This window comes from Streptomyces sp. SID8352 (assembly GCF_009862265.1).
GTDB lineage: Bacteria > Actinomycetota > Actinomycetes > Streptomycetales > Streptomycetaceae > Streptomyces.
Genome location: NZ_WWGX01000055.1, coordinates 1 through 57,671 on the forward strand (window position 1 = coordinate 1; position 57,671 = coordinate 57,671).

Genomic DNA, 57,671 nt, shown 5'->3' on the forward strand with positions numbered 1-57,671 from the left:
GCCTCTGGCGGAGCCCGGGTGGGCCCTGGCGGAGCCTGGGCAGATTCCGGCCGGGTCCCTGCGGTCCCTGCGGTGCCTGACGGAGCCTGCGGAGCCTGCGGTGCCTGCGGTGCCTGCGGTGCCTGCGGTGCCTGCGGTGCCTGCGGTGCCTGCGGTCCCTGGCGGTCCCTGCGGTCCCTGGCGGTCCCTGCGGTCCCTGGCGGTCCCTGCGGTCCCTGGCGGTCCCTGCGGTCCCTGGCGGTGCCTGGGCTGGCTGGGCGGGCCTCGTCGTGCCCTGGCGGAGCCCGACGGACCTCGGCGGGGCGCCCCGCCGCCGGGAGTGCCGGGAACGCGCGTCCCCCCCGGTCCCGGAAGTGGGGCCGGGGCTTCACCGCGTGCGACGGCGGGTCGGACCGCGGTTCCGACCCGGGCTCCGCGCTCCACGCTCCGCCTCCGTCCCCGGTCCCACCGGGTGGCCCGCGACGGTTCCGGACGTCCGGCGTGGCCCCGCCGTGGGGCCGGGGTTGCGGTCCGGGGGCGGGGCGACGGCGCTCTGCGTCCCGCACGTGTGCGGGGTTCCGCGTGGGTGCGTGATCCGGGGGCGGGGTGCTCACGAGTGGCGGGGCGGGCTCCGGGCCGTGGCGCGCGCGGGCCGGGGACCGGCCGACGGGGGCGCGTCCGTCGCGGTGCCGGGCCGCCGCCCCCGGAGCCGCCTGCTGCCCGCCCCCCGCCGCCGCTCGCGTCCGCCGCCCGTCCCTGCCGGTCATCCGACCGCCGCCACTCGGGCTCGCCGCCCGCTCCCGTCGGCCGCCCGGGGGCCCTGCCGCCGCTCGCGTCCGTCGCCTGCCCGCGTCGGTCGCCCGCTCACGTGGGCCGTCCGCTCGCCATGGCGCTGCGCTCGGGCTCGCTGCCCGCTCCCGCTGGTCGCCCGTTCGCCCCTGCCGTCGGTCTGCCCCGACCGCCGCTCGCGCCTGTCGCAGGCTTCTGCCGGTCACCCGCTCGCGTCGGCCGACCGCTTGCCTCGGACGTCGGCTCGGGCCGTTGCCGGGTCCTGTCGGTCGCCTGCGGGACCCCGCGGCCACTCGGGCTCGCCGCCCGCTCCCGCCGGCCGCCTTCTCGCCTCGGCTGCCCTCTCGCCTCGGCTGCCCGCCGTCCCGGTCGTCCCCGCCGTGTCTGCCGTGTCTGCCGTGTCTGCCACGTCTGCCGCCCGCTCCCGCCGGGGTGGCGGGAGCGGGCGGTGTGGGGTGCGCCGGGCGGGCCCGCCCCCCCGTTGCTCCGTTTCCGGCGGGCCCGCCCCGTGGGGCCGTTCCCGGTCAGCGCACCGGCAGTGGGGGGTGGAGGGTGCCGAGCAGGGTGGACATGATGTGGGGCCCGTCCTGGGTCAGCAGGGACTCCGCGTGGAACTGCACCGACGCGAAGTGCGGTCCCCGCAGGGCGTGCACCTCGCCGGTGTCCGCGTCGCGGCTGACCTCGACCGTGCCGGTGCCCGCGCACTCCACCCGGTCGGCGGCCGAGCGGGCCGCGAAGGTGTTGTAGAAGCCGACCAGCTTGCGGCTGCCGAACAGGTCGATCTCCCGCTGCACGCCCTGGTTGGGCACGTCCCGGCGGGCCAGGTCGAAGCCCAGCGCGGTGGCGAGGACCTGGTGGCTCAGGCACACCGCGAGGAAGGGTCGCCGCTCGTCGAGCAGGGTCCGCACCGCCCGGCGCAGATGGGCGATCTTCGGGTGCGCGGCGTCGCGCGGATCGCCGGGACCGGGCCCGAGGACGACGAGGTCGTGCTCGTCGAAGCGGTACGGCTCGTCGAACCGCCGTACGGTGACGTCCAGCCCGAGGGAGCGGAGCTGCCGGCCGATCATCGACGTGAAGGTGTCCTCCGCGTCCACGACCAGCACCCGCCCGCCCTCCAGCCCCCGCACCGGCCCCGCGCCGCCCGGCGCGTTCGCCAGCCAGAAGCCGGCCAGGGAGGCGTTGCGCAGCTCCAGCGCGGACCGCACCGTCGGGTGCTGGGCGAACCGCTCCGGGCCGTCGTCCTCCAGCGCGGCCAGCAGCCCCGCGGCCTTGGCCCGGGTCTCCTCGACCTCGGACCGCGCGTCGGAGTGCCGGACCAGGGTGGCGCCCACGGAGACCCGCAGCCGCCCGCCGGAGTCGATGTCGGCGGTCCGGATCAGGATGGCGGAGTCCAGGGTGCGCCCGCCGCGGGCGTCACGGCCGATGAGCGCGGCGACCCCGCTGTAGTAGGCGCGCCCGGCGGGCTCGTAGCGGTGGATGACCCGGGCCGCGCTCTCCAGCGGCGAGCCGGTGACGGTCGGCGCGAACAGCGTCTCGCGCAGGATCTCCCGGGGGTCCATCCCGGTGCGGCCCTCGATGAAGTACTCGGTGTGCGCGAGCCGCGCCATCTCCTTGAGGTAGGGGCCGTTCACCTGCCCGCCGTCGGGGCAGATCCGGGCCATCATCTTCAGTTCCTCGTCCACGACCATGTACAGCTCGTCGGCCTCCTTGCGGTCGGCGAGGAAGTCGAGGACGCCGTCCAGGGTGGGGCCGGTGTCCGGGTAGCGGTAGGTGCCGCTGATCGGGTTCATCACCGCGACCGAGTCACGGACGCTGATGTGCCGTTCGGGGGTCGCCCCGACGAAGGTGCGCTCGCCGGTGTGGACCAGGAAGGTCCAGTACGCCCCCGACTCGCGGGTCAGCAGCCGCCGGAAGAACGACAGCGCGCTGGGCAGCCCGTACTCGGAGATCTCGGCGCCGAAGGTGCGCTTGAGCACGAAGTTGGCGCCCTCGCCGGTGCCGATCTCGTCCCGGACGACGCGCCGCACCAGCTCGGCGTAGGACGCGTCGTCGACGTCGAAGGCGCCGCCGCGCAGGCGGATCGGCACGTCCGGGACCCGGGTGAGCACCTCGTGCAGGGGCACCGTCTCCTGGCCGGTGACGGTCATCGCCAGCAGCGGGGCCCCGTCGTCGGTCGCGGCGTACCCGCGCTCGGTGATCTGGCGGTAGGGGATCAGGGCCAGGACGTCGTGGGCGGGGCCGCCGGCGGGCGGGCCGTCGGGCAGCGGCAGTTCCGCGAGGGTGCCGGGCAGGGTGACCGGACCGGTGAGCACGTCGAGCAGCCCGGGGCCGGTCGCGTCGGGCCGGTGGAGCAGGGCGAAGGGCTCGGCGGTGCGGCCGAGGGCGGTCAGGATCCGGTCCAGGGGACGGGACCCCGGAGCGGCGCCGGGCGCCGCCTGGGGGGTCATGCGAACACCTCCCCGGCGGTGGTGACGACGGCGCAGCGGCGGGCGGCGTAGTCCAGGGTCGCCCGGTGCTCGTCCTCCCCGAAGTCCGCGATGCCGTCGGCGACGAGGAAGGTCCGGATGTCGTGGGTGAAGGCGTCCACTGCGGTCATCAGCACCCCCACGTGCCCGTACACCCCGCACACCACGAGCTGGTCGCGGCCCTGGGCGCGCATCCGTTCGAGCAGGTCGGAGCGGTGGAAGGCGCTGTAGCGCCACTTGGTGAACACCCAGTCGCCGTCCTCGGGGGCGAGGCCGTCGACGATCTCCCGGTCGGCGGGGGCGGTGCGCATGCCCGGACCCCAGAAGTCCGCGAGCAGGCCGCGCTGTTCGGGCGTCATCCCGCCCGGCTGCGCGGTGTAGGCGACGGGGACCCCGGCCGCGCGGGCCCGGTCCCGCAACGCCGTGACGTTGGCGACGAGTTCGGTGCGCAGCGCCTCGGGGAGCGGGGCGAGGAAGTAGCGCTGCATGTCGTGCAGGAGCAGTACCGCCCGGTCGGGTTCGGCGGTCCAGGCGGCGGTGTTCGCGGGCAGTTCCCCCGCGGTGGGCAGCGGATAGGGCGCGATCGCCGGTATGCCGGCCATGGGTCGGATTCCTTTCAGCCGTGTCGGGCCTCGGGCTCGGGCGGGTGCGGTGCTCAGGAGCCGAGGGAGGCGCCGCCGTCGACGGTCAGCACGTGGAGGGTGATGTGGGAGGCCTGGTCGGAGAGGAGGAAGGCGACGGCGTCCGCGACGTTGGCGGTGCTCGCCACCCGGCCGAGCGGGATGCCGGCGCGGAAGGAGCCGAGGTCGCCCTCGATGGTCCCGGCCCGCCCGCTCTCGTCGCGCCACATGGAGCGCAGCATCGGGGTGTCCGTGGAGCCCGGCGCGACCACGTTGCAGCGGACGCCGTGCCGGGCGACCTCCAGGCCGAGGGACTTGGTGAACATGGTGGCCGCCGCCTTGGACGCCGCGTAGGCGGCCATCGAGGCGCGCGGGGTGGCCGCCGCGTTGGAGGAGACGGTGACCATCGAGCCGCCGCCGCGCGCGACCATGCGGCGGACCACGGCGCGGGAGACGTGGAAGACGCCGTCGACGTTGACGCCGAAGGTGGCCCGCCAGTCCTCGTCGCGGTAGTCGCAGACCTCGCCGAGGTGCAGCACGCCGGCCGCGTTGACCAGGTGGTCCACCGGCCCGAGGGTGTCCTCGACGGTGCCGGCCAGGCGCTCCACGGCCGCGCCGTCGGTCACGTCGACCGGGTGGGCGTGGACGTCGAGGCCGTCGGCGCGCAGCTTCTCCACCGACTCGGCCAGCCGCTCGGGGTCGTGGTCCACGGCGGCGACCACGGCGCCCCGCTCGGCCAGGACGCGTGCCACGGTCCCGCCGATGCCTCCGGCGGCGCCGGTGACGAGGGCGACTCGGTTCTCCATCAGGTACCTCCTGCTACTGGTCAGGAACGCCAGGCCGAGACGACGGCGGCGGCCTGGGCGGGATTGAGCCGGGGGTCGCACAGGGTGGTGTACGAGAGCGGCCCGGTGGTCTCGGCGGCGCCGAGGTCGCACTCGGTGACCTCGTGCGGGGTGGCCTCCAGGTGGAGGCCGCCGGGCACTCCGCCGGAGGAGCGCACCGCGGCCCCGAAGGCCCGGACCTCGGCGGTGATCGCTTCCAGCCGGCGGGTCTTCAGCCCGTCGGGGGTGCTCACGGTGTTGCCGTGCATCGGGTCGGTGAGCCAGACCACCGGGTGCCCCGCCGCCCGCACCGCGCGCACCAGGGCGGGCAGCCGCTCGGCGACCAGCTCCGCCCCCATCCGCGCGACCAGGGTGAGCCGTCCCGGCTGCCGGTGCGGGTCGAGGCGCTCGCACAGCTCCAGCACGTCGGCCACGCCCGTGCCGGGGCCCACCTTGCAGGCCACCGGGTTCACCACGCCGGCCAGCAGGGCGACATGGGCGCCGTCCGGGCGGCGGGTGCGTTCGCCGATCCACGGCCAGTGGGTGGAGGCCAGCAGCGCGCGGCCCCGCTCGTCGGCACGGGTCAGGGGGATCTCGTAGTCCAGCAGCAGCGCCTCGTGGCTCGTCCACACCCGGGACCGGGGCGCGCGGGCCGCGTTGTGGTGCCGGAGGTGGTCCATGGCCCGCCGGGCGGCGTCGTACCCGCGCAGCAGGCGCACCGGGTCGGGGCGGCGGGCGGCCGGGTCGGCCTGCGGTTCGTTGACCATGTGGCCCCGGTAGACGGGGAGTTCGACGCCGCCGACCCGTTCGGTGGGGCGGGAGCGGGGCTTTGCGAACTGCCCGGCCATCCGGCCCACCCGGACCACCGGCAGCCCGGCGCGGGAGCCGAGCACCCCGGCCAGGGTCTCCAGCATCCCGGCCTTGCGGGTCACGTGCTCCCGGGTGCACTCCGCGAAGTCCTCGGCGCAGTCGCCGGCCTGGAGCACCAGGGCGCGTCCCCCGGCGACCTCCGCGAGCAGCGTCCGCAGCGCCCGTACGTCGTCGGCGGTCACCAGCGGTTCGCTCAGCAGGAGTTCGTCGCGCACCCCCGGCAGCCCGGGGTCGTCCTCCCAGTCCGGCTGCTGCGGGGCGGGCCGTGCGCGCGGGTCCAGCAGGGCCGCGTCGCCTGTTGTCACTGTCACTGGTCGTCTCCCGGTGCGTGGGCGGGCTGAGACGGCGGGATCTTCGTGAACATCCGGAACCACCGTGGTCCTCGCCATGGTGAGCAGCACCGGAGGTGCCCGCCACGAGTGCCGGGCGAGTTGGTCAGGTAGCCGTCGCGGGCCCTCGCGGGCGGCGGGAGCGGGCACGCGGACGTGACAAACGCGCGGCCCGCGCGGAACGGGGGGCGCCCGGTCCGGACATGCTTCCGCCCTGCCTCCGGGGAGCGGACGTGCGCCGGTCTCGCCGCCGGACGTCCGGCGGGGCGGGGCCGGGCGGTGGTGCCGGTCGGGACCGGGCAGTGGGACGGCGGGGCGGGGGGTGGGGCCGGACCCCGGCTCCGGGGCGCGGGCCCGGGGCCGAAGGGCCGGAGGCCCCCGGTCCGGCAGGGCGCGGGCCCTGCCGGGGCGCGCGGGGCACCGCCGGGAGGGCGCGGGCCGCCGCGGGTAGGGCGCGCGGGGCCCGTCCCGAGGCGCGCGGGGCGTATCGGGCCGGAGGGCGCGGGGCGCCGGGCCGGAGGGCCTGGGGCCCGGCCGGACGGGGCGGGGCGTCCCGGGGCGGGAGGGGTGCGCGGGGACGGGTCCGACCGGGCGTCGGCAAAGGCAGGGGAGGGCCGGGCGTAGCGTAGGCGGTATGACGACGTACGGATCCTTTCCCGGCACCCGGCCCCGGCGGCTGAGGACCACTCCCGCCATGCGTCGGATGGTCGCCGAGACCCGGCTGCACCCCGCAGACCTCATCCTCCCGGCGTTCGTCCGCGAGGGCGTGAGCGAACCGGTGCCGATCGCGGCGATGCCCGGTGTGGTGCAGCACACCCGGGACTCCCTGAAGAAGGCCGCCGCCGAGGCGGTCGCCGCGGGTGTCTCCGGGATCATGCTGTTCGGTGTGCCCGAGGAGTCGAGGAAGGACGCCCTCGGCACGGTCGGCACCGACCCGGACGGCATCCTCCAGGTGGCCCTGCGCGACGTGCGGGCCGAGGTCGGGGACGAGCTGCTCGTCATGTCCGACCTCTGCCTCGACGAGTTCACCGACCACGGCCACTGCGGGGTGCTCGACGACGAGGGGCGCGTGGACAACGACGCCACCCTGGAGCGGTACGCCGAGATGGCGCAGGTGCAGGCCGACGCGGGCGCCCACGTGGTCGGGCCCAGCGGGATGATGGACGGGCAGATCGGGGTCGTCCGCGACGCCCTCGACCAGATCGGGCGCGAGGACGTCGCCGTCCTCGCCTACACCGCGAAGTACGCCTCCGCCTTCTTCGGGCCCTTCCGCGAGGCGGTCGGCTCCTCCCTCACCGGCGACCGCCGCTCCTACCAGCAGGACCCCGCCAACACCCGGGAGTCGATGCGGGAGCTGGCGCTCGACCTGGAGGAGGGCGCCGACATGGTGATGGTCAAGCCGGCCGGGCCCTATCTGGACATCCTGGCCAGGGTCGCCGAGGCGGTGGACGTGCCCGTCGCCGCCTACCAGGTCTCCGGCGAGTACGCGATGATCGAGGCCGCCGCCGAGAGGGGCTGGATCGACCGCGAGCAGGCCGTCCTGGAGTCGCTCACCGGCATCAAGCGGGCCGGTGCGCGCAACATCCTGACCTACTGGGCGACCGAAGCCGCCCGCATGCTCCGCTGAGCGGCCGGTGCCGCGGGGCGGCGTGCCGCCCCGGGCAGGCGCCGGGTCCCCTTCAGTACTCCAGCGCCGAGTCCAGGCCGGGCTGCCAGTAGGTGACGGCGAGGGCGTCGTCGACGTACACGCCGCCGCCGGGCAGGGTGACCCGGGCCGCGGATCCGTCGTCGAACGGCACCGTCAGGGTGGTCACCCGGTGGCCGTTGGCGGCGGAGCCGTCCCCGGAGGAGAGCCGGACGCCGGCGTAGCCGGACCGGCCGGGGTCGAGCACCCTGACCGCGCGCGCCTGGCTCTCCTGCACGACCGGCGGCACGGACTGGGCCCCGCCGAACCGGGCCTCGGGGTGCGGCGGCAGCATGCAGGAAGCGCCGCCGGTGCCGGTCGCCGTCAGCAGCAGGTGGTTGACCGGCCGGGAGACCACCGTGGCGGTGATCCGGACGGTGGCGGCGGAGCAGTCGGCGGGCAGACCGGTGCCGGTGGCCGTCCCGTGCTCCCCGTCGCGCCGTCCGTCGCCGCGGCCGCTGCCCTTGCCGTCCCCGTCCCCGCCGGAGCCGCTGGCGGAGCCCCCGGCCGTCCCGGAACCGCCGGTGCCCGGGGCGGCGGAGCCGTGGGCACCGGAGGCGGTCGGCCCCGTCCCGCCGCCCTCCGCCGGGGCGGAGGGGGAGGCCCCGGCGCCGGTGCCGGTTTCCGTGCGGGCGGGGGGCGCCGCCGTCGGGTCGTTCGCCGCGACCGTCGCGGAGGGGGCGTCCCCGGCGCGGGTGTCCGACCCCTTCTCACAGGCCGTCAGGGCGAGTGCGGCCAGCGCGGCCGTGGCGGCGGCGAGCAGACGGGTGCGGGTGGTGCGTGCGGACATGGCGGAGCCCCGTTTCCGAAGGTGACCTGGTGCGCCGCTCGACCGTTGACCGGGAGCGGCTGCTTGGATGGCTCCAGCGTGCTGCCGGTTCCGTCCCGGCCGCCAGTGGCACCGCGAGATGCGGGACAATGGGACGCCGGGAACGGCTCTGACCTGGGGAAACGGTATCCCCCTGGGATGCCTCACGGGGATGCGGGAGAGGGAGAGACGGTGGCGGGGGACGAGTTCGCGGAACTGCTGGGGGAGCTGAAGGAGCGCTCCGGGCTCAGCTACGGGACCCTGGGCAAGCGGCTGCACATGAGCGCCTCGACGCTGCACCGGTACGTCAAGGGGGAGGTCGTCCCCACCGAGTTCGCCCCGGCCGAACGCCTCGCCCGCCTGTGCCGGGCCACCCCGGACGAGGTCCTGGAACTCCACCGCCGCTGGCTGCGCGCGGACGCCCTGCGCGGGATCAGGCCCCGGCCGGCGACACCGGGCGGCCCGGCGGGGGAGTCGGGCGCGGCCCCGGCGGAGCGCCGACGGGGCGACCCGGCGACCCCTGCGGCTCCGACGCCTCCGGCTCCGATGTCCGCGGTTCCGACGTCTCCGGCTCCGACGCCTGCGGCTCCGATGTCCGCGGTTCCGACGTCTCCGGCTCCGACGCCTGCGGCTCCGATGTCCGCGGTTCCGACGTCTCCGGCTCCGACGCCTTCGGCTCCCATGTCCTCGGTTCCGGAGCCCTCGGCTCCCGCCTCCCCGGCGGTCGGCCCGGGCTCCGGCGCGGGCACGGCGGCGGTGTCCGGCCGGGCACCGGCGGCGGACGGCGCGGGAGCGGCGGACGGTACGGGTGAGGGGCGCACGGGGGAGGGGGACCGTACGGCGGTGCCCGCGCACCCGGCGGTGCCCGCGCACCCGGCGGAGGCGGCCCCGGCGGAAGCCCCGGCTCCGGGCACCACTGCCCCCGCCCCCGGCCCCGGAGCGGTCCCCGCCGCCGCAGCCTCCGCACCGCCCCCGGCGGCCGACGTCCCGCCCGCGCCCCGGGGCGCCTCCGCGCCTCCGGCGGACGGGGCCGGGGCCCCGGCCCCGTCCGACGCCGTACGCCTGCCCCCGGGCACCCCCGCCCCCGACGTCACCCCGGACGCCGCGCACGCCGCCCGCTCCAGGGCCCGCCGCCGTGCTCCCCGGGCCGCCGCCTACGCCGCCGGGGGAGTCGTCGCCGTGGCCGCCGCCGTGGCGCTGGTGGTGAACCTGGTGTCGGGCGGCGGCACCCCGGGCGGGTCCACCGAGGCGGCCGGGGCCGCCTCCGCACGGGAGTCGGCGGTGCCGTCCCCCACCGAGGAGCACCGGACCGGGTCCGGCCGCACCACGCCGTCCTCCGCCCCGTCCGCGCCCTCCTCGCCGCCGGACCGGACCGGGACGGGATCGCCGTCCGCCTCCGGGACCGCGGGGGAGCGGGGACCGGCCGCCCCGCCCGGCGGCGCCCCCTCGTCCTCCGCCACCGCCGCGCGCGGCCCGCTCCTCGCCGTCTCCACCACCCCCTTCGCCTGGGACTCCCCCTGCGACCAGTCCTTCCTGGTCGACCGCAGTCCGCGCAACGTGCCGCCGCCGCCCGCCCAGCAGGACGCGGTCGGCTGGGCCGCTGCCCTCGGCGCGGTGGCCGCCGACAGCCAGATGGTCGTCCTCACGGTGCAGGGCACCGGCGCGGACACCGTGGTGCTCGGCGGACTGCACGCGCGGGTGGTCAGCAGCGGGCCGCCGCTGGACTGGCGGCAGTACGCGATGGGCAGCGGCTGCGGCGGCGGGGTCGGCACGACCTCCTTCGACGTCTCCCTCGACCTGGGCAACCCGCCGGTGAAGCCCATCGGCGGCCAGCGCGACTTCCCCTACAAGGTCAGCGAGTCCGACCCCGAGGTGTTCCGGGTCACCGCGCACACCAGCGGCCACGACGTCCGCTGGTATCTGGAGCTGGACTGGTCCAGCGGCACCCGCCGGGGCACCCTGCGCGTCGACGACCACGGCCGGCCCTTCCGCACCAGCGCCTCGCGCACCCCGGCCTACTACGGCTATCCGCTCGGCGCGGACTCCTCCTGGCAGTGGTTCTCCGGCACCTGACCCGGCGCCCGGCATCCGGCACCTGACCCGGCGCCCGGCATCCGGTACCTGACCCGGCACCCGGGGCGCCCGACCCGGCTCCCCGCGGCGCGCACCCGCCCGTCCTGGACACGCCCCGCCCGTCCGGGGTTCCGTCCCGCCGGGCGCCCACCGCTCGTCAGGGGGATGCCGGGAAAGCGTCAAGTCCCTTGGGGAGCTAGGTTGTTGGCGACGCCCCACCACCCCCCTCGGTCAGGAGACGCCCATGCCCGGTGACGCCCTCAGCCACGACCCCGCGGAGCTGCGGAGGAGGATCGACAGCGGCAGGGCGCACCCCGCGCGCGTCTACGACGTCTTCCTCGGCGGCAAGGACCACTACCCCGCCGACCTCGACGCGGCCGCCGCCGCGCTCGCGGCCAACCCCCGCGGCTACCTCGACGTCCGGCACAACCGGGACTTCCTGCGCCGCGCCGTGACCGTGCTCGCGCGGGAGGAGGGCATCGGGCAGTTCCTCGACATCGGCACCGGGCTGCCCACCGCCGAGAACGTCCACCAGATCGCCCAGCGCATCCGCCCCGACTCCCGCGTGGTCTACGTCGACAACGACCCGGTGGTCCTCGCCCACGCCCGCGCCCTGCTCACCAGTGGACCCGAGGGGTGCACCGACTACGTCGACGCCGACCTCGCCGACCCGGCCCGCATCCTCGAACAGGCCGCCCGGACACTGGACTTCGACCGGCCGATCGCCCTGTGCCTGGTCGCCGTGCTGCACTTCGTCGAGAACGGGCGGGCCTACCCGATCGTCCGCGAGCTCGTCGACGCTCTGCCGCCGGGCAGCCGGGTGGTCCTCAGCCACCTCACCGAGGACCTCAACCCGGAGAACGTCCGCGCCGTCCAGCGGACGTACACGGAGCGGGGGTTCACCTTCGTCCTGCGCACCCGCGCGGAGGTGGGGCGCTTCCTCACGGAGAACGGGCTGACCGTGACGGAGCCGGGGGTCGTCCCCGTCCACCACTGGCGCCCCGACCACGCCGCCCCGGTGCCCGAGCGGCCGGGGAAGGCGTACCTGGCGAAGCTGGAGGAGATCGAGAAGGTCCGCTACCGGGGCATCGACGACGCGACGGACGCCGACATCAACGTCTACGGCGCGCTGGCCGCGAAGAACTGACCCTTCCGGCACGGCAGGGGCGCCGGCGCGGGCCCGGATACGGACAGGGCCCGGACACGGGCGCGGGGGCACGGGAATGGCACAGGAGCCGGGCGCGGGCACGGACACAGGTACCGGCCGGATACGAGCACGGGCAGCGGCCCGGCCCACGGCGGCGCTTACGGGCAGCGGTCCGGCCCACGGCGGCGCGCACGGGGACCGGCGTGTGGCACGGGCACCGGCCCCGGGCCGCCCGCGCGCCGGGCCGCACCCTCCCGTTGCCGCGGTGCGCCGCCGCACCGCGCCACGCCGCCTCCGGCTGCCCTGTCCCGCCCGGCGTCCGCATCCCGAAATGGGCGCGTGTACACGGCATCCGTCTCTCTAGGCTGCGGCCCATGACCGTGACCCCGGACGCCTCCGCCCCCGTTGCCCCCCTGCCCCCGCTCGCCGCGCGTGCCCGCTCCGTCGGGGGGTCGCCGGTCCGGGACATCCTCGCGGTCACCGCCCGCCCCGAGGTGATCAACTTCGCGGGCGGGCTGCCCGCCCCCGAGCTGTTCGACACCGAGGGGATAGCCGCCGCCTACCGGGCCGTCCTCGCCGGGCAGCCGGAGCGGGCGCTGCAGTACTCCACCACCGAGGGCGAACCGGTGCTGCGCGCCGCGCTCGCCGACCGCACCACCGCCCGGGGCCTGCCCACCGGCCCCGACGACATCCTCGTCACCACCGGTTCGCAGCAGGCCCTGTCGCTGCTGTCCACCGCCCTGCTGGAGCCCGGCGACACCGTCCTCGTCGAGGACCCGTGCTACCTGGCCGCCCTCCAGGCCTTCGGTCTTGCCGGGGCCCGCGTCGTCGCGGTGCCCGGGGACGCGGACGGGGTGGACCCGGAGGCGCTGGCGGAGCTGGTGGTGCGCGAGCGGCCCAAGCTGCTCTACACCGTGCCCACCTTCCAGAACCCGACCGGCCGCACCATGCCCGCCGGGCGCCGGGCCGCCGTGGCCGGTGTCGCCGCGCGCCACGGGCTCTGGATCGTCGAGGACGACCCCTACGGGGAGCTGCGCTTCGAGGGTGCCCGGGTGCCCTGGCTCGCCGCCCAGGACGGCGCGCGGGACCGGACCGTGCTGCTCGGCTCCTTCTCCAAGGTCATGGCGCCCGGCCTGCGGCTCGGCTGGCTGCGCGCGCCCGCCGGGCTGCGCCGGGCCTGCGCGGTCGCCAAGCAGGCCGCCGACCTGCACACCCCCACCGTCAACCAGCTCGCCGCCGCCCGCTATCTCGCGGACAGTGATCTGGACGCCCATGTGGCCCGGGTCGCCGCCGCCTACGGGGCCCGCCGGGACGCCATGCTGGCGGGTCTCCCCGAGGCCCTCCCCGAGGGCTCCGCCTGGACCCGGCCCGAGGGTGGCATGTTCCTCTGGGCCCGGCTGCCCGACGGGTACGACACCACCGCCCTGCTGCCCGGGGTGGTCCGGCACGACGTGGCGTACGTCCCCGGCGCCCCCTTCCACTCGGGCGAGCCCGACCGGGCCACCCTGCGGCTGTGCTACGTCACCCAGACGCCGGAGGAGATTGCGGAGGGACTGCGGCGCCTCGGCGCGGGCCTGCGCGCCGCCTGACCCCGCCGCACGGCACCCCCGCCGGCACGCCCCCGCGCCCGTACCGTGCACTGCCCGTCCCGGTCCCGTCCAGGCCTCCCGCACCCGCCCCTCGGCCACCCGCACCCGCCCCGAGCCCGTCCCCGTCCCGGCATCCCGCCCGCACTCGCACCCGCCCCGCGCACGGACCGCCCCCGGCCGCCCGGTGCCCACGCGCGCACCCCGCGCTCACCCTCCGCCGCCCCGGCCGGCCCCGGAACGTGCCGCGGCCCGCCCCTCCCCTCGGGGGAAGGACGGGCCACGCGGTGCTCCCGGGGACTGCGTCGGGCCGGTCCCATGGGGCCGCGGGGGCGGAGCGCGGGGCTGCTACGGGCCGACGGACCGGTGTGGGGCGGACCGGTGTGCGGCGGGTTGGTCAGAGTCGCTCGGGTGTCCTGATGCCCAGCAGGCCCATGCCCCGGTGGAGGGTGCGGGCGGTCAGGTCGACCAGGAAGAGCCGGTTCTCCGTCTGCTCCGGGGTGTCGGCCTTCAGCACGCTGCACTGGTCGTAGAAGGTCGTCAGCAGCGAGGCGAGCTGGTAGAGGTACGCCGCCAGCTTGTGCGGCTCGTAGGACGCGGCCACCTCCAGCACCGTCTCGCCGAACTGGTCGAGGTGCAGTCCCAGCGCGCGCTCCGCCGGGGCCAGCGCCAGCTCCGGGCGGGGCACCGGGCGGGCCTCGCCGGACTTGCGCAGGATCGACTGGACCCGGGCGTAGGCGTACTGGAGGTAGACGGAGGTGTCGCCGTTGAGCGAGACCATCTGGTCCAGGTCGAACTTGTAGTCCCGCACGGCGGAGGTCGACAGGTCGGCGTACTTCACGGCGCCGATGCCCACGTGGCGGCCGTTCTCCACGATCTCCGTCTCGGACAGGCCCACCTTCCCGGCCTTGTCCCGCACCACGGCCGTGGCGCGCTGCACCGCCTCGTCGAGGAGGTCCTCCAGCTTGACGCTCACGCCCTCGCGGGTCTTGAACGGCTTGCCGTCCTTGCCGAGGATCGTGCCGAACGCGAGCTGGTGCGCGGTCACCCCCTCGCCGAGCCAGCCGGCCCGGCGGGCGGTCTCGAAGACCATCCGGAAGTGCAGCGACTGCCGTGAGTCCACCACGTAGAGCAGGGTGTCCGCCTTCAGCCCGAAGACCCGGTCGCGGATGGCCGACAGGTCCGTGGCCGCGTAGCCGTAGCCGCCGTCGGACTTCTGCACGATCAGCGGGACCGGCTTGCCGTCCGGGCCCTTGATGTCCTCGAAGAAGACGCACAGCGCGCCCTCCGAGCGCACCGCGACGCCCGACTCCTCCAGCAGCCGGCAGGTCTCCGCCAGCATGTCGTTGTACCCGGACTCGCCGACGATGTCGGGGTCGCGGACCTCCATGTCCAGCTTCTCGAAGACGGAGAAGAAGTAGATCTTCGACTCGTCGACGAACTTCTGCCAGGCGGCCAGCGTCGCGGGGTCGCCCGCCTGGAGGTCCACCACCCGGCGCCGCGCCCGGGTCTTGAACTCCTCGTCGGAGTCGAACAGCCTCCGCGCCGCCTTGTAGAGGCGGTCCAGGTTGGACATCGCCTCCTCGCCGGAGACCGCGCCGGAGTGGTCCAGCTCGCCCGGGTGCTCGTCCAGGTACTGGATGAGCATGCCGAACTGGGTGCCCCAGTCGCCGATGTGGTGGCGCCGCACCACGCTCTCGCCGGTGAACTCCAGGAGCTGCACCAGGGAGTCGCCGATCACCGCGGACCGCAGGTGGCCGACGTGCATCTCCTTCGCCACGTTCGGCTGGGCGTAGTCGATGACCGTGGTGCCGGGGCGCGCGGCGTTCGGGACGCCGAGGCGGCCGGTGCCGTCCGCGTACCGCTCGGCCAGGTTCGCGGTGATCGCCCGGTCCGCGATGGTCAGGTTGAGGAAGCCGGGACCGGAGACCTCGGCCCGCTCGATCACCTCGCCGGTGGTCAGGCGGCCGACGACCTCGGCGGCCAGCTCCCGCGGGTTGGCCCCGGCCTTCTTGGCCAGCGCCAGGATGCCGTTGGCCTGGTAGTCCGCCCGGTCGCTGCGTCGCAGCAGCGGGTCCGCGCCGGCCGCCTCCGGCCGGGTGGCCGTCAGGGCGGACGCGAGCTGCTGCTGGACGGAGTCGCTGAGGGACGTGACCGAGGCCATGGAGGGGTGCCGTTCTGCTCGGGTTCGGGGGAGTACCTACGAGAGCCGAGTATCCCACGCGGGCAAAAGCGGTTTTCGCGGATGCGGCCCGGGCTGGGAGAATGGGGCGGCCGGCCGTGCGACCGTACCGGCCGCCCGAACAGAAAGAAGGACGTGCCGATCGTGGCTCAGAGCACAGAGACCACCGACTGGGTCTCCCGTTTCGCGGACGAGGTCATCGCCGAGTCGGAGCGTCGTGCCCCGGGCAAACCTGTGGTCGTCGCGTCCGGTCTCTCCCCGTCCGGCCCCATCCACCTGGGCAACCTGCGCGAGGTCATGACCCCGCACCTCGTCGCCGACGAGATCCGCCGCCGCGGCCACACGGTCCGGCACCTGATCTCCTGGGACGACTACGACCGCTACCGCAAGGTGCCGGGCGGGGTGGAGGGCGTCGACGCGTCCTGGGCCGAGCACATCGGCAAGCCGCTGACCTCGGTGCCCGCCCCCGAGGGCTCCCCCCACGCCAACTGGGCCGAGCACTTCAGGGCGGCCATGGTCGGCGCGCTCGCGGAGCTGGGCGTCGAGTTCGACGGGATCAGCCAGACCGCCCAGTACACCTCGGGCGTCTACCGCGAGCAGATCCTGCACGCCATGCGGCACCGCGCCGACATCGACGCCGTGCTCGCCCAGTACCGGACCAAGCCGAAGGCGGCCGGGAAGAAGGGCCAGAAGCCCGTCGACGAGGCCGAGCTGGAGGCCGCCGAGGGCTCCGGCGCCGCCGCCGAGGACGACGGCAGCTCCGGCTCCGCCGGGTACTTCCCGTACAAGCCGTTCTGCGGCAACTGCGGCAAGGACCTCACCACGGTCACCTCCTACGACGACGACTCCACGGAGCTGACCTACGCCTGCGGCGAGTGCGGCTTCTCCGAGACGGTGCGCCTCAGCGAGTTCAACCGGGGCAAGCTGGTCTGGAAGGTCGACTGGCCCATGCGCTGGGCCTACGAGGGCGTGGTCTTCGAGCCCAGCGGCGTCGACCACTCCTCGCCCGGCTCGTCCTTCCAGGTCGGCGGGCAGATCGTCGGCATCTTCGGCGGCGAGCAGCCCATCGGCCCGATGTACGCCTTCGTGGGCATCAGCGGCATGGCCAAGATGTCCTCGTCCAAGGGCGGGGTGCCCACCCCGGCGGACGCGCTGGAGATCATGGAGCCGCAGCTCCTGCGCTGGCTCTACGCCCGCCGCCGCCCCAACCAGTCCTTCAAGATCGCCTTCGACCAGGAGATCCAGCGGCTCTACGACGAGTGGGACCGCCTCGACGCCAAGGTCGCGGACGGCAGCGCGCTGCCCGCCGACGTCGCGGCCCACTCCCGGGCCGTGCGCACCGCCGCCGCCGAGCTGCCCCGCACGCCCCGGCCGCTGCCGTACCGGACGCTGGCCTCCGTCGCGGACATCACCGCGGGCAACGAGAAGCAGGCGGAGCGCATCCTCGGCGAGCTGGACCCGGCGCACCCGCTGGCCTCCCTCGACGAGGCGCGCCCCCGGTACGACAGGGCGGAGGCGTGGATCAACACCCATGTCCCCGCCGACCAGCGCACCGTCGTCCGGGAGGTGCCGGACGCGGAGCTGCTGGGCTCCCTCGACGAGGAGGGCCGCGAGTCGGTGCGGCTGCTGCTCGACGGGCTCGCGGAGCACTGGTCGCTGGACGGGCTGACCCACCTCGTCTACGGCGTGCCCAAGGTCCGGGCCGGGTTCTCCGCCGACGCCACGCCCAAGGAGCTGCCGCCGGAGATCAAGACCGCCCAGCGGACCTTCTTCGCGCTGCTCTACCACCTGCTGGTCGGTCGTGACACCGGCCCGCGGCTGCCCACGCTGCTGCTGGCGGTGGGCCAGGAGCGGGTGCGCACGCTGCTCGGGGGGTAGCGGCCGCGCGAGCGGACGAGGAGGGCGCCCGGCGGTCGTGCCGGGCGCCCTCCTCGTCGTCGTGGTCCCGCGGCCCCGTCGCACGGGGGCGCGCTCACGCGATGTGCTCGTCCTCCAACTCCGCCGTGTGGCGGTTGGTGAAGCGGCTCACCAGGCGCTTGGCCTCCGGGTCGGGCAGGGTCCGGCCGTAGGTGGCGGCCACGTTGTCGCCGAACTCGCGGGGCGTGGGGTAGCTGCCGTTGATGGACTGCTTGAACACCTGGTAGTAGGCGTCCTCGTCCGGCTCCGTCGCCGGGGTGCCGCCGCCCCCGCCCAGCTCGCGGGTGCGGTGCGGGCCCACCGGGATGGGGAAGCTGCCGGTCTCCTCCATGGAGGGCTCGGGGTCCGGCTCCTGGAGCGGCGGCTCCTCCTCGTACTGGTCGCGGTACTGGTCGGCCTGCTCCTGCTCGGCGTACCACTGGGCGTACTGCTCGGCCGGGTCGTACGTGGGGTCGTAGCCGCCCTGGTACGCGACCTGGCGCGGGGACTTGAACCAGGGGCTCTGCTCGGGGGAGGGCTCCGGCCCGCCCTGCCGCGCGGAGGGCCCGCCGGGGTGCTCGCCCTGCTCGCCCCGTCCGTCCGGGCCGTGTCCGTCCTGTCCGTCCGGCTCCGCGCCGCTGCCCTGCCCGTCCGGTGCGCCCTGTCCGTCCCGGGCGGTCCGCCCGGGCGCGGCCTTGGCCGCGGCGCGGACGGCGGCGCCGCCGTCGCCGAGCTCCCTGCGCTGCGCGGCCGGGGACGCCGCCCCGGCGGCGGGGGTGCCCGCGGTGACGGCGGCGGGCTCCTGGGCGGCTCCGAGGCGTGCCGGGGCCGGGGGCAGCAGCGCCGGTTCGATGCCGGCCGCCGCCAGGCCCGCGGGGGCGGTCTCCGCGAGGGCGACGCCGTAGCGGGCCAGCCGCAGCGGCATCAGCGACTCGACCGGGGCCTTGCGGCGCCAGGCCCGGCCGAAGCGGGAGCGCAGCCGGGCCTGGTAGACCAGCCGCTCCTGCTCCAGCTTGATGACCTGGTCGTAGGAGCGCAGCTCCCACAGCTTCATCCGCCGCCACAGCAGGAACGTCGGCACCGGGGACAGCAGCCAGCGGGTCAGCCGGACGCCCTCCATGTGCTTGTCGGCGGTGATGTCGGCGATGCGGCCGATGGCATGCCGGGCCGCCTCGACGGAGACCACGAACAGCACCGGGATCACCGCGTGCATCCCCACGCCCAGCGGGTCCGGCCAGGCCGCCGCGCCGTTGAAGGCGATGGTCGCCGCCGTCAGCAGCCACGCCGTCTGGCGCAGCAGCGGGAACGGGATGCGTATCCAGGTCAGCAGCAGGTCCAGGGCGAGCAGGACGCAGATGCCCGCGTCGATGCCGATCGGGAAGACGTAACTGAAGTCCCCGAAGCCCTTCTTGACGGCCAGCTCGCGGACCGCGGCGTAGGAGCCCGCGAAGCCGATCCCGGCGATCACGACGGCACCGAAGACGACCATGCCGATGAGGATGCGATGCGTCCGTGTCAGCTCAAGTGGCCCGGCCACCCGTACTCCCCTCCCTGTGCCTGTTGTTGCGCGCAACAGAGTGGCACATGTGTGCGGGGAACGGGTGGCCGGTGCGCCTCCCGGACCCGTCAGCCCTGTACGGCGGCGGCCCGGGACGGCGACGGGGAGGCCGGGGCGGACGGCGAACCGGTGCCCGAGGGGGCGCCCGTGCCCGGCCCGGCGTTGGCCTTCGCCACCGCGGCCACGGCCTCCTTGGCGGCCTTGCGCGCGGCCGCCGCCAGCTTCCCGGCGTCCGGTGCGCCGTCACCGGCCAGGCCCGCGCCGTTGTAGTCCAGGGTGACGACGACGTTCTCGACCCGGGCCACCACCGTCTGCTGCTTGAAGGCGCCCTCCTTCTTCGCCAGCTCGTAGCGGACCAGCGTCGCCTCGTCGCCCGTCTCCGCGACGGGCTCCGACTTCACGCCCTTGGCGCCCTGCGCCGCCTGCGCGTCGGCCACCTGCTTCCCGTAGTACTCGTGCGCCAGTTCGTCGCCGGGGCCGCGGGTGAGGTCCGAGTCGAAGCGCAGCAGGGACACGCTGAGCCAGCGGAACTGCGAGCCCTTCACCCCGTTGTCGTCGAGGCCGTCCCAGGAGCAGCTGCCGCGCGTCTCCGCGTCGCCGGAGGCGCCCTCCTTGCCCGAACCGGCGTCCGGGACCATGTCCTTCAGCGTCCCCTTCGCCAGCACCTTGCACGGCTCCGGCAGCACGGCGTACGCGGCCTCGCGCACCGTGGGGGACGGGCTCGCGGACGGGGTGGCGGAGGGCTTGCCGGCGGCGCTGTCCTTGGAGCCGGAGTCCGACGAGCAGCCCGCGGCGGCGAGGATCACGGGGACGGCGACCGCCCCGACCAGGACGCGGGACAGACGCTCGGCTCGGGCACGGGGGGCTCGTCGCTGCATGGTTCCTTCACTTGGCGGTTGGGAACGGGTCCGAGGGGTCACCGTACGCGGTGGAAACGGCGCGCCGTCCCCCCGCCCGGACCCCGCGGGCGGCCCCGGACGGCCTCAGCCGCGCAGCGAACCGGCGAGCTGGGAGGCGAGCTTCCGCGCCCTGTCCTGCATGTCCTCGCTGTCGGGCACGACCCCGGCCAGCGCGGGCTGCTCGGCGTACTCGATGGTCACGACGACGTTGGACGTGCGGAACGCCACAGTCACGGTGCGGCGTTCGGCGGTCGGGCCGGGGCCGCTCAGCTCGTCGTCGACGAACGCCTCGTCGCCCAGGTCGTCCAGGAGCCTCGGCAGGGGCGCCGGGGAGGCGGTGGCGTCGGCGGAGGGGTCCCCGGAGGGGACGGCCGGGGAGCCGGAGGGGGAGGCGGTCGCGGAGGCGGTGGGGGAGGGCGTTCCGGTCGGGGAGGCCGGTGCCGACGCCCCCGGCGACGCGGACGGCTCCGGCAGGTCGGCCGCGGCCACCTGGCGGGCGAACAGCGCCTCCGCCTGGCTGTCGTCGCTGACCGCGTTGTCGTAGGAGACCACGCGCTCGAAGTCCACGAAGAGGTGGTCGGTGGCGTCGGCGGAGTCGACCTTCCAGCGGCAGCCGACCTTGCGGTCCGTGTTGTAGGCGAGGGAGGGCTCGCCCGCGTACGCCTTCTGGCGCTGCGCCTCGTCCGGGATCTCCCGGATGCCGGGCAGCATCGCGTCGAGCGTCTTGCGGCCGACCGCGCGGCACGGCTCCGGCAGCGTGCGGTATCTGCCCGGCTGGGCGGCCTCCGTGGCGACGCCGTCGCCCCCCGGATGGGAGTCGTCCGTCGTGGCGCCGTCCCCCGTGCCGCCGGTGCAGCCGGCCAGCAGTGCCACCAGACAGGCGGCGGCGGGTACGTAGGCCTTCCGCTGCACGGTCGGGCTCCTCTCGACGGTGTGGACCGGGGCGGTCGCGCGCCGTCCCCGCCGGTTAATCGCTTGCCGCGGGAGGGCGTCCCCTGGAGACAATGTCTATCGCACGCGCTGCCGTGACCGCCGGTCGGCCGCCCCTTTCGACGACCTGGCTCCGGTTTTTGCGCTTCATGACTTCAGCACTGTTTCCGGGGGAAAGAGACCGATATGTCGTACGTGGAGATACCGGGCGCGCGGGTCCCGATCCGGATGTGGACGGACCCGTCGACGGTGGAGGAGGGAGCCCTCCAGCAGCTCCGGAACGTGGCCACCCTGCCGTGGATCAAGGGCCTGGCGGTCATGCCGGACGTGCACTACGGCAAGGGCGCGACGGTCGGCTCGGTCATCGCCATGCGCGACGCGGTGTGCCCGGCCGCGGTGGGCGTCGACATCGGCTGCGGGATGTCCGCGGTGCGCACCTCCCTCACCGCCGACGACCTGCCCGGCGACCTGTCCCGCCTGCGCTCGTGCGTCGAGGCCGCCATCCCGGTGGGCCGCGCCATGCACGACGAACCGGTCGGTCCCGGCGGCTTCCACGGCCTGCCGACGGCGGGCTGGGACGACTTCTGGGGCCGGTTCGACGGGGTCGCGGAGGCGGTGCGGTTCCGCGCGGAGCGGGCCGCGCGGCAGATCGGGACGCTCGGCGGCGGCAACCACATGATCGAGCTCTGCCTCGACCAGTCCGGGGCGGTGTGGCTGATGCTGCACTCCGGCTCGCGCAACATCGGCAAGGAGCTGGCCGAGCACCACATCGGCGTCGCCCAGCGGCTCCCGCACAACCAGGGCCTGGTCGACCGCGATCTGGCGGTCTTCGTGGCGGACACCCCGCAGATGGCGGCCTACCGCAACGACCTGTTCTGGGCGCAGGAGTACGCCCGGTACAACCGCACCCTCATGATGGCGCTCCTCAAGGACGTGGTCCGGCGGGAGTTCAGGAAGGCGGGGCCGGTCTTCGAGCCGGAGGTCTCCTGCCACCACAACTACGTGGCGGAGGAGCGGTACGAGGGGATGGACCTGCTGGTCACCCGCAAGGGCGCGATCCGCGCCGGTGCCGGTGAGTACGGCATCATCCCCGGCTCCATGGGCACCAGTTCCTACATCGTGAAGGGCCTCGGCAACGAGAAGGCGTTCAACTCCGCCTCGCACGGCGCGGGTCGGCGCATGAGCCGCAACGCGGCCAAGCGGCACTTCACCGTGCGGGACCTGGAGGAGCAGACCAAGGGCGTGGAGTGCCGCAAGGACTCCGGGGTGCTGGACGAGATCCCGGGCGCCTACAAGAACATCGACCGGGTGATGGAGCAGCAGCGGGACCTCGTGGAGGTCGTCGCGAAGCTCAAGCAGTTCATCTGCGTCAAGGGCTGACGCCCGCGGGCGCGGTGCGCGCGGCGGCCCGGCAGGGGCCCGCCCGGCCCGGCGGCCCGGCAGGGGCCCGCCGGGCCGCCGCCGTGCGCGCCTACGCCTCCCGGTGGACCTTGGTGTTGGACGCCTGGGCCCGGGGGCGGACGACGAGCAGGTCGACGTTGACGTGGGACGGCCGGGTGACGGCCCAGGCGATGGTCTCGGCCACGTCGTCCGCGGTGAGGGGCTCGGCCACGCCCCGGTAGACCCGGGCGGCCTTCTCCTCGTCGCCGCCGAAGCGGGTCAGCGCGAACTCCTCGGTCCTGACCATGCCGGGGGCGATCTCGATCACGCGGACCGGGCGGCCGACGATCTCCAGCCGCAGGGTCTCCGCCAGCACGTGCTCGCCGTGCTTGGCGGCGACGTAACCCGCGCCGCCCTCGTAGGTGCCGTGCCCGGCGGTGGAGGTGACCACGACCACCGTGCCGTCGCCGCTCGCCTCCAGGCTGGGCAGGAGAGCCTGGGTGAGGTTGAGGGTGCCGATGACGTTGGTCTCGTACATGCGGCGCCAGTCGGCCGGGTCGCCGGTGGCCACCGGGTCGGCGCCGAGCGCTCCGCCCGCGTTGTTGACGAGGACGCCGACGGTGCGGAAGGCGGTCGCGAACTCGTCGACCGCGGCCCGGTCGGTGACGTCCAGCGGATAGGCGGTCGCCTTGTGCCCGGCGGCCCGGATCTCCTCGGCCAGCGCCTCGACGCGGTCCTTGCGGCGGGCGGTGAGGACGACCCGGTACCCGGCCGCGGCCAGGTGCCGGGCCGTGGCGGCGCCGATGCCGCTGCTCGCCCCGGTGACGACGGCGATGCGGGAGGCGGCGGACGGTTCGGCGGGGGCCATGGGCTGCTCCTCGGATGACGGGACGACCGGTCGCCGACCAGCGTAGGCGCCGGGCGGCGGTGCGGTGCGGGCGGCTGTGCGCCGCGCGGCCGGTGCGGTGCGGGCGGCCGGTGCCGCGTGGTGCGCGGCCGGTGCGGTGCGGTTCCGGCCGCCGCGGCGGCGCGGTTCCGGCGGCCGGGACGGCGTGGGGCGGGCCCCGGCGGCCCCCGGCGCCGCCGTCACCCGGCCGGGCCGGGGTCCTCCGGGGGCGGGCCGCCGGGGCCCGTGGTGAAGCCGATCACCGAGCCGCCGCCCTCCCTGCGGTGGGCGAAGGGGCCGCCCCCGTGGGCGAGGGCGACCTCGCGGACGATGGACAGGCCGAGGCCCGAGCCCGGCCGGGAGCGGGCGTCGGCGGCACGGTAGAAGCGGTCGAAGACGCGCGCCAGGTCCAGGTCGGTGATGCCGGGCCCGCGGTCGAGCACCTCGACCCGGACGCTGCCGGGCCGCGCGGGCCCGCTGACGACGACCTCGATGGGGGCGGTGCCCTCCGGGTCGAACTTCGCCGCGTTGTCGATCAGGTTGGACAGCGCCCGGGTCAGCATCCCGGGCCGCCCCTCGGCCTCCGTGGCGCCGCGGGCCCGGACGGTGATCTCGCGCCCGGTGCGCCGCCGGGCCGCGGTGGCCGCCTCGCGGGCGATCCCGGCGAGGTCGACTGGGGAGGCCGGCTCGGTGTCGGACTGCCCGGCCGCCAGCTCGACCAGCTCGTTGACGAGGTCGGTCAGCTCGCGGGCCTCCTGGCCCAGGTCGGCGACGAGTTCCTCGCGGGCGGCGGGCGGCAGCTCGTCGATCCGGCGCAGCAGCGAGATGTTGGTCCGCAGCGAGGTCAGCGGGGTGCGCAGCTCGTGCCCCGCGTCCTGCACCAGGCGGCGCTGGTCCTCCTCGGACTGGGCGAGCCGGCCCAGCATGTGGTCGAAGGCGCGGCCCAGCCGCCCCACCTCGTCGTGGCCGGTGACGGGCACCGGGATGCCGAGCCGCCGGGTGCGGGCGACGGCCTCGGCGGCGGAGGCGAGGACGCTCAGCCGCCGGGTGATGCGCCGGGCGAGCCACCAGCCGACCAGGCCGGCGGCGGTCACCACCGCCGCCATCAGCACCAGGGTCCGGCGCTGGAGCGCGAGCAGCAGGTCCTCGGTGTCGCTGAACTCCTGGGCGACCTGCACCGCGCCCCGGCCGCCGCCGAGAGCGACGGTCGCGACCCGGTAGATGTCGTGGCCGACGTCGACGTCCTGGTGCATCACCATCCGGCCCGCCTCCGGTGCGGCGGCGGTGCGCCGGTCGGCGCCGGTGACCGGCAGCCGGGGCCCCGAGGGGTCGAGGACGGTGCCGTCCGGGCCGAGGACCTGCACGTCCGTGCGGGCGGGGCGGACGATGTCGTGGCCGGGGGCGGAGGAGGAGAAGTCGTTCGGGGACATCCGCTGCTGGCGCACCTCGGCCCGCAGGTCCTGGACGACCTGGTCGAAGACGGACTCCTGGTCCACCCGGACCAGCCGGGCCGCCGCGTTGTAGGAGAGGACGCCGACGAGGACGGTGACCACGGCGGTGACCGTGGCGAAGGAGACGGCGAAGGTGGTCCGCAGCGACAGCAGCAGGGGCCGCCGCCCCCGGCCCGCCGGGCCCCTGCCGTCCGGGTGGCCGGGGGGAGGACCGGGCCGGGGGCCCGGCGGGGCGCCGGCCCGGCGCGCGGCGGCGCCCACTCAGCCCTCCCGCAGCACGTAGCCCACCCCGCGCACCGTCTGGATGAGCTGGGGGGCGCCGGGCTGGTCGAGCTTGCGGCGCAGATAGCCGACGTAGACGGCGAGGTTCTTGGAGCCGGGCCCGAAGTCGTAGCCCCAGATGCGGTCGTAGATGGTCGAGTGGTCGAGGACGACGCCCGCGTTGCGCACCAGCAGCTCCAGCAGCTCGAACTCGGTGCGGGTCAGCTCCAGCTCCCGTCCGCCGCGCCAGGCGCGCCGGGCCCGCGGGTCCATCCGCACCCCGGCCGCCTCCGGCACCCGTCCGGCGCCCTCCTCCCGTCCGGCGTCCGGCCCCGGTGTCCGGACGAGGGCGGCGGCGGCCGGGGAGGCGGGGCCGGGCTCGGGCGGCGGGTCCGTGCGGCGCAGCAGGGCGCGCAGCCGGGCGAAGACCTCCTCGACGTCGAACGGCTTCACCACGTAGTCGTCGGCGCCCGCGTCCAGGCCGACGATGCGGTCGGCGGTCTCCACCAGCGCGGTCAGCATGAGGATCGGGGTGCGGTCGCCCTCGGCGCGCAGGGACCGGCAGACCTGGAGGCCGTCGACGCCGGGCATCATCACGTCCAGGACCAGGATGTCCGGGCGCGAGCGATGGGCCTGGGCCAGCGCCTCCGCGCCGTCGGCGACCGCGGTGACCCGGTAGCCCTCCAGGGTCAGGGCACGCTCCAGGGCGTGCCGGATGGCGCGGTCGTCTTCGGCGAGCAGTACGGTCCGTGGCACCCGCCCAGTCTGCCAAGCCACCGGGCGCGCGGCGGATCTTCTCACCGAGGTCTCACCCGCGGAGGGCCGGTGCCCGGACGGTTCCGGGCACCGGCCCCCTCGGCGGGCGCGGCCGGGACGTCACCCCGCGGGGCGCAGCGCCGCCAGCCGTTCCTCGAACGGCACCGGGCCGTCGGGGCGGCCGGCGGCCGGGGCGGCGGTGCCGGTGCCGGCGGGGGTGGCCGGGGCGGTGGCACCGGCGGGGAGTGCGGGCGCCGCCGCGGACAGCCCGCGCATCAGCGCGGCGAGCTGCTCCCCGGCCCGGCCGATCCGGCCCTCCAGGCCCTCGGCGCCCCAGTCCTCGGAGGCGGCGTAGACCCCGGTGGGCACGACGACGGCCTTGAGGTGGGCGAAGAGCGGGCGCAGCGCGTGCTCCAGCACCAGGGAGTGGCGGGCGCTGCCGCCGGTCGCGGCGACCAGCACGGGCTTCCCGGCCAGGGCGTCGGGGTCGTCGCCGCCCAGGGCGTCGAAGAAGGACTTGAAGAGTCCGCTGTACGACGCCGAGAACACCGGGGTGACCACGATCAGTCCGTCGGCCGAGCGCACCGCGTCGAAGGCGGCGGACAGGCCCGCCCCGGGGAAGCCGCTGGTGAAGGCGTGCGCGATTTCCACGGCGAGGTCGCGGACCTCGACGACCTCCACCCCGGCCGGGGCGTGCCCGGTGGTGGCGGCGGCCAGCCGGTCGGCGAGCAGCCGGGTGGAGGAGGGGACCGTCAGTCCGGCGGAGACGACGACGAGCCTCATGCGCGTACTCCTTCCTCGCGGGCCTCCGCCACCAGCGAGGCGTGGGTCGGGGCGTCCGGCACCTGAGCCGGGCGGTTCCTGGCGAACTCCCGGCGCAGCACCGGCACGACCTCCTCGCCGAGCAGGTCGAGCTGTTCCAGGACGGTCTTGAGCGGCAGCCCGGCGTGGTCCATCAGGAAGAGCTGGCGCTGGTAGTCGCCGGCGTACTCGCGGAAGGACAGGGTCTTCTCGATCACCTGCTGCGGGGAGCCGACGGTGAGCGGGGTCTGCCGGGTGAACTCCTCCAGGGAGGGCCCGTGTCCGTAGACGGGGGCCACGTCGAAGTAGGGGCGGAACTCGTTCACCGCGTCCTGCGAGTTCCGCCGCATGAACACCTGGCCGCCGAGGCCGACGACGGCCTGCTCGGGGGTGCCGTGCCCGTAGTGGGCGTAGCGGTCGCGGTACAGCTCGACCATCCGCTTGGTGTGGTCGGCCGGCCAGAAGATGTTGTTGTGGAAGAAGCCGTCGCCGTAGTAGGCGGCCTGCTCCGCGATCTCGGGGGAGCGGATGGAGCCGTGCCAGACGAACGGCGGGACGCCGTCCAGCGGGCGGGGCGTGGAGGTGAAGCCCTGGAGCGGGGTGCGGAACTTGCCCTTCCAGGTCACCGTCTCCTCGCGCCAGAGGCGGTGCAGCAGGGCGTAGTTCTCGACCGCCAGGTTGATGCCCTCGCGGATGTCCTTGCCGAACCAGGGGTAGACCGGGCCGGTGTTGCCGCGGCCCATCATCAGGTCCGTCCGGCCGTCGGCCAGGTGCTGGAGCATCGCGAAGTCCTCCGCGATCTTCACCGGGTCGTTGGTGGTGATCAGCGTGGTGGAGGTGGAGAGGATCAGCCGCTCGGTGCGGGCCGCGATGTAGCCGAGCATCGTGGTGGGGGACGAGGGCACGAAGGGCGGGTTGTGGTGCTCGCCGGTGGCGAAGACGTCGAGCCCGACCTCCTCGGCCTTCTGGGCGATGGCGACCATGGCCTTGATGCGCTCGCGCTCGGTCGGCGTACGGCCCGTGGTCGGGTCGGCGGTGACGTCACCGACGGTGAAGATGCCGAACTGCATGGTCGCTCAACCTCCATTTTGTTGATGCTTCAACTATGCCCGTCAAACGGCCGGGGCCGGTGGATTATTCCGGCGGAGCGCGGTCGGTTCCGGGGGGTGTTGCGGAGGTGGCCCCTGGGGCCTGCGGGGACCCCGCGGGGTCCCGGAAGTCCGGCGGCCCGCCGTGCGGGCTCCCTCGGGGCGCCGCGCGGGCTTCTCCGGTCCCTCGTCGGCCGCGCCCCGCCCCGCCGTCGGCCGCGCCCCGCCCCGCCGTCGGCCGCGCCCCGCCCCGCCGTCCGCCCCGCCCCGCCCCGTCGTGCCGCGAGGGCTCCGTCGTGGGCCGCCGGGTCCCGTCAGTGGTGCCAGGCCCGGCCGCGGGTGTTGTGGATGAAGCGCTGGAGGGTCTTCAGGGTGATCAGGTACTCCTCGTCGGAGATGCCCGCGTGGCGCTCCTTCTGGAGTTCGTCCTGGACGGCCCGCGCCTCGGCGTGGAAGGCGCGGCCCTCCGTCGTCAGGCGCAGTGTCCCCCCGGGCTCCTCGGCGACCCAGCCCCGCGCGACGGTCTCGTCGATCCCGGCGCGCACGGCCTCCGCCCCGGTGTCCAGGTAGCCCGCGAGGGTCCCGGTCACCTCGTCGCGGGTGCGGGGGCCGGAGGCCACCTGGGCGAGGATCCACCACTGGGGCTGGGTCGCTCCCATGCGGCCGAGTGCGGCGCGGGTGCGGGAGACGACCGCGTCGTGGGCCGCCCAGCTCCAGTAGCCGATCGGTTGCCGCAGCAGGTCGGCGTCGTCGTGCGAGTACTCCGTGGCCGTCTCGGCGGCTGACTCCATGACTGGCTCCTCCGTGGGCCCCGGCCCGTGCGACCGGGGTGGGAGGGAGCGTAGGAACTCGACTCGACTTGAGGTCAAGGCCGCGCCCTCCGGGCCGGGGCCGACCGGGAAGGAGGCCGGGGGAGGGCCGGCGGGGGCGGAAAAGGCTTGGCGTTATACCCCCTAGGGGTATACAGTCGTCGACGTGAAGGAGGCGACCGCCATGGATCACGCTCACCAGGACCACACCGCCCACGGGGACCACCGCGCCCCCGCGGACCAGGGGGCCCACCCGGGCCCGCGCGGCGGGGGACACCCGCACGAGCACCGGCACGGACCGCACGAGGGGCACCCCGGGCCCGGGGACGGCCGGGGGCACGGGCACGGCCCCGCCTCCTGGTCCATGGCCGCCCGGGCGACGCTGCACTGCCTGACCGGGTGCGCCGTCGGCGAGATCCTCGGCATGGTCATCGGCACCGCCCTGGCCTGGGGCAACGCGCCGACCATGGCGCTGGCGATCGTGCTGGCCTTCGTCTTCGGCTACTCGTTCACCCTGTTCTCGGTGCGCCGCGCCGGGCTCGGCCTGCGCCGTGCGGTCCGGATCGCGCTGGCCGCCGACACGGTCTCCATCGCCGTGATGGAACTCGTGGACAACGGGATCATCGCCCTGGTGCCGGACGCGATGGACGCGCACCTCTCGGACACCCTGTTCTGGACCAGCCTGCTCGGCGGACTGGTCATCGCCTTCGTGCTCACCACCCCGGTCAACAAGTGGATGATCGGCCGCGGCAAGGGCCACGCGGTGGTCCACGCCCACCACTGACCCCGGACCCCGGTGGCCCCGGGCCGTCGGCGGCCGGTGGCCCGGACCCCGGACCCTCCGACTCCCGCGCCCGTCCCGACGTCCGGCGTCCTGAGCCCGTCCCGGCGTCCCGCGCCCGCCCGGCCGTCGGCGTCCCGCGCCCGTCCCCCGGCGCGTCGGCCCCGCACTCCGTTCCGTCCGACCCCGGCCGGGACCGGGGGCCCCGCCCCGCCGGGGAGCACCGCCCCGGAGCCCCGCCCCGCCCCGGACCGCCGTCCGGTCCGCGGAGCCGTCCGGCCGTCCGGGCCCCCGGGCGTTAGGCTGGAGACCGGCTGCGATGTCTCGCAGCGCGGCGGTGGGGCTCGCCGCACCCGAACCGCGGCACCGGCGCCGCCGACAGTCCCTACTTGCGATGACGAGCGCCCGCGTGTCCGGGCCCCGGCGAGTAGGAGACGTGCGCCCATGACAGCCCCCGGTACCCGTACGGGCGAACCGACGGACCCCGGCACCGGCCCGCCCCCGCCCGCCCGGCGGGGCCCCGGCCGGGACCAGTTGCCGGTTGTGGCGGTGGTCGCCCTCGGCGGCGGCGCCGGGGCCGCCGCCCGCTACGCGGCCTCCCTGCTCTGGCCGGTCGCGGAGCACGGCTTCCCCTGGACCACCCTCGGCGTCAACGTCACCGGATGCGCCGTCATCGGCGTCTTCATGGTGGTCATCACCGACGTCCGGGCCGCCCACCGGCTGGTACGGCCCTTCTTCGGCACCGGGGTGCTCGGCGGCTTCACCACCTTCTCCACCTACGCCGCGGACTTCCAGCGGCTGGTGGACGGGGGCGAGGCCCGCCGCGCGCTCGCGTACCTGGCGGCGACGCCGCTGCTGGCGCTCGCGGCCGTCTGGCTGGCGGTGACGGCGACGCGCCGCGTACTGGAGTGGAGGCGGACATGACCCGACCGACCGGCAGCGCCCTGCGGGTGACCGTCTTCATCGGCGAGGGCGACACCTGGCACCACCGGCCCCTATACAGCGAGATCGTGCACCGAGCCCACCGGGCCGGGCTCGCGGGCGCCAGCGTCTTCCGGGGCGTCGAGGGGTTCGGCGCCTCCTCCCTCGTCCACACCGCCCGGCTGCTCTCGCTCAGCGAGGACCTGCCGGTGGCCGTCGTGATCGTCGACACCGAGGAGCGCGTCCGGGCGTTCCTGCCGGAGCTGGACGAGCTGGTCGGGGACGGCCTGGTGGTCCTCGACCAGTGCCAGGTGCTCCGGTACGCGGGCGGCCGGGGGGACGCGTGAACTGGCTCCTGGTGATCGCGGGCGGCATGGTGGGCGCGCCGCTGCGCTACCTCACCGACCGCGCCGTGCAGCGGCGGCACGACACCGTCTTCCCGTGGGGCACCCTCACCGTCAACGTGGTCGGCTGCCTCGTGCTCGGGCTGCTGTCGGGCGCGGTGGTGGCCGGCGCCGCCTCCTCGGACGTGCAGCTCCTGCTGGGCGCCGGGCTCTGCGGGGCGCTCACCACGTACTCGACCTTCTCCTACGAGACGCTGCGGCTGGCCGAGGAGGGGGCGGGCCTCTTCGCCGCCGTGAACGTCGCCGCCTGCGTCGCTGCCGGGGTGGGCGCGGTCTTCACCGGCGTCGCCGCCGCCGAGGCGCTCTGGGGGTGAGGGCCGCCGGACCGTCCGGAGCGCGGCGAGGGTGGTCCGGCCGCCGGTGCCGCCCCCGCCGGACCTCGGCGGACGCGCCCCGCCCGCCCCCGCCGCCTCCGGGCCGACCCCCCCCCACCGTCGCCCCGGGGCGAACCGCCGTTCCGCCGCCGGGCCGGGTGCGCCGCCGGTCCCGCGCCGCCGCCGCCCCCGGCGGACTTCGCTACCGGAACGCCCTCCGGCCGGTACCTGACAGGCACCGGCACCCAGGCACCCGCCAACGCTGCCGGGACCCGGCAATGCGCGCGGAGGCCCCCGTGATCCATGATGGGGACCACGGGGAGCACCACGGCAGGTCCCGGTGTCCGACACCGGTGGGCCGTCCGGCGCCTGTGCCGGGAAGCCGGTGGTGCGCCGGTCACACGTGCCGGGTACGGGAGGGGGCGCACGATGTCGGTCACCAGTCCGTTCGCCACGCCACCGCAGTTGCTGCTCCCGGACGAACCCGACGACTCCGTCGAGCCCGCCGGCCCCGCCGGTGCCGCTCGCCACCCCCACACCTCGCGCGCCCACGGCGCCGCCCGGCCGTCCCGCGCCGCCCGCACTGTCCGCGCCCCGCGCGCGACCGGTGCCCGCGGTGCCCGGCGCCGCGGCGTCCGGGACCGCGCCGCCCGAAGCCGCGCCGCCTGACGCCGCGGCCCGCCCGGGCCGGTACCCGGGCACGGAGGGGCCTCACGGGGACGCCCCTCTTCAACCGCCTCACGCCACAAGGACGTTTGTCATGGAAGTCATCGGTGTGCTCGCCGCCGTCTGCTCGGTCGCCCTCGTCGTCCTCCTGCTCGTCGTCTCCCGCCTGTTCCGCAAGGTGGAGCAGGGCAAGGCGCTGATCGTCTCGAAGATGCGCAAGGTCGACGTCACCTTCACCGGCCAGGTCGTGCTCCCGGTGCTGCACAAGGCCGAGGTCATGGACATCTCGGTGAAGGTCATCGACATCACCCGGGCCGGGCGCGAGGGCCTGATCTGCCGGGACAACATCCGCGCGGACATCCGGATCTCGTTCTTCGTGAAGGTCAACAAGACCGTCGAGGACGTCGTCCGGGTCGCCCAGGCCGTCGGCACCGCCCGCGCCAGCGACCGCGACACCCTCCAGGAACTCTTCCACGCCAAGTTCTCCGAGGCGCTGAAGACCGTCGGCAAGCAGATGGACTTCACCGACCTCTACACCAAGCGCGACGAACTGCGGTACCGGATCATCGAGGTCATCGGCATCGACCTCAACGGCTACCACCTGGAGGACGCGGCGATCGACTACCTGGAGCAGACGCCGCTCAAGCAGCTCGACCCGGAGAACGTCCTCGACGCCCAGGGCATCCGGAAGATCACCGAGCTCACCGCCGTGGAGCACGTGCGCACCAACGAGGCCCGGCGCACCGAGGAGAAGGAGATCACCCGCCAGGACGTGGACGCCCGCGAGGCCGTCCTGGAGCTGGAGCGCCGCCAGGCCGACGCCGAGATCAAGCAGAAGCGCGAGATCGACACCTCCCGCGCCCGCGAGGAGGCGGAGACCGCCCGCGTGATGGAGGAGGAGCGGCTGCGCGCCCAGGCCGCCTTCCTGCGCACCGAGGAGCAGCTCGGCGTGCAGCGCGAGAACCAGGCCCGCGAGGTCGCCGTCGCCGCGAAGAACCGCGAGCGGGTCATCGCCATCGAGAACGAGCGCATCGAGAAGGACCGGATGCTGGAGGTCATCGCCCGGGACCGGGAGACCCAGCTCACCCGCATAGCCGCGGAGAAGGAGGTCGAGGCCGAGCGCCGGGACATCGCCGAGGTGGTCCGCGAGCGCGTCGCCGTCGACCGCACCGTCGCCGAGCAGGAGGAGTCCATCAAGAAGCTGCGTGCCGTGGAGGAGGCCGAGCGGCACCGCCAGACCCTGATCATCGCCGCCGAGGGGGAGGCCCAGGAGCGGCTGGTCAAGGACATCAAGGCCGCCGAGGCCGCCGAGCAGGCCGCCGCGCACCGCGCCGCCGAGGAACTCACCATGGCCGAGGCCCGGCTCAAGAGCGCCGACCTCGACGCCCGCGCCAAGCTCCGGATGGCCGAGGCGATCCAGGCGGAGGCCGCCGCCGAGGGGCTGGCCGCGGTCCAGGTCCGCGACAAGGAGGCCGAGGTCATCGGCAAGGCGGGGCGCGCGGAGGCCGAGGCGACCGAGGCCCGGATGCGCGCCGAGGCCGAGGGCGCGCGGGCGAAGGCCCAGGCCGAGGCCGAGGCCATCGGCGGCAAGCTGAAGGCGGAGGCCGCCGGACTCACCGAGAAGGCCGCGGCGATGGCCGCCCTGGACGACGCCTCCCGCACCCACGAGGAGTACCGGCTGCGCCTGGAGGCGGAGAAGGACATCCGGCTGGCCGGCCTCGACGTGCAGCGGCAGGTCGCGGAGGCGCAGGCCACCGTGCTCGCCACCGGGCTGGAGAACGCCGACATCGACATCGTCGGCGGCGACTCGGTCTTCTTCGACCGGCTGCTGTCGTCCGTCTCGCTCGGCAAGAGCGTCGACGGCTTCATGCGGAACTCCGACACCGCCAAGGCCCTCGCCGGGCCCTGGCTGGACGGCTCGGCGAGCTTCACCGACGACCTGACCCGCGTCCTCGGCTCCTTCTCCACCGCCGACGTGCAGAACCTCACGGTGTCCGCGCTGCTGATGAAGCTGATGAAGTCGGGCGCCACCGATGCCGGACAGGTGCAGCGGCTGCTGGACAAGGCGGGCGAACTGGGCCTCGCCGACACCCCGTTGACCGCGCTCAACGGCGCGTCCCGGGTCTGATCGCCGCCGGGGGTGCCGCGCCGCCGCGCCGAGGCGGACGGCGGCGCGGCACCCCCGGCCTCTCGAAGGGAACACCGTCCATGGCCACCGACCTGGAGACGGGTGCGTACGACGCCGCCGACGCCGGCACCTACGAGGTGCTGCGCGACCGGCTGGCCGCCCAGGCCGCCGAGCTGGCCCGGCGCGCCGAGGACCTCAACACCCGCCGGGTGGAGGAGTTCGGCTCGGCCCGGCTCGAACTCGCCGGCACCGAACGGCTGCGCACCGAGCGGCCCGGGGTGCCCCGCGACATCGTCGCCGTCGGCGACGCCCTGCTGCTCGGCACCGCGGGCCGGTCCACCGCCGGCACCACCGAGGTGGCCGACGTCTTCACGCTCCACGACCGGGCACTGAACCCGCTGCCCGAGGACGCCGTCCCCGGACTGCTCGACGACCCGTCCTTCCGCCGGGAGTTCGCGGAACTGCACCGCTACTACCGGCAGGCCCGGCTGCTGCGACTGCGGCCCGTCGACGGGCGGCTGCTGGCCGTCTTCCGCACCGGCGAGAAGGCCGCCGACATCCGCGTCCTGCGCTGGACGCTCACCGACGACGGGCGGGCCGTCTTCCTCGACGCGCGCGGCGAACGCGACGACGCCTTCCCGCCGCCCCACGACGTCACCTGGACCGCGGCCACCCGCGAGGACCACGTCCTCGGCCGCCACCCCCATGTCTCGGTGGGCGGCGAGCTGTTCGTCACCACCGTCGGCGGCGCCCTGACCGTCAAGCTGGAGGACGACACCGAGACCGGCGAGGGCGTCCACGGCGAGCCCGTCGACGAACCCCTCCAGGCCCTCGCCGACGCGGACATCGCCCACGCCCGGGTCGGCGCCCTGATCCTGCTGCGTGTGCGGCCGTACAAGGAGGAGACCTACCGGCACCTGGTCTTCAACACCCTGACCCGGACGGTGGTCCGGCTCGACGGGATCGGCCTCGCCTGCCGCCGCCTCCCCGACGACCAGGGCATCGTCTTCCCCGGCGGCTACTGCCTGGCCACCGGCGCCCACAAGACGTACGGACTCGACGCCTCCCGGCTGGAGTTCGAGCGCGAGGTGCGCTCGCCCAACGGCGAGGACGTGCTGTACGCCTTCCACGCGCGCGGCGAGAGCCGGGCGCTGCTGCTGTCGTACAACACCATCCGCAAGGAGGTCGCCAACCCGCTGCCCTGCCGCGGCTGGGCACTGGCCGGCGACGGGACCTTCGCGGTGCTGCGGGCGGACGGCGACGAACCGGCCCGGACGCACCCGGTGCAGCTCTGGGACTCGCCCTACCTCTCCGACGCCCACGCCGCCGCCCGGCCCGCCGGCAGCGGACCGCTGGCCCGGGTCGGCAACGCCGACCTGGTGCGCGGCATCGCCGCCTGTCTCTCGGTGGCCGCCCTCGTCGCCGACGGCGTCACCACCGCCGAGGGCTACCGGGCGCTGGCCGACGGCTGCGTCCGGGCCGCCGACGCCCACCACTGGCTGGACGACGCCGAACTGGGCGCCCTGGCCGGGGCGCTGGAGGCGGTGCGGGAGACGGCCGAGCAGGTGCTCGGCGAGTTCGAGACCGTCCGCGATCTGACCCGGCGGGCCGCCGAGGCCCGCGACACGGCCGCCGAACGGATCGCGGCGGCCGTGCGGCGGCTGCGCGGCGAGGCCCCCCGCGACGCGGCGTCCTGGGTCGAGGGGCTGACCGAACTGCGGTACGCCCACGGGCAGTTGCTCAATGTCAAGGAGCTGCGCCACGCCGACGCCGAGGCGATCGACGCCCTCGCGGAGGAGGCCGAGCGGTCCCTGGCCGACCTCGGGCAGCGGGCCGTCGCCTTCCTCGCCCGCGAGGACGCCTTCGACGCCCAGCACGAGGAGGCGGAACGGCTCGTCGCGGACGCCGGGTCCCTGGCCACCGTCGCCGAGGCCGCCCCCGTCGCCGCCCGGCTCGACGAACTCGCCGACGGGCTGCGCACGGTCACCGACGTGGTCGCCGGGCTCGACATGGGCGACGCCACCGTCCGCACCGCCCTCCTGGAGCGCATCGCCGGGGTCCTGGCCGGGGTCAACCGCGCCCGCGCCACCCTCGACTCCCGCCGCCGGGCGCTCCAGGACCGCGAGGGCCGCGCCGAGTTCGCCGCCGAGACGGCCCTGCTCGGCCAGGCGGTCACCGCCGCCCTCGCCGCCGCCGACACCCCCGAGCGGTGCGACGACCAGCTCGCCCGGCTGCTCGCCCGGCTGGAGGACCTGGAGTCCCGGTTCGCCGAGTTCGACGGCTTCCTCGCGGAGCTGGCCGACAAGCGGACCGAGGTCTACGACGCCCTCGCCGCCCGCAAGCAGTCCCTCGCCGACGAACGCGCCCGCCGCGCCGAACAGCTGGCGGCCTCGGCCGCCCGCATCCTGGAGACCGTCGCCCGGCGCTCCGCCGTCCTCCCCGACGCCGACGCGGTCAGCGCCCACTTCGCCTCCGACCCCATGGTCGCCAAGGTCCGGCGCACCGCCGAGGACCTGCGCGCGCTCGGCGACACCGTCCGGGCGGAGGAACTGGACGGACGCCTCAAGTCCGCCCGGCAGGAGGCCGTCCGCGCCCTGCGCGACCGCACCGACCTCTACGCCGACGACGGCCGCACCCTGCGCCTGGGCAGCCACCGCTTCGCCGTCAACACCCAGCCCCTCGACCTCACCCTCGTTCCGCACGAGGACGGCCTCGCCTTCGCCCTCACCGGCACCGACTACCGGGCCCCCGTCACCGACCTCGGCTTCGCCGCCCCGGGGGACCACCGGGACCGCACGCTGCCCTCGGAGTCGCCCGCCGTCTACCGCGCCGAGCACCTCGCCGCCCGGCTGCTGCGCGAGCACGGCCCCGAGTCGCTCGCCGCGGCCGACCTGCCCGCCCTGGCCCGGGACACGGCCCGGGAGGCGTACGACGAGGGGTACGAGGCCGGGGTGCACGACACGGACGCGGTGGCCCTGCTCACCGCGCTGCTGCCGCTGTACGAGACGGCCGGGACGCTGCGCCACGAGCCCGCCGCCCGCGCCGCCGCCCAGTTGTTCTGGGCGCACGGCACCACGCCCGGGGAGCGCCAGTCCTGGACCCGCCGGGCCCGCTCGCTGGCCCGCGCCCGCGCCGCCTTCGGCGCCGGCCCCGCCGTCGACGACCTCCGCGGCGAACTGGCCCGCGCCCTGGAGGCGTGGAGCCCGGGCGCGGGGAACGGCCCGGCGGACGGGGACGGCGGGGGAGCCGGCCGCGGGGGGCGGGCGCGCCCGGGCGGTCCCGGGAGCCCCGGGGAGCCCTGGGGGCCGGACGGCGGCCGGGAGGCCGGGAGCGGCGGCGGGACCGTCCCCGTCGGCCCCGGTGGCCCCGGGGCGACGGCTCCGGGTGGTCCCGGCGGCCGGGGCGGGGCGTACGCCTCCGGTACCGGGAGCGCCTCCGGTACCGGGACCTCCGCGAGCCCTGGGAGCCCCGGAGGGTCCCGGGGCCCCGGGCACCCGTCCGGTCCCGGCGGGCGGCCCGGGGCCGTGAGCCCGGAGGCCCACGCCTCCGCCGCCTACCTCTTCGACGAACTCACCCTCGCTCCCGAGGGTTTCGTCCTCGGCGCCGCCACCCGCACCCTGCTGGAGAAGTTCCGCCGCACCGTCGGCGGCCCCGCCTACGACGACGACCTGGCCGCCCTCGACGACCTCGCCGCCCGGCGCCAGCTCGTCGAGGCGTGGCTGTCGTCGTACGCCGCCGCCACCGGCACCGGACTCACCGCCGGCGACCTGGCCGAGGCGGTGGCCGCCGAACTCTGCCCGGACCTGCCCCGGTACGACGGCGACGCCCCGCCGACCGCCGTGGTCGAGGGACTGCTCGGCACCCACCCGCGCGTCGAGGGCGGCCGGATGGAGCTGCGGCTCGACGAGTTCCTGGCCCGCACCGGCCGGTTCGCCGCGCACGACGTGCCCGCCTTCCGCGCCCACCAGCGGCGGCGGACCGCCCTGGTGGCCGCCGAGCGCGCTCGGCTGCGCCTGGACGACCACCGGCCCCGCGTCATGTCCGCCTTCGTACGCAACCGGCTGGTCGACGAGGTGTACCTGCCGCTCATCGGCGACAGCCTCGCCAAGCAACTGGGCGCCGTCGGCGGCGACAAGCGCACCGACACCGGCGGGATGCTCCTGCTGCTCTCCCCGCCCGGCTACGGCAAGACCACCCTCGTCGAGTACGTCGCCGAGCGGCTGGGCCTGATGCTGGTGAAGATCAGCGGGCCCGCGCTCGGCCACGACGTCACCTCGCTGGACCCGGCCGACGCGCCCAACGCCACCGCCCGCCAGGAGATCGAGAAGGTCAACTTCGCCCTGGCGTCCGCCAACAACACCCTGCTCTACCTCGACGACATCCAGCACACCTCGCCCGAACTCCTCCAGAAGTTCATCCCGCTGTGCGACGCCACCCGTCGCGTCGACGGCGTCCTGGACGGCCGCCCCCGCACCTACGACCTGCGCGGCAAGCGCTTCGCCGTCTGCATGGCCGGCAACCCGTACACCGAGTCCGGCGCCCGCTTCCAGGTGCCCGACATGCTCGCCAACCGGGCCGACGTGTGGAACCTGGGCGACGTGCTGACCGGCAAGGAGGAGGTGTTCGCGCTCAGCTTCCTGGAGAACGCGCTGACCGCCAACCCGGTGCTCGCCCCGCTCGCCGGGCGCGACCGGGCCGACCTCGGCCTGCTGGTCCGCCTCGCCGCCGGCGACCCCACCGCCCGCGCCGACCGGCTCGTCCACCCGTACCCCCGGGCCGAGCTGGAGCGCGTACTGGCCGTGCTGCGGCATCTGCTGGCGGCACGGGAGACGGTGCTCGCGGTCAACGCCGCCTATATCGCCTCGGCGGCCCAGACGGACGACGCGCGCACCGAGCCGCCGTTCCGCCTCCAGGGCTCGTACCGCAACATGAACAAGATCGCCCAGCGGATCCACCCGGTCATGAACGACGCGGAGCGCTCCGCCGTCCTCGACGACCACTACACCGCGGAGGCCCAGACCCTGGCCCACGGGGCCGAGGCGAACCTCCTCAAGCTGGCCGAACTGCGCGGCACCCTCACCCCGGAGCAGGCGGACCGCTGGGCCGAGGTGCGCGCCGCCCATGTGCGCGCCCGCGTCCTCGGCGGTCCCGAGGACGACCCGCTGGTCCGCGCGGTCGCCGCGCTCGGCCTCCTCGCGGACCGGGTCGCCGCCGTCGAGACGGCCATCTCCCGCGCCGCCGATCCGCGTCGTCTGCTCGCCGCCCCGCCCACCCGAAAGGAGCCGTGACGGTGTATCCCTTCCTCGCCCCGCTCGCCCCCGCCCTCCTGATCGTGGCCCTGAGCACCGCCGTCCTCGTCCGCCGCGACCGCCGCCGGATGGCCCCGGCCGCCGACGCCGGTCGCGCCGAGGGCGCCGGGCGCGAGCGACGCCTCCGGAACCCGCTCCGCCGCCTCCGGCGCACCCCTCGCACCTGACGGCCGCCGCCCGGGACGGGGGCGGCGCCGGGGGGTACCGCGGTGCCGGGCCGCTGGAACGGAAGCACCTGACCAGGGGGGCCGCGCGCGTGTCCGGCCCCCTCGGGCCCCGTACGGATGGGAGGGTGTGGGAGCCCACCGCCGCCCCACGGAGAGACCTCCTCGCATGGCCGTCATCCACCAGACCGTCCTCAAGCCCGACAAGATGGAACTGCTGGCCGCCTGGCTGCCCTCCCGGCCGTGGTACCGCGGCGGCGCGGAGGGGCCGGAGCCGGTCAAGGCGGGCGGCTTCCGGCTCGACGACCCGCGGGGTGCCGTCGGCATCGAGTTCATGATGGTCAACGACGTCTCCGGACTGCGCCCGGCCGCCTATCTGGTGCCGCTGGCCTACCGGGGCGCCCCGCTCGACGGGGCCGCGGAGGAGGCCCTCATCGGCGTCGCGGAGCACGGGGTGCTGGGACGCCGCTGGGTCTACGACGCCCTGCGCGATCCGGTGGCGGTGGCCCAGTTGGTGGCCCTGCTGGAGGGCCGGACGCGGGCCCAGCACCAGGACCTCAGCGACACCCCCGACGACGAACTCGTCCTCTCCCGCGCGGAGGACGCCGCCCCCGGCGCGGTGGACCCCGCGGCGGCGGAGGCGACCGACGACGCCGAGGGCACGGTGCTGACCTTCCCGCACGGCGCGGCCCTGCGCCTGCACCGCGCCCTGCGCCCGGCCCCCGGCGACGCCCCGGCGGCGGCACCGGAGGGGACGTCCCGGCTCACGGGCGTCTGGACGGCCGGGGACGACCGCCGCGTACGGGGCCTGCTCGCCGTCCTGCGCACGGGCCCGCGCCCCTGACACCGGCGTCGCCGCGCGGGAGCCCCATGCCGGGGCGCTGGCGATCGGGGTCCCTGTGACCGTCGAACGCCGGTGTCCCGCAGCGCTGTTGGCACGGGGCGGCCATCGGCGCCGGGACCCCCGGGCTACCCGGAACCCCCGGGCTGCTCGGGTCACCCGGAACCCCCGGGCTGCTCGGGTCACGGGGAACCGCCGGAGCGGCGGCCCGGGACGCTCGACTGATCGAACGGGCGGACCGCGGCACCCGTGCCGGCCCCAGCGCACGGCGGTGACCGCGATGTCGGCAGCCCCCGGAGCGGCGGATCGCGGCAGCTGGACCGATCGCGCGGACGGACCGCGGCACGCGCGGCGTCGGCAGCGCCCGTACCGCTCCCCGGCGCCCCGGTTGAATCCAACACCCGTGCCGCGCGCCCGTGCCGCGCGCCCGTGCCGCGCACCTGCGGCACGCACCCGTGCCGACCGGGCGCTCAGCCGGTGGCTGCGGGCCGGGGCTCGCCCCGGAAGACCTGGCGGGCGTGCCAGTCGCGGTGGACGGCGGCGACGGCGGGCGCGCCCGGCTGGGGCCCGGTGAGGGGCCGCCCGGCGAGCGCCGTCACCTGCGCCCGCGCGGCGGGTCCGTGACCGACGAAGCTCTGGGAGACGAGGACGCGGTGGCCGTCCCCGACGCCGAGCACCCCCTTGTCGAACAGCTTGTGGTGCAGTGAGCACAGGCACAGCCCGTTCTCCACGGAGTCCGGGCCGTCGAACGCCCACCAGCGCACATGCGCCGCCTCCAGCCCGACCGGCACCGCGCCGAGGCGGCCGTCGTAGCCGCAGAAGGCGCACCGGAACTCGTAGGCGGTCAGCACCCGTTCCCGCATCCGGGGGTCCCGCCGCCCGCGCGCCGCCGCGCGCGGCGCGGGCACGGCCGGTTCCAGCTCCAGCCCGACGGCCTCGCACAACTCGGCGTGCAGGGAGGGCGGGAAGTGCAGGTCGAGCAGGGACCGGGCCATCCGGGAGCCGAGGCCGGGATCGCGGCGCAGTGCCGCGCGCAGCTCCGGCGCGAGCCGCCCGGCGGCACCCGAGGAGCGGAGCGCGCCCTCACCGGTGCCGGGGGAGCCGGGCCCGCGGTCGGTGCGCACCTCCCACACCCCGTCGCTGACCAGATGGTGGAAGGGATAGGCGGGCGTCGTCCGGTTCGGCGGCCCGTACTCGGCCAGCAGCCCCCGCAGCTCCCCCTCGACGGCGCTGTACCGCAGCACCCCGTCGGCATCCGCCTGGAACCGCCCGAGCGCGTACAGCAGCAACAAGGGCTTGTGCGGCGCCCGGACCCCGTTCCGACTCCACTGCCGCAGCCCCGCCACCCGCTCCAACCAGTCCATGCCCCCGGATCGTAGCCACCGGCCCCGGCACCGGGCCGAGAGAGAGCCACATCGCGAGACTTACCGGAGACCGAAGTGCTCGGAGCGCATGAAGGACGTCACCGGGCGGACCCAGCGCGACGAGAAGCGGATGAGCGAGACGGCGATGCCGTCCGCCGAGCGTCCGCGAAGGGCCGATGGCGAGAGGCCGGTTAACCACATCACCGGCCACGGGGGCCGTGCGCGGACGGCTCCTGCCCCTCGCTCGAGATCGATGGTGGATCGTGTCCTCCCACGTTGGCGTGATGTCCGCCGGACCGTATCCGACGATCGGGACAGTCCGGCAATGAAGTTGTTGACAAAGGACGTTGACGGACGAGTGGGACGAAATCGGCTGTCCGGTCCTCGTCGTCGTTCCCGCCATCACAACACGCCGTGGTCTGCGGCAGCCCAATGACCTCGACACGGTCGATGTGCGAGTGAGGTGTATGAATCTGTTAACCCGTATTCTCGATGAGTCGAGGTAGAGCTGTGGGTCGCAGCAACGCATAAAGGCTCAGTTCAGCCTCCTTTCGCCTCTGTCTTCCCCTCTGTAGGGCTCACATCAGCGCCTGATCCGCCATGGCGGATGTGTGAGCACCGAGGATGCGCGCTTGGTCCATCCGTCTTGCACACCGTACGGTCCCTGCATCGGAAGCCAACCGCCCAACCATCCGGAGGAGCCATGCAGTTGGCGCACGGAGAACGAACCGGTCTGGTCACTCGGGCCCAGATCGCTGAGCGCGCGGGCGTGAAGCGCCCAGCCGTGTCGAACTGGGCCCGGAGACACGGGGACTTTCCCGTCCCGGTGCGCTCCGGCGATACGGAACTCTTCCGCGAGGCGGAGGTGGCGCGTTGGCTGGCCAATCGCACCGTTCCTGCCTCCCAGCGGCTCGATGGGGAACGGGTGGGAACCACCTACGCCGACCGCTTCCTCCGCTCCAGTGCCGATCACCCGGCTGCGGAGCCGGAGGATGCGGAGGGCGCCCGGCCTGTCGGGTCCGAGGACGAGAAGATCGTCGGCCGGCTGATGGGTCGTCTCGCTGACCGGGTCCGGGGCCCGGCGCCGATGGCGGACTACGTGAACCTCTGCCTCACCGTGATGTACGTGCGCCACGCGGAACCGGCGCGGTGGCGCCGGATCGAGGATGCCCTGTCAGCCGGTCAGGGGGGCCGGGATGTACCGGCGCTGCTCCGCACCCTCGGTGGTATGGCCCAGGAAGCACTGCGACGCAACGGCGATCACACCGACATGCGTGGCAGCCTGCTGCAACTGGAACCGCGGAGCTGGGACGACCTGGTCCTGGCGGTGCGGACGGCTGCGGGTACCGGAGCCGGCGCGTTCCAACTCGTGTGGGAGTCGTTCAGCGCCAGGGAAGGGCTGCAGAGTGCGGAGTACTGCAGCCCGGTGGGCCTGGCCTCACTGGCCGCCGAGCTCGTACTGACCCCGGGGCAGGAGGTCAGGGTCCTGGACCCCTATGCAAGGGGCGGGGAGATGCTGGCGGCCGCGTACCGACGCATCGGAAGCAGCCCGGATGCCATGTACGGCGAAACCCTCGACGGCAGGATGCAAGCGGTCGCGAGCCTGTACCTTCTCCACTTCGGGGTGCGGCCGCAACTGACCAGCACGCGGTCGGACCGGTGGCCACCGGACCGCGAACACAGCGCTGACGTGGTGCTGACGAACCCCCCCTTCAACATGAGTGACGTCCCTGATTCCGGGCGCCGAACGGGGCACTGGCCGTACGGAGCACCACCGCAAGGGAACGACAACCTGGCCTGGGTGCAGTACGTCCTCGGCGCCCTGGTACCGGGCGGCCGGGCCGTGGTGGTCATGCCGGTGAAGGCGGGCAACTCCGTGAACACCGCTGAGCGCAGGATCCGCCGTGCCCTTGTCTGCTGCGGGGCCGTGGAGTGCGTCATCACGCTGCCGTCCCACCTGTTCTCCGCGACGCCCGTGCCGGTCTCCCTGTGGCTGATTCGGCGGGTGGAGCGACCGGTCAGGGGAGACATCCTGTTCGTCGATGCCCAGGAGGCGGGTATGAAGGTCCGGCGTCGGCGGGTGTTGCGCGACATGGATCGCGAGGCCATCACGGCCCTGGTCCGGCCATGGCTCGACGGGAAGCAGCTCCCGGACGGCGAGGAGTATGCGGCACTCGCCACCGACCGGGGCCTGTCGGCTGTCGTCGTGAGCCGTGAGGTCGTCGCCGAAGATGTGTGCTCGCTGCTCCCGGCCCACCACTTGCGAGGTGGGAGCTACGGCCTTGCACCCGACTGGTCCCGGCTTCACGCGGCAGTTGAGGATGAGGCGGAGCAGGAGAGTGGGCTCCGCCTCCTGGAGCGGGGGTCGGCAGCAGCGGATCACCGATACGGTCCGGGGCGGGGACCCGCCGGCTGGCGGGAGACGGACCTCCGAGAGCTGTGCGAGGTCCAGCCCGGTCCGTCGTACACCCGGCTTCCGGCCGAGGTGCGTACGGCGGACGCCGGTGTCCCGCTCGTCTTCCCGCAGGATCTCATCGAAGGGAGGATCGCAGATGAGCCGCGGAACCGCGTGCCCTGGCGGACGGCTGAGCGGTTCGCGAAGTTCGAGTTGCTGCCCGACGACATCGTCTGCGTGCGTACCGGGGCCCAGCAGCAACCCGCACTGGTCTCGCGCCGCCAGGCCGGATGGCTGCTCAGCTCGAACGTGATGCGTCTGCGCGTGAAGCCGGATGCCGGGGTCGACCCGCTGTACCTCCACGCCTATCTGAGTCTCCGGTACGCACGGGAGTGGATGGCTCACCGTGCCGCGGCGACGGCGGCTCCCTCGCTGAGTTCCGAGGCCCTGCGCCACCTCCCGGTGCGCTTGCCGCCGCCCGGACAGCAGAGACGGAGTGTGGAACTCCTCGGTGAGCTGGACCGCCGCACGGCCGCGCACGCCTCGTACGTCGCCGCACTGGGCCGCCTGCGGACTGAACTGACCGAGCACCTGTTGCACGGATCGGTCGAGCCGCTGTGACGCCACCGTTTCACCCGCGCGACCACCCCCTCCCGCCCGTGCCTTCGAAAGGATTGATCCCATGCCCGAAACGACAGCCCCTCCTGGACGTACGTGGAAACTCTGGCTGGCGCTGTACGTCGCCTGCTCCATGGTGGTCGGCCTCTCCGTGAGCTTGTTGGTGCTCCGGTCGGGCGTCGCCACCACTGAGGTCGTCCTGGCCGGGGGAGGTGGCTTCGCGGGCTCCTTCGCGCTCTGCCTCGCCCTGCCTGCAGCCGTCCGCGAACTCAAACGACTGGGCTGACCGAACCGAACGACGACCATGTGGTGAACGGGCCGGTCGGAGAACCCGGCGCAGCCCCCTTGAACGCTCCTGGCGATGCACGAGCCCCAGGCGGTGCCTGGGGCTCTGTCGTGAGGCATACGGGGTGCGCGACGGAATGCGGCTGCGCCTCGAGAGCGGGAGACACGGGGCGCGTCACTGTCCCGTGGGCGTCCGGGGGCCCGCCCCAGTCACTCACGGATGGCCGGAGCAGGGCATCCGGGCTCCACCGTCACCCCCCGGGTCAGGGCCAGACCAGGCAGTACGGCTGGTGTCCCGCCTCGTGCAGGCGGTGGCTGAAGTCCTGCCACTCGTGGAGGAGCCGGTAGACGTTGAACGCGTCCCGGGGGCCGCCGCGGTCCGGGACCGTGGACCATATGAAGGCCGCTGCGCCGACCGCCTCCTCGCCGACGCCGCGCAGCGGGTCCACGACCGTCATCGGGAGCTTCACGACGGCGTAGTCGGGGTGCAGCACGACCAGCTCCAGGGGCGGCACCCGGTGCAGGGGCACGCCCTCGATGCCGGTGAGGACCATCGCCGCCATCGTCTCCGGCTTGATCTTCGTGAACATGCCGCCCATGCCCAGCTCGTCACCGCCCAGTTCCTCGGGGCGCATCGAGATCGGGACGCGGGCCGCCGTCGCCCCGTCGGGCGCGCCGAAGTACTTGTAGGTCACCCCCACCCGACCACCATTCCCGCTCCCCGCGCCCAGCCGCCCGCCGACCCGTCGGCCGGGGCGGTCCGGGTCGTCCGGCGCTCCGTACGACTGCTGTGACTCGCGTGCTTCGGTCATGTCCTCGGCGTCGCGTCGGTGCCTTCCCCGCCGGGCCCGACGAGGACCCAGACCATCGGTCCCCTCGCCCAGTCCGCCACCGCGATGCATATCTCCACCCGACTGCTTTTCTGGGCCGCACGGACCCGCCACGCGACCCGATCATCGTGTCAGTGACCTCCCCCGCGGCCGTCCGCCGAAACGTGTGGTGCGACAAATGTCCGCAGGATGCCGCTGACGGCCGTCCGCGCCGCCCGGTGGGCCGCGTGGACGTGCCCCAGTCTGGCAGACGGCACGGCTTCCGGGCCGGTTGTCTACCCTGAACGGGGTCACCCTGGGCAACCGGAGTCCGAAAGTCGCACAAGGACGAGAAGGTCGGAGTAGTCGCACGTCATGAGCGAACTGGCATATCCATACGAAGCACCGGCCTCGCGGGCGCTGTTCGACCGGGCCGCCGCCGTCACCCCCGGTGGCGTGAACTCACCGGTCCGGGCCTTCGGCGCCGTGGGCGGTACGCCCCGTTTCATGGTGTCCGGCAGCGGGCCGTACCTGACCGACGCCGACGGGCGCGAGTACGTCGACCTGGTCTGCTCCTGGGGACCGATGATCCTCGGCCACGCCCACCCCGAGGTGGTCGCCGCCGTGCGCGAGGCGGTCGGGCGCGGCACCTCCTTCGGCACGCCCTCGGAGGGCGAGGTCGCGCTCGCGGAGGAGATGACCGCCCGGGTCGCCCCGCTGGAGCGGGTGCGCCTGGTCTCCAGCGGCACCGAGGCCACCATGTCCGCCATCCGGCTGGCCCGCGGCTTCACCCGGCGCACCAAGGTGATCAAGTTCGCCGGCTGCTACCACGGCCACGTCGACTCGCTGCTCGCCGCCGCCGGGTCCGGGGTCGCCACCTTCGCGCTGCCCGACACCCCCGGTGTCACCGGCGCCCAGGCGAGCGACACGATCGTGCTGCCGTACAACGACCTCGACGCCGTGCACGCCGCCTTCGCCGCCCACCCGGGGGAGATCGCCTGCGTGATCACCGAGGCCGCGCCGGGCAACATGGGCGTCGTGCCGCCGCTGCCCGGCTACAACCAGGGGCTCAAGGACGCCTGCGCCGCGAACGGCGCGCTGTTCGTCTCCGACGAGGTGATGACCGGCTTCCGCACCAGCCGCGCCGGGTGGTACGGCGTCGAGGGCGTCGTGCCCGACCTGATGACCTTCGGCAAGGTCATGGGCGGCGGCTTCCCCGCCGCCGCGTTCGGCGGGCGGGCGGACGTCATGGAGCACCTCGCCCCCGCCGGGCCGGTCTACCAGGCGGGCACCCTCTCCGGGAACCCGGTCGCCACCGCCGCCGGGCTCGCCCAGCTCCGGCTGCTCGACGACGCGGCGTACGCCAGGGTCGAGGCCGTCTCGGCGAGCATCCGCGCGATGGTCGGCGAGGCGCTGGGCAAGGAGGGCGTCGCCCACACCGTCCAGGCCGCCTCCACCATGTTCTCCGTCTTCTTCACCGACCGCCCGGTGCGGAACTACGAGGACGCCAAGGCGCAGGAGTCGTTCCGCTACACCGCCTTCTTCCACTCGCTGCTGTCGAACGGCGTCTATCTGCCGCCGTCCTCCTTCGAGTCCTGGTTCGTTTCCACCGCCCACGACGAGCGGGCGCTCCAGCGCGTCGCGGACGCCCTCCCGGCGGCGGCCCGCGCGGCGGCGGAGGCGACGGCGTGAGCGCCCCCGACGGCACGGGCACCCCGGACGGCACGGCCACCCCCGGGGACGCGGGCACCCCCGGGGACGCGGGCACGCGCGAGGGCACCGGCACCCCCGGTGCCGGCCGGTCCGGCGACGGGCCGCGCAACGAGGACACCGACACGACGACCACGGGAGCGGACGGCCAGATGAGCGAGCGCGGGGACGACCTCACCGTCGTCCATGTGATGCGGCACGGCGAGGTCGACAACCCGACCGGCGTCCTCTACGGCCGCCTGCCCGGCTACCACCTCTCCGAGCTGGGCCGGCGGATGGCCGAGCGGGTCGCGGAGCACCTGGCCTCCCGCGACATCACCCATGTCGTCGCCTCCCCGCTGGAGCGGGCGCAGGAGACGGCGGCGCCGATCGCCAAGACGCACGGGCTGGACGTGGACACCGACGGGCGGCTGATCGAGGCCGGCAACGTCTTCCAGGGCAAGACCTTCGGCATCGGGGACGGCGCGCTGCGCAGGCCCGCCAACTGGAGGCACGTCGTCAACCCCTTCAGGCCGTCCTGGGGCGAGCCGTACGTCGACCAGGTGGTGCGGATGATGGGCGCGCTGCACACCGCGAAGGACCGGGCGCGCGGTCACGAGGCCGTCGTCGTCAGCCACCAGCTCCCCATCTGGATACTGCGGTCGTACGCCGAGCGGCGGCGGCTGTGGCACGACCCGCGCAAGCGGCAGTGCACCCTGGCCTCCCTGACGACGTTCACCTTCCGGGGCGACCGGATCGTGTCCGTCGGCTACACCGAGCCCGCGCTGGACCTCGTGCCGCCGCACCTGCGCGCGGGCGCCAGGCCGGTGAAGGGGGCGGGCGTTCAGGGCAAGGCGTTCGGCGCCTGATCCCTCACGGGCGGACCCGGCGGTACCCGGGAGCGAGGGGCGGCCCCGGCGGTGCGTGATCACCGCCGGGGCCGCCCCTTCGCCGTCACCCCGCGCCCGGCGAGCGGCCGGGTCCCGCGCCACCCCCGGGAGGCCGGGTCCAGCGCCCCGCGTCCCGGGAGGCCGGGCTCCGCGCCTCGGGAGGCCGTGCCCCGTACTTCCCGCACACCGCGCCCCGGGAGGCCGGGCCCCGTACTTGCCGCGCCCCCGCGCCCCGCACCCCGCGCGGTCGGCAGCCGAGCCCCGCTCCCTCCGTGCACCGGCGTCTCCGCGCGCCCCGCACCGCCCGTTCCGCGGCCCGCCCCCCCGTTACACAATCCGTACACATTTGCGGAACCCGCTCGTTCGTTGTGTCCTCTCTCCCAGTGCCGCGACAGGCAGCCTTCGCCCCGTCGCGGCGCCCGGCACGCCCGCCCGCCGCTCCGGCCGACCCCGGGGACGTCCCGCACGAGGACCTCCGGCCGGCCCGCGGGGCGCACGCACCGGACGCCGCTCGCCCCGGTGAAAGCCGCCCGTCGCGCACCAGTGACCGCACAGGACGCGACGAACGAGGCTGCGATGCGCACTCCCGACCGCACACTCACCCGCAGGGGGATGCTCGGCATCGGTGCCGGGGCCGCTGCCGCCGCCGGGCTCGCGGCCTGCGGCACCGGTTCCGGCTCCCGGACGCCCGCCGGTCCCGCCGGGGGCTCCCGCGAACCCGGCGGCCGTCCCTCCCCGTCCGGCAGCCCCGAGCCCACCGCCCGGCCGATCGGCGACGGCTCCACCGCGTTCACCGGGCGGCAGCCGCACCAGCCGGCCGCGCCCCGGCCGCTGGAGCCGGGCCAGGCGCCGCCGCAGTTCGTCGTCTTCTCGTGGGACGGCGCGGGCGAGGTCGGCAACGGGCTGTTCCCGCGCTTCCTGGACCTCGCCGAGGAGCACGGCGCCCACATGACCTTCTTCCTCTCGGGCCTGTACCTGCTGCCCGAGTCGAAGAAGCGCCTCTACGACCCGCCGAACAACCCGCGCGGCGCCTCGGACATCGGCTACCTCACCGACGCCCACATCAAGGACACCCTGGCCGGGGTGCGCCGGGCGTGGCTGGAGGGCCACGAGATCGGCACCCACTTCAACGGCCACTTCTGCGCGGGCCGCGGCAGCGTCGGCGACTGGACCCCGGCCCAGTGGCGCAGCGAGATCGACCAGGCCAAGGCGTTCGTCAAGGAGTGGCGCACCAACACCGGCTGGCGGGACGAGCCGGCCCTCCCCTTCGACTACGACAAGGAGCTGGTCGGCGGACGCACCCCGTGCCTGCTCGGCCAGGACCGGCTGCTGCCCACGGCCCGGGAGCTGGGCTGGCGGTACGACGCCTCCTCGCCGGGCGGGCGCCAGACCTGGCCGGTGAAGCGGGGCGGGATCTGGGACCTGCCGCTCCAGCAGATCCCCTTCCCCGGGCGCTCCTTCGAGGTGCTCTCGATGGACTACAACATCCTCGCCAACCAGTCCGTCAGCACCACCCGGGCCCCCGCCCACAACCACCCGGCCTGGCGGACCCAGGCCACCGAGGCGTACATATCGGGCTTCCGGCGGGCATACGAGTCGAACCGGGCGCCGTTGTTCATCGGCAACCACTTCGAGGAGTGGAACGGCGGCATCTACATGGACGCCGTCGAGGAGGCCCTGAAGCACATCGCGCGGGAGCGGGACAAGGGCGGCGACATCCGGATGGTCTCCTTCCGTCAGTTCACCGACTGGCTGGACGCGCAGCGCCCCGAGACGCTGGCGGCGCTGCGCACCCTGGACGTGGGACAGGCCCCGGCGGGCGGCTGGAAGGCCCTCCTCGGCACCCCGGACACCGGCGACGGCACGGGCACGGGGGCCGGCGACGGCGACGGCACCCCGGACGCCCCCGGCGAGGCCACCTGACGCGCCCCGGCGCCGGGCCCAGGACGCGCCCCGGCCCCCTTTGAGTCCCTCCGGAACCTGGCCGCCGAGGCTTCCCGGCGAGACCCCGGCCGAGGCCCCGGCGAGACCCCGGCGAGGCCCGGCCGAGCGCCGCCGCGCCGCCGTCCCCACCCGCCGAGCCGAGCCCCCGCCGCGCCCCCGAGTCGCGCCCCCGAGCCGCGCCGCCGGGCCGAGCCCCCGCACCCCGCCCCGGCACCGGCCGATGTCCCCGGCACCCCCGGCGAACACCCCCTGATGTGCGGGTTCCTCCCGGTGAGGGGGGTGCCCAAGATCCCCGGAACCGACATGCGAAACTTTTCACATGAGTGCCGACAGTCGCGTCCCGCTGCTCTCGAACCGCGCCACCCCCCGGCGCTCGCGCCGCGCCGCCGCCCGCGTCCGCCGACACGCCGCCCTGACCGCCTCGGCCGCCGCGTGCGTGCTGCTGGTCTCCGCGTGCACCTCGGGGGGAGTGTCCGGCGGAGGCGGCCAGACCGGGTTCATCACCGGCCCGGACGGCATCTCCACCGCCAAGGAGAGTGAGCGCGCCGACGTCCCGGACCTGTCCGGCGAGACCGTCACCGGGGGCCGCGCCGACGTCGCCGACTACAAGGGCAAGGTCGTCGTCGTCAACGTCTGGGGCTCCTGGTGCCCGCCCTGCCGCGCCGAGGCCAAGAACTTCGAGAAGGTCTACCAGGACGTCAAGGACCAGGGCGTGCAGTTCCTCGGCATCAACACCCGGGACCCCCTGGTCGGCCCGGCCCGCGCCTTCGAGAAGGACCACGGGGTCACCTACCCGAGCATCTTCGACCCCACCGGCAAGCTGATGCTGCGCTTCAAGAAGGGCACGCTCAACCCGCAGTCCGTCCCCTCCACGCTCGTCGTCGACCGTGAGGGCAGGGTCGCCGCGCGCTCCCTCCAGGCGCTCAGCGAGGAGAAGCTGCGCGCCATGATCGCCCCGTACCTCGACGACGCCCCGAAGAAGACGAACGCGGAGAAGTGACGTGAGCGCCCTCACCACGCTCGCCGCGGACGGCGCCAACGGCACGGTGCTCAACGGCGCCCTGCTGCTCGCCCTGCCCATCGCCCTGCTCGGCGGCCTGGTCTCCTTCTTCTCCCCCTGCGTGCTGCCCCTCGTGCCCGGCTACCTCTCCTACGTGACCGGGATCGCCGGCACCGATCTGGGCGAGGCCCGGCGCGGCCGGATGGTGGCGGGCGCCTCCCTGTTCATCCTCGGCTTCACCGCGGTGTTCGTCTCCAGCGGCGCGCTGTTCGGGTACTTCGGCGACACCCTCCAGTCCAACCGGGGCGTGCTCACCACCGTCCTGGGCGTGCTGATGGTCCTGATGGGCGTCTTCTTCATGGGACTGATGCCCTGGCTCACCCAGCGCGAGTTCCGCTTCCACCGCAGGCCGGTCAGCGGACTGGCCGGGGCGCCCGTCCTGGGCGCGCTGTTCGGCATCGGCTGGACGCCCTGCATCGGCCCCACCCTCGCCTCCGTGCTGGCGCTCTCCGCCGACCAGGGCACCGCGGGCCGCGGCGCCGCGCTGACGGTGGCCTACTGCCTCGGCCTCGGCCTGCCGTTCGTGCTGGCCGCGGTCGCCTTCCGGAAGGCGCTCGGCGCCTTCGGCTGGGTCAAGCGGCACTACGTCTGGGTGATGCGGGTCGGCGGCGTCATGATGATCGTGACCGGCGTCCTGCTGATCACGGGGGTGTGGGACACCATCGTGCAGCAGATGCAGGTCTGGTCCAACGGCTTCAACGTGGGAATCTGAACCGATGAGCGGTACTTCGAAAACGGCGCCGGACAAGGGTCCGCGGACCGACGGCGACGACCGGGAGCTCGGCGCGGCCGGGTCCGCGCTCTCCACCGCCCCGGCGGAGGAGAGCGCCTCGGCTCCGCCCTCCTTCGGGGCCGTCGGCTGGCTGCGCTGGTTCTGGCGCCAGCTCACCTCGATGCGGGTGGCGCTGCTGCTGCTCCTGCTGCTGTCGCTGGGCGCGATCCCCGGCTCGCTGATCCCGCAGTCCGGCTCGGACGCCTTCAAGGTCGCGGAGTTCCGCCGCGACCACGAGGTGCTGGGACAGGTCTACGACCGGCTGGGCCTCTTCCACGTCTACAGCTCGGTGTGGTTCTCCGCGATCTACATCCTGCTGTTCGTCTCGCTCATCGGCTGCATCGTCCCGCGCACCTGGCAGTTCGTCGGCCAGCTCCGGGGCCGTCCGCCGGGTGCCCCCCGGCGGCTGACCCGGCTGCCCGCCCACACCACCTGGCGCACCCCGGCCTCCCCCGAGGAGGTCCGGGAGGCCGCCCTCGCGCTGCTGCGCCGGCGCCGCTTCCGCGCCCACACCGCCGGTGACGCGGTCGCCGCCGAGAAGGGCTACCTGCGGGAGGTCGGCAACCTCGTCTTCCACGTCGCGCTGATCGTGATGCTGATCTCCTTCGCCTGGGGCCAGCTCTTCAAGTACGAGGGCAACAAGCTGATCCTGGAGGGCGACGGCTTCTCCAACACGTTCACCCAGTACGACGACTTCAAGTCCGGGAACCTCTTCGACCGGGACCACGACCTGGTCCCCTTCAGCTTCTCCCTGAAGGACTTCCACGGCACCTACGAGCTGTCCGGTCCCAACCGCGGCACCCCCCGCACCTTCGAGGCCGAGGTGGTCTACAGCGAGGGCGCCTACGGCGAGGAGAAGGCGAAGACCATCAAGGTCAACAAGCCGATGGAGATCGACGGCTCCAAGGTCTACCTCACCGCCCACGGCTACGCGCCGGTGCTCACGGTGCGGGACGGCCGGGGCAACGTGGTGATGGACCGCGAGGCCACCGCCCTGCTGCCGCAGGACGCCAACATCACCTCCGCGGGCGCCGTCATGGTCCGCGACGGCTACCGGAACGCCAAGGGCGTCAAGGAGCAGCTCGGCTTCTCGGCGGTGTTCGTGCCGACCTTCGCGGGGGAGGGCAGCGGCACGATGTTCTCCCAGTTCCCGGCCCTGGTGAACCCGCGGCTCGCGCTGAACGCGTACCACGGCGACCTGGGCGTCGACGCGGGCATCCCCAAGAGCATCTACCAGCTCGACACCCGCAAGCTGAAGCAGTTCAAGGACGCCGACGGCAAGCCGTTCGCCAAGCGGCTCGCGGTGGGCGAGACCATGACCCTGCCGGACGGCGCCGGGACGGTCACCTTCGACGGTGTCCGGGAGTGGGCCAACTTCCAGGTCACCGAGCAGCCCGCCAGCGGCTGGGCGCTCGCCGGTTCCGTCGCCGCCATCCTGGGGCTCGCCGGCTCCCTGTTCATCCAGCGCCGCCGGGTCTGGGTGCGGGCGGTCCGGGGCGCCGACGGCGTCACCGTCGTCGAGATGGCCGGGCTCGGCCGCAGCGAGTCCGCCAAGGTCCCGGAGGAGCTCGGCGACCTCGCCGCGCTCCTGTACGAGAAGGCGCCCGGCGTTCCCGACGCCGGACCGGCAGACGGTGCCGCCGGGGACGGGCCCGAGCCCGCCGCCCCGGACGAGACCCCCGAATCCCCCGACCCGCACCCCGCATCCGCCGAAGGGGCTGAGCAGTGACCCTCGCCGCCGCAACCGAGTTGGCCCTCGCGACCAACGAACGCCTCGCGAACGTCAGCAACACGCTGATCTACTCCGCGATGGCCGTCTACACCCTGGCCTTCTTCGCCCACATCGCCGAGTGGCTGTTCGGCAGCCGCAGCAAGGTCGGCCGCACCGCCGCCGCGCTCACCGCCGACGCCGGGGCGCGGGCGGCGGAGGCGGCCGGCCCGTCCGTCACGGTGCGCGAGGGCGGCGGCACCGCCGTGCTGGAGCGGCCGAAGGTCGTCGTGCGCGCGGCGGCCGGCTCCCGCGACGTGCCCGACGGACCGGGCGCCCACGGCGGCACCGAGAAGGGCGACCTGTACGGGCGGATCGCGATCTCGCTCACGGTGCTGGCCTTCGCCATCGAGGCGGGCGGGGTGCTCACCCGCGCCCTGTCGGTGCGCCGGGCGCCCTGGGGCAACATGTACGAGTTCAACATCACGTTCACGACGGTCGCCGTCGGCGTGTACCTCGTGCTGCTGGCCCTGAAGAAGAACGTCCGCTGGCTCGGCCTGCCGCTGATGACCACGGTCCTGCTCGACCTGGGCCTCGCCGTCACCGTGCTGTACACGGCCAGCGACCAGCTCGTCCCGGCCCTGCACTCCTACTGGCTGTACATCCACGTCTCGACGGCGATCCTCTGCGGCGCGGTCTTCTACGTCGGCGCGGTCTCCACGATCCTGTACCTCTTCAAGGACAGCTTCGAGAACAAACTCGCCACCGGCGGCTCGCCCGGCCGCTTCGCCAACTCCGTCCTGGACCGGCTGCCCTCCGCGGCCTCCCTGGACAAGTTCGCCTACCGCGTCAACGCCGCGGTCTTCCCGCTGTGGACGTTCACGATCATCGCGGGCGCGATCTGGGCGGGCGACGCCTGGGGCCGCTACTGGGGCTGGGACCCCAAGGAGACCTGGTCCTTCATCACCTGGGTAGCCTACGCCTGCTACCTGCACGCCCGCGCCACCGCGGGCTGGAAGGGCCGCCGGGCCGCCTATCTGGCCCTGGCCGCCTTCGCCTGCTGGCTGTTCAACTACTACGGCGTGAACATCTTCGTCTCCGGCAAGCACTCCTACGCAGACGTGGGCCTCGCCGCCCTGCGCTCCGCGGGGTTCTGACCGGCAACCGCCGTCCGGCGGCGGTCACGGCCGCCGCCGGTCCCGGCTACACCCGCTCGCGGGCGGCCGTGCGCACGGTGTCGCGCAGCCGCTCCAGGTACAGCCGCATGTTCTTGTGGGCCTCCTCGGTGTCCGGGTGCCGGGCGGCGAACCACAGTCCGTCGGGGAGCCGGGTGACCCAGACGCACACCTGGTCGCCGTAGGAGACCCGCAGCAGCGCGTAGGCCGTCAGCTCGGTCCAGCGGTCGGCGCCGGGCACGCCGCGCGCGTCGACGTACGACACGATCGAGTACAGGTCGGGCGAGGTGGGGCGGAAGTCCGTGCCGAGCAGGCGCAGCACCCGGTCGACGGGCATCCGGGCGAGCCGCCGGTTGGCGCGCAGTTCGGCGTGGACGGTGCGCAGCGCCGCCGGGAAGCCGGTGGCCGCGCTGACCGGGACCTCGACGGGGGCGGCGCCGACGTACCAGCCCACCGAGTCCGACCACTCGGAGCGGGCCCTGGTGTGGAAGGGCACCACCGTGCGGTACACCGGGAGGCCGCCGATCTCGTGGACGGCGACGGCGGTGGCGGCCAGCACCCCGGCCAGGGTCCCTCCGCTGGTGCGGCAGTACGCCTCGAAGGCGGCGGCGTCGGCGGCGTCCACCAGGGGCTCGCGGAGCATCCTCTGGACGGGCAGCGGCGCGCCGGGCTCCAGCCCGAGGTCCAGCGGGAAGGACGGCAGCCGCCCGTCGCAGCGCTCGATGAACTCCCGCCAGCGGGCGACGATGCCGTGGCCCCCGTCGATCCGGTCCGCGTCGGCCCGCTCCGCCTCGCAGAAGTCGACGTAGCTGCCGACCGGGGGGTCCGCCGGTTCGGTGCCGGCCACGCCCGCCGCGTACAGCTCGTGGATCTCGACGGGGATGCGGTAGATCGAGTAGGCGTCGACGTTGCTGTGGTCGAAGGCCATGTACACGCTGGCGCCGTCGTCGCGCAGGACGGCGGTGTAGATGAGGTTGGGCCAGCGCAGGGCGTCCGCGACCCCGTCGAAGCGGTCCTGGAGGTAGCGGGCGAGGACGACGGGGTCGGTGAACTCCCCCGCCTCCTCGCGGTGCAGCGACACCGCGTCCGGGCCGAGCGTGAACCGGCGCATCCCGGTGCTGGGTTCGCCGCTCCAGCGGAAGCCGCTGCGCAGCGTCTCGTGCCGGACGGTCCAGCGGCGCAGCGCCTCCTGGAGGGCGTCCAGGTCGACGGGGCCCGGGATGTCGAAGGCGGCGCCGAGCCAGGTGGGCACGAACAGGCCGCCGTCGCGCACGGAACGGGCGGTCCGGATGTGCGACTCCTGGATGTAGGCGGGTGGCCGGACGTCGTCCGGCAGTTCCGCCGCGGCCCGCACGGTGCCCGGGCCGAGGGTCCATTCGACGAGGCGGCCGGGCCTGATCTCGCAGCGCTGGATGTCGGTCATTCGCACGAGGGGTCTCCGTTCGCAGGGTGTCACAGACCCGACCAAGGGAATGCCGTTCCGGCCGCGGCACACCCCGGGTCCGGGAACACTTCAGCGAAACGGATGGCTCCTCGAACGCCGATACGCCTCCGGCGGAGCCCGGGGCACGACCCCCGGCCAGCGCCCGCGCCCCGGCCAGCGCCCGTGCTCCCGGCCAGCGCCCGCGCCCCCCGGTCCGCCGGTGGAGGGACGGGCCGCGGGGAGGCGGCTGCCCGGGTCCCGCTCCGCCGTCCGGCCCGGTACCGCCGTCCGGCCCGGTACCGCCGTCCGGTTCAGCAGGCGAGCCGGACCAGCAGGGCGTGGTCCGTGGCGCTGCGCCGGTAGCGCAGGTGCCGGGTCTCGCGCGCGTGCCGCCGCTGCCAGTCCTCCACGTCGGCCGGGTCCTGGCACGGCCCGGACGCGGCACCGCAGCCGGCGCCCTCGCCGGAGACGCAGCGGGCCTCGTACTCCGGCCGGGCCGAGGGGTCGGGCAGGATCGAGTACGGCACCCGGCGCGGCAGCGGCGCCCCGGGGTGGCCGTCGCGGAGGTGCCGGCCGAGCAGCACGTCGGCGTCCGTCTCCGCGCTGCCGTCCCCCGCGGCGCGGGCGGTCTCCCGCCGCGCGGTCAGGGCGGCGCAGTCGGCGCACCCCGCGACCGGCTCGGGCGCGGGCCCGGCCGGGACCAGCGGCCGGGCGTCCCACACCCCGTACGGGGAGGGGCCCTCGGCCGCCCGGACGCCCGCCCCGCGCCGCTCCTCGGGGGTCACCGCCCGGAGCGCGGCCGGATCGGCCTGCCACTCCCGGCCGCCGCCGACCTGCCGCAGCGTCACCCGTGGCCCGGCGGGCCCCCGGTACTCACCCACCGCGCGCGTGTGCCGGTCGTAGACGAGCGTTCCCGGTTCCATGTTCCTGCCTCCGTCACTCTGGGTGCAACGAGAGTTGCCCAATGGAACCGGCTGGGGCAATGCTTGACGCGTGACACCGATCGTCTGTCACGGAGGGGGAGTTCGTCCCATGGCACGGCGCAGGACCGGCGGCTCGGGCGCGACCACGGCCGTCGTATTCGGTGAGGTGCTGCGGCACTTCCGGGAGGGCGCGTCGCTGACGCAGGAGGCCCTGGCGGCCCGCATCCCCTGCGACCGCTCGCACGTGGCGCGGGTGGAGGCGGGCACGAGGGTCCCGCAGGACACGTTCGCGAAGACGTGCGACACCCTGCTGGCGACGGGCGGGGTACTGACCCGCCTGTGGAGCCGGATCGACTGGTACCCGCAGGTGGAACACCCGGACTGGTTCCAGCGGCGGGCGGAGATGGACGCCGAGGCAGTCTCCATCCGCGCTTACCAGACGCAAGTGATGCCAGGTCTGCTGCAAACGCCTGACTACGCGTCAGCGTTGTTCACTCGCCGTCTGATGGATACCGCCGATGTGAGTGACCAGGTGCGGGCTCGGATGAGTCGCCAACAGCGCTTCTACGGGCAGGGTGGCCCGCTCTACGTAGTCGTTCTGGACGAGGTTTGTCTCCGCCATGTGGTGGGCGGTGCGGTGGTCATGCGGGAACAGTGTGCGCATTTGCTCAAGGTGGGCCAGCTTTCCAACATCCGCATCCAAGTTGTCCCGTTGCGGCTTTCGGATGTCGACCGGCCGGACACGTCCTTGTCATTGATCGAACTGCCCAATGGCAAACGGTGGGTCTACTCGGAGTCGTTGGATCGTGGCCACTTCAGTGACGATCCGACTGTCTTTGTCCGCCACAGCGCGACTTATGATGTGCTACGCGCGGACGCCTTGTCGGCTTCTCAGTCCGCTGTCTTCATCAACGATGTGATGGAAGGGTACGGCGACCATGAAGAGCCACGATCTGAGTGCTGCCAGTTGGGTCAAGAGCAGCTACAGCGGGGCCAACGGCGGCGACTGCGTCGAGG

45 protein-coding genes (2 of these 45 only partly in view) are annotated in these 57,671 nt (G+C 74.8%); 26 read left to right on the plus strand and 19 right to left on the minus strand.

The window, feature by feature from the left end; all coding sequences use genetic code 11:
- Nucleotides 1–1,292: 1,292 nt before the first annotated feature.
- From GTY84_RS18275 to GTY84_RS18290, 4 genes are read right to left on the minus strand one after another with little or no spacing between them, the layout of a single operon-like run.
- Nucleotides 1,293–3,215: an anthranilate synthase family protein gene (locus GTY84_RS18275; RefSeq protein ID WP_161227357.1), complete on the minus strand. Its 1,923-nt coding sequence runs from the start codon at nt 3,213–3,215 to the stop codon at nt 1,293–1,295.
- Nucleotides 3,212–3,835 carry an isochorismatase family protein gene (locus tag GTY84_RS18280; protein ID WP_161227358.1) on the minus strand — a complete coding sequence of 208 codons (624 nt, stop codon included), beginning with the start codon at nt 3,833–3,835 and terminating at the stop codon, nt 3,212–3,214. Before GTY84_RS18280 ends, GTY84_RS18275 begins: the two co-directional genes overlap by 4 nt.
- Before the next feature lie 53 nt (nt 3,836–3,888).
- Nucleotides 3,889–4,659: a 2,3-dihydro-2,3-dihydroxybenzoate dehydrogenase gene (locus tag GTY84_RS18285; protein WP_161227359.1), complete on the minus strand. Its 771-nt coding sequence runs from the start codon at nt 4,657–4,659 to the stop codon at nt 3,889–3,891.
- A gap of 20 nt (nt 4,660–4,679) precedes the next feature.
- Nucleotides 4,680–5,858: a 3-deoxy-7-phosphoheptulonate synthase gene (locus tag GTY84_RS18290; protein WP_345943479.1), complete on the minus strand. Its 1,179-nt coding sequence runs from the start codon at nt 5,856–5,858 to the stop codon at nt 4,680–4,682.
- Between the two features lie 652 nt (nt 5,859–6,510).
- Between GTY84_RS18290 and hemB the strand changes: the two genes are divergently transcribed.
- Nucleotides 6,511–7,503: a porphobilinogen synthase gene (hemB, locus tag GTY84_RS18295; protein ID WP_161227361.1), complete on the plus strand. Its 993-nt coding sequence runs from the start codon at nt 6,511–6,513 to the stop codon at nt 7,501–7,503.
- Between the two features lie 52 nt (nt 7,504–7,555).
- Here the strand turns inward: hemB and GTY84_RS18300 are convergent, their stop codons facing one another.
- Nucleotides 7,556–8,350 (minus strand): DUF4232 domain-containing protein, encoded by a 795-nt coding sequence (locus GTY84_RS18300; protein WP_161227362.1) that lies wholly within the window; start codon nt 8,348–8,350, stop codon nt 7,556–7,558.
- A 210-nt stretch (nt 8,351–8,560) separates the two neighbouring features.
- Between GTY84_RS18300 and GTY84_RS18305 the strand changes: the two genes are divergently transcribed.
- From GTY84_RS18305 to GTY84_RS18315, 3 genes are all read left to right on the plus strand, one after another.
- Nucleotides 8,561–10,441 (plus strand): helix-turn-helix transcriptional regulator, encoded by a 1,881-nt coding sequence (locus tag GTY84_RS18305; RefSeq protein WP_161227363.1) that lies wholly within the window; start codon nt 8,561–8,563, stop codon nt 10,439–10,441.
- 244 nt (nt 10,442–10,685) lie between these two features.
- Entirely contained in the window at nt 10,686–11,588 is a 903-nt protein-coding gene (locus tag GTY84_RS18310; protein WP_161227364.1) for an SAM-dependent methyltransferase, read from the plus strand.
- A gap of 374 nt (nt 11,589–11,962) precedes the next feature.
- Entirely contained in the window at nt 11,963–13,177 is a 1,215-nt protein-coding gene (locus tag GTY84_RS18315) for a PLP-dependent aminotransferase family protein (RefSeq protein ID WP_161227365.1), read from the plus strand.
- A gap of 394 nt (nt 13,178–13,571) precedes the next feature.
- Here GTY84_RS18315 and argS read toward each other — a convergent pair whose 3' ends face one another.
- On the minus strand, nt 13,572–15,338 hold the full coding sequence (argS, locus tag GTY84_RS18320) for an arginine--tRNA ligase (RefSeq protein ID WP_161227366.1): 1,767 nt from the start codon (nt 15,336–15,338) through the stop codon (nt 13,572–13,574).
- 153 nt (nt 15,339–15,491) lie between these two features.
- Here argS and lysS point away from each other — a divergent pair, with 153 nt between their 5' ends.
- Nucleotides 15,492–17,234 (plus strand): lysine--tRNA ligase, encoded by a 1,743-nt coding sequence (gene lysS, locus GTY84_RS18325; RefSeq protein ID WP_161227367.1) that lies wholly within the window; start codon nt 15,492–15,494, stop codon nt 17,232–17,234.
- Nucleotides 17,235–17,328: 94 nt separating this feature from the next.
- On the opposite strand, the gene GTY84_RS18330 is transcribed toward lysS, so the two are convergent.
- The 3 genes from GTY84_RS18330 to GTY84_RS18340 all read right to left on the minus strand — a co-directional run bounded on the left by GTY84_RS18330 (nt 17,329) and on the right by GTY84_RS18340 (nt 20,621).
- The gene (locus tag GTY84_RS18330) at nt 17,329–18,789 is read right to left on the minus strand and encodes a DUF2637 domain-containing protein (protein WP_161227368.1); all 1,461 of its coding nucleotides are present in this window, start codon (nt 18,787–18,789) and stop codon (nt 17,329–17,331) included.
- 89 nt (nt 18,790–18,878) lie between these two features.
- Entirely contained in the window at nt 18,879–19,688 is an 810-nt protein-coding gene (locus GTY84_RS18335) for a DUF3558 family protein (protein WP_161227369.1), read from the minus strand.
- A gap of 105 nt (nt 19,689–19,793) precedes the next feature.
- Nucleotides 19,794–20,621, minus strand: a complete 828-nt coding sequence (locus tag GTY84_RS18340; RefSeq protein WP_161227370.1) for a DUF3558 domain-containing protein — start codon at nt 20,619–20,621, stop codon at nt 19,794–19,796.
- 204 nt (nt 20,622–20,825) lie between these two features.
- Here GTY84_RS18340 and GTY84_RS18345 point away from each other — a divergent pair, with 204 nt between their 5' ends.
- A complete protein-coding gene (locus GTY84_RS18345) occupies nt 20,826–22,019 on the plus strand; it encodes an RtcB family protein (protein WP_161227371.1) in 1,194 nt (397 codons plus the stop codon).
- A gap of 91 nt (nt 22,020–22,110) precedes the next feature.
- Here the strand turns inward: GTY84_RS18345 and GTY84_RS18350 are convergent, their stop codons facing one another.
- The 6 genes from GTY84_RS18350 to GTY84_RS18375 all read right to left on the minus strand — a co-directional run bounded on the left by GTY84_RS18350 (nt 22,111) and on the right by GTY84_RS18375 (nt 28,053).
- Complete coding sequence (locus GTY84_RS18350) at nt 22,111–22,887, minus strand: SDR family NAD(P)-dependent oxidoreductase (RefSeq protein ID WP_161227372.1); 777 nt, start codon at nt 22,885–22,887, stop codon at nt 22,111–22,113.
- 218 nt (nt 22,888–23,105) lie between these two features.
- Nucleotides 23,106–24,512: an ATP-binding protein gene (locus GTY84_RS18355; RefSeq protein ID WP_202551341.1), complete on the minus strand. Its 1,407-nt coding sequence runs from the start codon at nt 24,510–24,512 to the stop codon at nt 23,106–23,108.
- A gap of 105 nt (nt 24,513–24,617) precedes the next feature.
- On the minus strand, nt 24,618–25,373 hold the full coding sequence (locus GTY84_RS18360; protein ID WP_161227374.1) for a response regulator transcription factor: 756 nt from the start codon (nt 25,371–25,373) through the stop codon (nt 24,618–24,620).
- Nucleotides 25,374–25,493: 120 nt separating this feature from the next.
- Entirely contained in the window at nt 25,494–26,156 is a 663-nt protein-coding gene (locus tag GTY84_RS18365) for a CE1759 family FMN reductase (RefSeq protein ID WP_161227375.1), read from the minus strand.
- A complete protein-coding gene (locus tag GTY84_RS18370) occupies nt 26,153–27,244 on the minus strand; it encodes an LLM class flavin-dependent oxidoreductase (RefSeq protein WP_161227376.1) in 1,092 nt (363 codons plus the stop codon). The genes GTY84_RS18365 and GTY84_RS18370 overlap by 4 nt, the downstream gene beginning before the upstream one ends.
- A 332-nt stretch (nt 27,245–27,576) precedes the next feature.
- Complete coding sequence (locus GTY84_RS18375; protein WP_161227377.1) at nt 27,577–28,053, minus strand: MarR family winged helix-turn-helix transcriptional regulator; 477 nt, start codon at nt 28,051–28,053, stop codon at nt 27,577–27,579.
- 202 nt (nt 28,054–28,255) lie between these two features.
- Here GTY84_RS18375 and GTY84_RS18380 point away from each other — a divergent pair, with 202 nt between their 5' ends.
- The 9 genes from GTY84_RS18380 to GTY84_RS18420 all read left to right on the plus strand — a co-directional run bounded on the left by GTY84_RS18380 (nt 28,256) and on the right by GTY84_RS18420 (nt 39,602).
- Nucleotides 28,256–28,855: a DUF4396 domain-containing protein gene (locus tag GTY84_RS18380; RefSeq protein WP_161227378.1), complete on the plus strand. Its 600-nt coding sequence runs from the start codon at nt 28,256–28,258 to the stop codon at nt 28,853–28,855.
- A 441-nt stretch (nt 28,856–29,296) separates the two neighbouring features.
- Entirely contained in the window at nt 29,297–29,776 is a 480-nt protein-coding gene (gene crcB / locus GTY84_RS18385; RefSeq protein ID WP_161227379.1) for a fluoride efflux transporter CrcB, read from the plus strand.
- Complete coding sequence (locus GTY84_RS18390) at nt 29,773–30,120, plus strand: DUF190 domain-containing protein (RefSeq protein ID WP_161227380.1); 348 nt, start codon at nt 29,773–29,775, stop codon at nt 30,118–30,120. Before crcB (GTY84_RS18385) ends, GTY84_RS18390 begins: the two co-directional genes overlap by 4 nt.
- Complete coding sequence (gene crcB / locus GTY84_RS18395) at nt 30,117–30,491, plus strand: fluoride efflux transporter CrcB (protein WP_161227381.1); 375 nt, start codon at nt 30,117–30,119, stop codon at nt 30,489–30,491. Before GTY84_RS18390 ends, crcB (GTY84_RS18395) begins: the two co-directional genes overlap by 4 nt.
- A 429-nt stretch (nt 30,492–30,920) precedes the next feature.
- On the plus strand, nt 30,921–31,160 hold the full coding sequence (locus tag GTY84_RS18400; protein WP_161227382.1) for a hypothetical protein: 240 nt from the start codon (nt 30,921–30,923) through the stop codon (nt 31,158–31,160).
- Nucleotides 31,161–31,251: 91 nt separating this feature from the next.
- Nucleotides 31,252–33,285 carry an SPFH domain-containing protein gene (locus GTY84_RS18405; protein WP_161227383.1) on the plus strand — a complete coding sequence of 678 codons (2,034 nt, stop codon included), beginning with the start codon at nt 31,252–31,254 and terminating at the stop codon, nt 33,283–33,285.
- Between the two features lie 80 nt (nt 33,286–33,365).
- A complete protein-coding gene (locus GTY84_RS18410; protein WP_161227384.1) occupies nt 33,366–38,573 on the plus strand; it encodes a DNA repair ATPase in 5,208 nt (1,735 codons plus the stop codon).
- Complete coding sequence (locus tag GTY84_RS18415; protein WP_161227385.1) at nt 38,570–38,761, plus strand: hypothetical protein; 192 nt, start codon at nt 38,570–38,572, stop codon at nt 38,759–38,761. Before GTY84_RS18410 ends, GTY84_RS18415 begins: the two co-directional genes overlap by 4 nt.
- A gap of 166 nt (nt 38,762–38,927) precedes the next feature.
- Nucleotides 38,928–39,602: a 1,4-alpha-glucan branching protein gene (locus tag GTY84_RS18420; protein WP_161227386.1), complete on the plus strand. Its 675-nt coding sequence runs from the start codon at nt 38,928–38,930 to the stop codon at nt 39,600–39,602.
- Between the two features lie 467 nt (nt 39,603–40,069).
- Here the strand turns inward: GTY84_RS18420 and GTY84_RS18425 are convergent, their stop codons facing one another.
- Nucleotides 40,070–40,963: a phosphorothioated DNA-binding restriction endonuclease gene (locus tag GTY84_RS18425; protein ID WP_161227387.1), complete on the minus strand. Its 894-nt coding sequence runs from the start codon at nt 40,961–40,963 to the stop codon at nt 40,070–40,072.
- A 703-nt stretch (nt 40,964–41,666) separates the two neighbouring features.
- Here GTY84_RS18425 and GTY84_RS18430 point away from each other — a divergent pair.
- Both GTY84_RS18430 and GTY84_RS18435 read left to right on the plus strand, forming a co-directional pair.
- Complete coding sequence (locus tag GTY84_RS18430) at nt 41,667–43,979, plus strand: N-6 DNA methylase (RefSeq protein ID WP_161227388.1); 2,313 nt, start codon at nt 41,667–41,669, stop codon at nt 43,977–43,979.
- A gap of 61 nt (nt 43,980–44,040) precedes the next feature.
- Nucleotides 44,041–44,262 carry a hypothetical protein gene (locus GTY84_RS18435; protein WP_161227389.1) on the plus strand — a complete coding sequence of 74 codons (222 nt, stop codon included), beginning with the start codon at nt 44,041–44,043 and terminating at the stop codon, nt 44,260–44,262.
- 262 nt (nt 44,263–44,524) lie between these two features.
- On the opposite strand, the gene GTY84_RS18440 is transcribed toward GTY84_RS18435, so the two are convergent.
- Nucleotides 44,525–45,163 (minus strand): hypothetical protein, encoded by a 639-nt coding sequence (locus GTY84_RS18440; RefSeq protein WP_161227390.1) that lies wholly within the window; start codon nt 45,161–45,163, stop codon nt 44,525–44,527.
- A 282-nt stretch (nt 45,164–45,445) separates the two neighbouring features.
- Between GTY84_RS18440 and hemL the strand changes: the two genes are divergently transcribed.
- The 7 genes from hemL (at nt 45,446) to ccsB (ending at nt 54,290) form a co-directional block, all read left to right on the plus strand.
- Nucleotides 45,446–46,762, plus strand: coding sequence for a glutamate-1-semialdehyde 2,1-aminomutase (gene hemL / locus GTY84_RS18445; protein WP_161227391.1), 1,317 nt, complete (start codon nt 45,446–45,448; stop codon nt 46,760–46,762).
- Between the two features lie 170 nt (nt 46,763–46,932).
- Nucleotides 46,933–47,628: a histidine phosphatase family protein gene (locus GTY84_RS18450; RefSeq protein WP_161227441.1), complete on the plus strand. Its 696-nt coding sequence runs from the start codon at nt 46,933–46,935 to the stop codon at nt 47,626–47,628.
- 597 nt (nt 47,629–48,225) lie between these two features.
- A complete protein-coding gene (locus GTY84_RS18455; protein WP_202551363.1) occupies nt 48,226–49,572 on the plus strand; it encodes a hypothetical protein in 1,347 nt (448 codons plus the stop codon).
- A gap of 340 nt (nt 49,573–49,912) precedes the next feature.
- On the plus strand, nt 49,913–50,593 hold the full coding sequence (locus GTY84_RS18460; protein ID WP_161227392.1) for a TlpA disulfide reductase family protein: 681 nt from the start codon (nt 49,913–49,915) through the stop codon (nt 50,591–50,593).
- Nucleotide 50,594: 1 nt separating this feature from the next.
- Nucleotides 50,595–51,365 carry a cytochrome c biogenesis protein CcdA gene (locus tag GTY84_RS18465; RefSeq protein ID WP_161227393.1) on the plus strand — a complete coding sequence of 257 codons (771 nt, stop codon included), beginning with the start codon at nt 50,595–50,597 and terminating at the stop codon, nt 51,363–51,365.
- Nucleotides 51,366–51,369: 4 nt separating this feature from the next.
- Nucleotides 51,370–53,154 (plus strand): cytochrome c biogenesis protein ResB, encoded by a 1,785-nt coding sequence (locus GTY84_RS18470; protein ID WP_161227394.1) that lies wholly within the window; start codon nt 51,370–51,372, stop codon nt 53,152–53,154.
- Entirely contained in the window at nt 53,151–54,290 is a 1,140-nt protein-coding gene (gene ccsB, locus GTY84_RS18475) for a c-type cytochrome biogenesis protein CcsB (RefSeq protein WP_161227395.1), read from the plus strand. Before GTY84_RS18470 ends, ccsB begins: the two co-directional genes overlap by 4 nt.
- 46 nt (nt 54,291–54,336) lie before the next feature.
- Here ccsB and GTY84_RS18480 read toward each other — a convergent pair whose 3' ends face one another.
- Entirely contained in the window at nt 54,337–55,737 is a 1,401-nt protein-coding gene (locus GTY84_RS18480; RefSeq protein ID WP_161227396.1) for a condensation domain-containing protein, read from the minus strand.
- Nucleotides 55,738–56,042: 305 nt separating this feature from the next.
- Nucleotides 56,043–56,654: a hypothetical protein gene (locus tag GTY84_RS34980; protein WP_161227397.1), complete on the minus strand. Its 612-nt coding sequence runs from the start codon at nt 56,652–56,654 to the stop codon at nt 56,043–56,045.
- A gap of 109 nt (nt 56,655–56,763) precedes the next feature.
- On the opposite strand from GTY84_RS34980, the gene GTY84_RS18490 reads away from it, so the two are divergent.
- Nucleotides 56,764–57,671: the 5' portion of a helix-turn-helix transcriptional regulator gene (locus GTY84_RS18490; RefSeq protein ID WP_202551337.1), read on the plus strand. 52 nt of this gene lie beyond the right edge of the window; only the first 908 of its 960 coding nucleotides appear in the window; its start codon is at nt 56,764–56,766; its stop codon lies beyond the right edge, outside the window.
- Nucleotide 57,671, plus strand: a 1-nt sliver of a protein-coding gene (locus tag GTY84_RS33970; protein WP_345943480.1) for a DUF397 domain-containing protein. Its footprint extends 113 nt past the window's final position; just 1 of its 114 coding nucleotides falls inside the window; only part of the start codon is in view: it crosses the right edge, with 1 base visible at nt 57,671; the stop codon falls past the right edge of the window. The genes GTY84_RS18490 and GTY84_RS33970 overlap by 53 nt, the downstream gene beginning before the upstream one ends.

Excerpts from the sequence above, each read along its gene's own strand:
- GTY84_RS18335 (WP_161227369.1), bottom strand. The coding sequence starts at position 19,688 with ATGCAGCGACGAGCCCCCCGTGCCCGAGCCGAGCGTCTGTCCCGCGTC.
- GTY84_RS18420 (WP_161227386.1), top strand. The coding sequence starts at position 38,928 with ATGGCCGTCATCCACCAGACCGTCCTCAAGCCCGACAAGATGGAACTG.
- GTY84_RS18460 (WP_161227392.1), top strand. The coding sequence starts at position 49,913 with ATGAGTGCCGACAGTCGCGTCCCGCTGCTCTCGAACCGCGCCACCCCC.
- GTY84_RS18380 (WP_161227378.1), top strand. The coding sequence starts at position 28,256 with ATGGATCACGCTCACCAGGACCACACCGCCCACGGGGACCACCGCGCC.
- GTY84_RS18425 (WP_161227387.1), bottom strand. The coding sequence starts at position 40,963 with ATGGACTGGTTGGAGCGGGTGGCGGGGCTGCGGCAGTGGAGTCGGAAC.
- GTY84_RS18300 (WP_161227362.1), bottom strand. The coding sequence starts at position 8,350 with ATGTCCGCACGCACCACCCGCACCCGTCTGCTCGCCGCCGCCACGGCC.
- GTY84_RS18345 (WP_161227371.1), top strand. The coding sequence starts at position 20,826 with ATGTCGTACGTGGAGATACCGGGCGCGCGGGTCCCGATCCGGATGTGG.
- GTY84_RS18405 (WP_161227383.1), top strand. The coding sequence starts at position 31,252 with ATGGAAGTCATCGGTGTGCTCGCCGCCGTCTGCTCGGTCGCCCTCGTC.
- GTY84_RS18350 (WP_161227372.1), bottom strand. The coding sequence starts at position 22,887 with ATGGCCCCCGCCGAACCGTCCGCCGCCTCCCGCATCGCCGTCGTCACC.
- GTY84_RS18440 (WP_161227390.1), bottom strand. The coding sequence starts at position 45,163 with ATGCATCGCGGTGGCGGACTGGGCGAGGGGACCGATGGTCTGGGTCCT.
- crcB (WP_161227379.1), top strand. The coding sequence starts at position 29,297 with ATGACAGCCCCCGGTACCCGTACGGGCGAACCGACGGACCCCGGCACC.
- hemB (WP_161227361.1), top strand. The coding sequence starts at position 6,511 with ATGACGACGTACGGATCCTTTCCCGGCACCCGGCCCCGGCGGCTGAGG.
- hemL (WP_161227391.1), top strand. The coding sequence starts at position 45,446 with ATGAGCGAACTGGCATATCCATACGAAGCACCGGCCTCGCGGGCGCTG.
- GTY84_RS18365 (WP_161227375.1), bottom strand. The coding sequence starts at position 26,156 with ATGAGGCTCGTCGTCGTCTCCGCCGGACTGACGGTCCCCTCCTCCACC.
- GTY84_RS18430 (WP_161227388.1), top strand. The coding sequence starts at position 41,667 with ATGCAGTTGGCGCACGGAGAACGAACCGGTCTGGTCACTCGGGCCCAG.
- GTY84_RS18400 (WP_161227382.1), top strand. The coding sequence starts at position 30,921 with ATGTCGGTCACCAGTCCGTTCGCCACGCCACCGCAGTTGCTGCTCCCG.
- argS (WP_161227366.1), bottom strand. The coding sequence starts at position 15,338 with ATGGCCTCGGTCACGTCCCTCAGCGACTCCGTCCAGCAGCAGCTCGCG.
- GTY84_RS18410 (WP_161227384.1), top strand. The coding sequence starts at position 33,366 with ATGGCCACCGACCTGGAGACGGGTGCGTACGACGCCGCCGACGCCGGC.
- GTY84_RS18370 (WP_161227376.1), bottom strand. The coding sequence starts at position 27,244 with ATGCAGTTCGGCATCTTCACCGTCGGTGACGTCACCGCCGACCCGACC.
- GTY84_RS18435 (WP_161227389.1), top strand. The coding sequence starts at position 44,041 with ATGCCCGAAACGACAGCCCCTCCTGGACGTACGTGGAAACTCTGGCTG.
- GTY84_RS18285 (WP_161227359.1), bottom strand. The coding sequence starts at position 4,659 with ATGGAGAACCGAGTCGCCCTCGTCACCGGCGCCGCCGGAGGCATCGGC.
- GTY84_RS18470 (WP_161227394.1), top strand. The coding sequence starts at position 51,370 with ATGAGCGGTACTTCGAAAACGGCGCCGGACAAGGGTCCGCGGACCGAC.
- GTY84_RS18275 (WP_161227357.1), bottom strand. The coding sequence starts at position 3,215 with ATGACCCCCCAGGCGGCGCCCGGCGCCGCTCCGGGGTCCCGTCCCCTG.
- GTY84_RS18315 (WP_161227365.1), top strand. The coding sequence starts at position 11,963 with ATGACCGTGACCCCGGACGCCTCCGCCCCCGTTGCCCCCCTGCCCCCG.
- GTY84_RS18280 (WP_161227358.1), bottom strand. The coding sequence starts at position 3,835 with ATGGCCGGCATACCGGCGATCGCGCCCTATCCGCTGCCCACCGCGGGG.
- GTY84_RS18390 (WP_161227380.1), top strand. The coding sequence starts at position 29,773 with ATGACCCGACCGACCGGCAGCGCCCTGCGGGTGACCGTCTTCATCGGC.
- GTY84_RS18310 (WP_161227364.1), top strand. The coding sequence starts at position 10,686 with ATGCCCGGTGACGCCCTCAGCCACGACCCCGCGGAGCTGCGGAGGAGG.
- GTY84_RS18455 (WP_202551363.1), top strand. The coding sequence starts at position 48,226 with ATGCGCACTCCCGACCGCACACTCACCCGCAGGGGGATGCTCGGCATC.
- GTY84_RS18375 (WP_161227377.1), bottom strand. The coding sequence starts at position 28,053 with ATGGAGTCAGCCGCCGAGACGGCCACGGAGTACTCGCACGACGACGCC.
- GTY84_RS34980 (WP_161227397.1), bottom strand. The coding sequence starts at position 56,654 with ATGGAACCGGGAACGCTCGTCTACGACCGGCACACGCGCGCGGTGGGT.
- GTY84_RS18450 (WP_161227441.1), top strand. The coding sequence starts at position 46,933 with ATGAGCGAGCGCGGGGACGACCTCACCGTCGTCCATGTGATGCGGCAC.